Genomic DNA, 57,671 nt, shown 5'->3' with positions numbered 1-57,671 from the left:
TCCTATAATCCTAATGAATAAAAGAAAAATACTCCCCACTGGTCCGTTGATTGATCTGTTAATCGCTGATTTTTAAACATTTTGTTGAAATAAACAAAGAATTAAAAAGCTTAATGCAAATATTTGGAACGTATAAAGGGGAATATTGAAAACAATGTAAAAATAGGGTATAATTAGGAAAAATTCAAAAGGAGGAAAGTCTATGTATAATATACTGATTGGCGGTGCTGCCGGACAGGGCATTGACACCACGGTCGCAATTCTGGAAAAGCTGCTGAAGCATTCCGGCTACTATATTTACACCACCAGAGATTTCATGTCCCGCGTGCGCGGTGGGCACAATTTTTCCCTGCTTCGTTTTGGTACCGAGGAAATAACGTCCCACAGCGATGTTTTGGATGGGATCATTGCCTTAAATGAGGAAACCATTGATTTGCATAAGCATAAACTGACGTCCGAAGGATTTATATTATGTGACAGCAGCTTTGCCTATCCGGATGAGGATTCCAGAGTCATTAAGCTGCCTATGAATAAAATAGCCAAAGAACTGGGGAACGTGAATGCTTCCGGCAGCGTGGCAGCAGGCGCGGTATTGAAGCTCTTTGGCGAGCCATTTACATATGCAGGAGAAGTCATGGCCGGTGTCATGAAGAAAGAAATCCTGGAGGTCAATACAAAAGCGGCTGAAGCAGGCTACACATTCGTTGAAGCGAAATTTAAGCATCTGGATGGCGAATATAAGGATTATATGCTCATTTCAGGCAGCAAGGCCCTGGGACTTGGGGCGGTAGCCGGAGGGCTTAAGTTTTACTCCGCTTATCCCATGTCTCCTTCTACGGCTGTTCTGGAATATCTGGCTTCGGTGGGACATGAGGCAGGGATCGTGGTGGAGCAGGCAGAAGATGAGATCGCCGCAGTCAACATGGCATTAGGGGCTTCCTATGCAGGAGCCAGAGCCATGACCGGGACCAGCGGAGGCGGTTTCTGCTTAAAAGTGGAGGCGCTGGGATTTTCCGGTATTGCGGAGATTCCGCTGGTGGCCGTGGATGTGCAGAGGCCCGGTCCGGCAACCGGTCTTCCCACAAGAACAGAGCAAAGTGATTTAAAGTTCGTCATTTCTGCATCACAGGGAGAATTTCCCAGGCTGGTCATAGCCTTGAGAAATCATGAGGATGCTTTTTACCAGACTTTCCGGGCGCTTAATCTGGCGGAAAAATACCAGATTCCTGTCATACTGCTCAGTGATCAGTATCTTGGCGATACGACGGCCAGTGTGAAGCCCTTTGACACCTCCGGTCTGGAGCTGATCACCCATGCCAGGGAAGCGGAAGGTGAGTATCTGCGTTACCGGATAACAGAAGACGGTATTTCTCCCAGACTTATTCCGGGGCTGACCAGCCATCTTGTGGCTGCTGACAGTGATGAGCATGATGAAAGAGGCTGGATAACGGAATCGGCAGAGGTCAGGAATCAAATGGTGGATAAGAGGATGAGAAAATTAAAAGGGCTTATCCAGGAGCTGTCAGAGCCGGAGTTTATGGGAGAAGAGCAGTGTGAAACTCTCCTCCTGGGCTGGGGTTCTACTTATGGTCCTATCAAAGAAGCCGTATCCCTTCTGAATAAAGCTGGAAATGGAAGCTATGGGGCTTTGGTTTTCGGAGACATTTACCCCCTTCCTCAGGAAAAACTGAAAACTTATGCAAAGGGCAGGACCTTAATTAATGTAGAACAAAACGCCACAGGCCAGCTTGCTTCCCTTATAAGGGAGCAGACAGGCATAGAATGCCACAAAAGTATTTTGAAGTATGACGGCAGACAGATATCCGGAGAAGAAATTGTAAAGCATGTGCTGGAAGGAGGTTCCAAGTAGATGGATAAATTCACAACTTATGAAACAGCCTGGTGTCCGGGGTGCGGAAATTTCTCCATATTAAACAGCCTGAAAACGGCGTTGGAGGAGCTGGGCATAGAGCCTAATGAAGTGCTGATGGTAGCAGGAATCGGCCAGGCAGCAAAAACACCTCAGTATTTAAGCGCCAACAGCTTCTGCGGGCTCCATGGAAGAGCCCTTCCGGCTGCGATTGCCGCAAAAATAGCCAATGAAAAGCTCACGGTTATAGTAAATTCCGGAGACGGAGATTCTTACGGCGAAGGAGGCAACCACTTTATTCACAACATAAGAAGGAATGTCAATATCGCACATTTTGTTCATGACAATCAGATATACGGCCTGACCAAGGGACAGGCATCACCCACCAGCGGGGAAGGATTTGTCACGGGAGTTCAGACCGACGGCAATATAAATACGCCCTTAAATCCGGTGCTCCTGGCCATTGCTTCGGGAGCGGGATTTGTTGCCAGAGGATTCAGCGGTGATTCAAAGCAGTTGGTGAGCATCATGAAGGAGGCCATCCTTTATCCGGGATATGCATTTGTGGATATCCTGCAGCCCTGTATCAGCTTCAACAAAGTCAATACCTTTGCCTACTATAAGAATATGGCAGCGCCTCTCGGAGACGATTATGACCCCACAAATAAGCTGGAAGCCATTAAAATGTCAATGGAGGTCAGCGAAAAAATCCCCACCGGCATCCTTTACCGGGAAGAAAAACAGGAGTTTCACCGAAAAAACAGGCTTTTAAAAGACGGACAGCCTCTGATAGAACAAAAAACAGAGGAAAGCGTGCTTAAGGACCTAATTAACAGCTTTATATAGTTACATAGAGGGAGCTTGCTGCATTATTTTCCATAACTGTAATATAATGTAATAAAAATTCCTGGATAGAGCCAATGTTCTATAACGGTAATGGGAGAAGAATCAGCTCCTGCAATGAAGATGACGGTTTTACAGAAAGGTATTTGAATCCGTCTGATATCTATATCATCAGAGGATATCAGATAGAAGTATTTATAAAAAATTTAAATTCTCCGATTGGGATGGTCTTTAATGAAAACGGGGAGGTCCTGGTGGCTGACTCCGGTCTGGCTACCGGAAATCCCCGTATATTGCAGTTGATCAACGGCCAGTTTGAAACCGTCGCAGAAGATTTTGTTACTCCCATATCAGGGATTAATTATTTAAACGGCGTGATCTATGTATCCCACAGAGGATTTATCACAAAGATATACAGGAATGGTACAAGGCAGAATATCATTATGGGACTGCCCAGCAACGGCGACAACTACAACAGTCCGGTCACTTTTTCTCCGGATAATAAAATGTATTTTGGGCAGGGAACGGTGACTAACAGCGGTGTCGTTGGAAATGACAACAAGTGGGTAACCGTTTCCCCGCTTCTATGTGATTACACAGGAGATTACATCATGCTTCATGGGCAAAACTTCGCAACAAACAATATGCTGTCAGAGGGCTTGCGGGATGATATCGCCTTGACGGGGGCTTTTTCTCCTTATGGCATTCCCAATATAGAGTACGAGATCAGAAAACGGTATATCAAGGCATCAGGAAGCATTCTCAGGGCAAATCTGGACGGCTCCAATTTAGAACAGGTTGCATGGGGATTTAGAAATCCTGCTTACTTAAAGTTTGACTCCAGCGGCCAGTTATATGTGGCCAATAACGGCTATCAGGCGGTGGGAAGCAGGCCTATTGAGAATGCCACGGATGATTTTTTTTATATCACACCAAATTTATGGTATGGCTGGCCGGATTACTCCGGAGGCGAACCCGTGAATTCACCGCGCTTTACGCCCAGCGGGGGTGTACAGCCTTCTCTTCTCTTTAAAAATCAGCCCAATATTCCCCCAAGGCCCTTTGTGATGTTTCCGCCCAACTCCTCTATCAGGGGATTTGACTTTAACTATAATTCCCAATTCGGTCCCTATGGGGATGTGTATATCGCTGAATATGGCAGCACCATACACAGCCAGGTCGGCGATACCATATCTTATGCGAATGCAGGACACAGAATATCCAAAATTGATATGAAATCCAGGACCATCAGCACGTTTGCCATCAATCGAACGGGTTTTCCGTCCTCTTTGTCAAACGGAGGAGGTCTTGAGAGACTGGCTCATCTGTTATTCGGCCCGGACGGAGCAATGTATATCGTAGATATCGGACTGAATGTTCAGGGGGACCCGGATGCATTTATTCCTAATACGGGTGTTATCTGGAGAGTGACCAGGACGGCTTCGTGAAAAACAGTATTTTTCATTTTTAAAAAGTGTATGGTAATACCTTTGATAAGTCCGTTTGTTCCTCAAGTTATAAGCCGCTATACCATAAGCTTATTTCATGTGTGTTAAATAAACAGCCCCTGCAACTGTACTAATTTCTTTTTTTGTGATATGCTTTGAACGAGTATAACGGTACTGGTATAGAGGGCGTAAAATATAGTCATATGTGAAGTCTGCTTTATCAATCACAGACCTTCCCGCTATACTTTGGTATATGATGAAGACCATCACGAATAATTAAAAATCAAATTATGATGACCAGAAAATCCAGATAAAAAGGCGGAGTGTTAAGTACGTGAGAGGTATTTTGATGCTCTTATTTAGTACGATGAAAATGTTTACACCGGTAGACATTTACATAAAAGGGTCGTCGTTCTATAATGGTAAAAAGGCAAATAGGGCCGGATTGAATTGTATTAATTTGCCTGAAGGTGAGATGAGAGAATATGAAAAAATGGATGAATCCATTTGAGAGCCAGGAAAAAACCTATTTGCAGCTTGCATCTGATAACTGCAAAGCGATAGGAGAATATAATGAAAAAATTCTGTCTGTATTGACGCGGCTGGGCGGGATGCTGATGCTGCTTCCGGTGTTACTGGTGCCTTTTCGCACCCCTAAGACCGTTGCAGTTCCAGTCTATTTGCTGGCAGCCTCACTCTACTTTGTGATATTTTTACTGTTCAGGCTGCCTGTTATGAAAAAATACACCCTTTGGGGGCTATATATTGGCTTTTCTGCTTTCTTCCTGTCCGCCGTTTACTTAAGCGTGATTCACTCGCCCCATATGCGTGCAACCGTTCTGTTGTGCGCATTTTGTATCGTGCCGATCAGTTTCATCGATCGTCCTGTTTACATCAACCTGTTTGTAACTTTCTGGTTTGTGCTGCATACACTTTTTGCGTTTTACTTAAAGCCGCAGCATGCCCTTAGCGACACCATCAATAGCTTGGGTTTTGCTATTCTTGGGTGTGTTCTTGGCAATATCATGGTATGGGTTCGCTTGGAAAGCTATGAAGCACGCCGTCTGCTGACCATTGAAAAAGAGACGGATGTGCTGACCGGTTTATTTAACCGCCGTAAATTATTTGAAACTCTGGCGGTTCTGGAAACAGAGGATGCAAAAAAGCCATCCGGGGTCCTTATGGTGGATATTGATCACTACAAGAACTTCAATGACATATATGGTCATACTGTCGGTGACATATGCTTAAGCCGCGTCGGTGAAACTATGATGAAATTCATGCAGAATTTTCGGCTGCACTTTTATCGCTATGGCGGTGAGGAATTCGTGGCCATGGCTTATGGATATAACGAGCAGGAGTTGCTCGCTATTGCGGAAAGTCTGAGAATCGCTGTGCAGAGCATGGATATAGACGGATGCCAGATTACGGTCAGCATCGGCGTAGCGTACTGCGGTGACGAAGCCATTCTCAACTATGAAAAAGTCATTGACAGGGCGGATCAGGCCGCCTATACGGCAAAACGCACGGGACGAAACAGAGTGTGCAGAGCAGAGGGACAGGCATAGCTGAAACGGTTTAAAAGTATGGGCCTGAGAAGAAGCAGGCAAAAAGCCGGTAAAGTCACTTTGCAGGTATGTCGAAATGATAATATAACAAGAAATTCTCTTATATTGATATTGATTTATATCAGCGGATTACCTGTTTATTTTATTGAGAAAAGAGGATTAAAAAAGATATGATGGAGGTTCCTATGAAAATCGGATTGATACAGATGCCAGTCACGAGTGAAAAAGAAAAGAACCTTTCATATGCGGCGGAGAGCATTTGCGAATGCACCGGACAGGGCGCAAAGCTGGTCATACTTCCTGAAATGTTTATGTGCCCTTATACCAATGAGGCTTTTCCTGTTTATGCGGAACAGGCAGGGGAAGAGACGTGGAAAATGCTGTCTGACGCAGCGAAGAATAACAGTGTATTTCTTGTCGGCGGAAGTATGCCGGAAAGAGATGGAAACCGGATATTCAATACTTCATTTGTATTTGACCCGGCTGGAAATGAAATAGCAAGGCACAGAAAGATCCATCTTTTTGACATTGATGTCAAAGGCGGACAGTGCTTTAAAGAATCTGATGTGTTTTCGGCAGGAAACAGCATCACGGTATTTGATGCTCTCGGCACTAAAATAGGGCTTTGCCTCTGTTTTGACATGCGGTTTCCTGAACTGAGCAGGATTATGGCATTAAATGATGTGCAGATAATCATTGCCCCCGCTGCTTTTAATATGACAACGGGCCCCGCCCATTGGGAACTTTTATTCCGCCAGAGAGCAGTTGATAACCAACTGTATACGATTGGCGTGGCGCCTGCCAGGGATGAAAACGGTCCATACATTTCATATGGAAATTCCATTGTGGCATCACCGTGGGGAGACATTGTCTACCGTGCTGACGAAAAACCGGCAACCGCTGTAATCGATATTGACCTGGAAATGAACAAAAGTATCCGAAGCCAATTACCGCTTTTGAGCGCCAGAAGAACGGATTTATACAGAGTGGAGAAAATATAGAAAATAGCGTCAAAGACAGAGTACATCATTTGGATTTAGATTAGGAGGAAAACTATGCCGTTAACAATACAGGACATCCAACTTGCCCGAACCCGTATTACCCCTTATATCATTCAGACTCCGCTTCTCCGGCTGCAGAATCTGGACGCATATCTTGGCTGTAAAGTATATGCGAAAGCAGAATGCATGCAGGTTACCGGCGCATATAAGCTGCGCGGGGCAATGAATAAAATATTAATGATGACAGAGAAAGAATTATCATGCGGAGTTCTTGCAGCGTCTTCCGGAAACCACGGGCGGGCACTTGCATACGTAGCAAAGATGCTCGGCATCAAGGCAGCCATTGTCATGCCTGACACCTCACCGGAAATAAAGTCAAATGCCATTCGCGCCCTTGGTGCAGAAGTGGTATTTTGTGAAACTTCAGAGCGGTTTCGTGTTGCCGAACGCCTCCAAAAGGAAACAGGAGCCGTCATGATTCCTCCGTTTAATGATGATAATATCATGGCAGGTCAGGGAACGGTTGGTCTGGAGATATTGGAGCAGTGTCCTCAATTAAATACTGTGATTGTCCCGGTGAGCGGCGGAGGTCTGATTGGCGGCGTTTCCACTGCAATTAAGGCTCTTTCACCCAGCACGAAGGTCTATGGTGCGGAGCCGGCAGTTTTACCGAAATACAGCCGTAGCCTTGAAGCGGGAGAACCTGTTACAGTACCTCAGCAAACAACCATTGCAGATGCTCTCGTTGCGCAGATTCCCGGCAAAATCTGCTTTCCTTATGTTCAGGCAAATACCGACGGTTTTGCCGCAGTGGAAGAGGAATATATCCTCAAGGGAATGAAACTTTTGCTCACGGAAGGAAAGCTGCTGGCAGAGCCGTCTTCCTGTATCGGCATCGGCGCAGTATTGCAGGGGCTTATCCCTGTAAAAGAGACGGACGAGGTGTGCTTTGTCATATCTGGCGGGAACGTTGGGCTGGAACAATTAAAAATGTTGGAGAAAATTATAGTATAAAAGCATTTTTTAATTAAAATTTTCCAGGAATGATCAGATACAACACTCTTTATACTTTTAGCAGACATCTGCCGATCCGGTGATAGAAATGCTGGTTGTCGGCTGTGCTGCATTGAGATAGGAGAAAAAGGGAAATAGAAAAATGATAAGCGGAAACGGAGATATCAGTTTCTGCTAAAAAGCTGCCAAGACTAAACTTCTCAGTACGCTGAGGTTTTTAGTCTTGGTGGCTTTTATTTTTGAAAAATTAGACATCGAAAAATAAACGTTGCCATGTTATAATCAATACAAATATTTTATAAAGAGTATGGATTGATATATTATTCAAAAGAACGCAGTAATAGATAATAAGATATTTATTTGAAATATAGATTAAAGTTAAAAGATTTATAGAAATTATGAAAATATTATTTTTATATTTATTAAAGGGGGCATTGATATTTATGGTGATTAAAGAAGTATTAAGCAAACTTGGGTTTAAAATGGATGAGTTTTCAATCTGTACGCCTTTTTTTGAAGCCACACTCAAACAGAATGATGCTTCAAAGATTGCTTCATGGATGCTGTTCATTGAGTTATCTACAAGAGTTTCGACCCAACCACTACATGATATGCAGGGGTGTGAACATACAGCATTAGAAAGTATTTACAAATTATTCGATATTACAAGAAATATATTGAAAGAATATGGGCGTGAGGCGGAGAGCTTTTCAATGTTATCGATTTGTATGCTTAATCTTTGTCTCAGGCCATTTACTTCAAGATGGCATCGAATTTTTTGTGATGAGGTTTTAAGCGATCACGATAAAGAAGTTTTCAGGTATGAGCTAAAAGAGTTACAAGTTAAGCTGTTAGCTTTTACTGCTCTTTTACTTCAAATGTCAGAAGTGAGTGATTTTTCAAACATCAGAATAAACGAACTTGATCGGTATTTAGATATATAATAAAAAATATATTACAATTTAAAGGGGGAACAGTTTTGGATAATAATCAATGGAAAGAGAGTGAAATATATAGACTTAATATAGACAGGAAGCAATTATTATCAGAATCTATATGCATTTTATTTGAAAGGCTTGCGGTTTATTTATTTATAAATCAAACAGAGGCATGTGAAGACGAAGACATTGTCAATGAAATTATACGGAAGGCTGGAGATGATGAAAATCCCAAGAGTTCTCAAGCTTTTAAGAAATATATTAAAGTAGAAAAGGGGGTTAATACCAGCGTTTCCTTTTCTTGTGATGAGTATCAAATATATTATCTTTCAAGCTGGATTACAAGAAAGCTCTGCAATATTGCCAATAAGGTTAGTGAAGATTCCTTTGATACTTTTTTCGAGAATAATTTTTCTAAGGCCAAGCTATTGTATAAAAATCTTTGGTGTCTGCAAAAATTTGCAAAGCAAATGAAAGATTACTCCATAGATATTCAGCGGTTCAAATCAGCAATTTTTGAATATATGAATAGCCTTGTCACTAATAGATATTTTTATTGTTCGGATCAGGCAGTATTTGACTTATCAAAGGAAACGATTTTTGTAAATATGTGGGGTATTATTAAGTCGTATTATTATTGTCAGAATCCCATTAGCACTGTCAATAAGCATGTGTTCTCGAAGCTGATAAAAGACTTTTTTAACGGCATTTACGGAAAACCGGAGTCTCTTTCACCAGGCATAAATCTTGCGTTTATGGATTTCTCTGAAACAGATTTATCCGAGATAACATTTTACAATACAGACTTTACTCAAACAAATTTTTACAACGCTAATTTGGATGACGTAACCTTTGACGGATTAAGGCTGGTAAACGCAAACTTTGAGTCTGCTTTCATGGAAGTTTCAGGTATATATGACTGCGATTGTTCAGGGGCATCCTTTAAAGGAACACATTTGTTATCCTCAGTTATTGATGAATCAAATTTTTGCGGAGTTGATTTTCGTGGAACGAATTTGATGGAGTGTGACATAAAGAATACTCATCTTATAAATGTAAGATTTGATGATAATACCGCTTTAAATTCATCAGTATTTATCAATAGCACTCTATCTCAAATCGATTTAACTGGAATATCAATTTCACAGGAGCAAATGAAATATTTCTGGGAAAACACAAAGGGTGTCAGGAATATAAATGTTTATGGTGATGAGTTCAGGATATTACCTGAAGAGGAGCAGCAAGTCAAACTTTATGACATGTTGGTTGAATCCCTTGATAATTATCTTATTCAAAATGAATTTCCCCCAAACCCAATTGATGTTTTTATTTCACATGCTACATTAGAAAAACTGGAAGTAGCAATGCCGGTCTATGAATTTCTAAAAAGTAACGGGTATTCTTGCTGGATAGATAATTTTAAAGTAGAAGAAGATAAATTAAGAATTTCAATAGAGGCTGGAATACAGAATTGCCAATCAGCTATTATCGTTTTATCAGATATTTACAAAACCAGGGCATGGACAAAATATGAATTATTGAGAATAATTCAAGAGTCACAAAAAAGAAAAATCAATGTTATCGTTATTGCATATCATCTTGCCGATATAAAAGATTGCCCAGAGGAATTCAAAAAACTGATAGTTCAAGATACGATAGAAGATAAATTCTGGGATCAGTTATTAAATCTGCTTGAAATTGAGGAAATAAAATGCTAAAACGGCTTTTGATCATCATTACAGTCACCATAGCCGGTGTGCTGGTACTGTTGCTGTCCATACTCTGGGACAAGGCACATGCCCCAGAGGCCGGACTGACCGCAAAACAGGGAAGAATAGATGCTTCTGCCTGGGATATAGAGCATGAGCCTGTCATCCGCCTGGATGGAGAATGGGAATTTTACTGGAATAAGCTGCTCACGCCGGAAGATTTTCAGTCTGAAAATGCTGAACAACCCTCTGCCTATATGCAGGTTCCTTCCCTATGGAGTAAAAGTGCATCTCAGGGAACGACTTTTCCTGTTTTTGGCTGCGCAACCTACCGTCTGGTGATGGAAAATGTCCCGTCTCAGAGAAGTCTGGCTCTGAAAAAGGTCAATGCACGTTTTTCCAGCCGGGTATATGTCAACGGGAAGCAGATTCTTATTGACGGCATTCCCGCACTGCAGGAAGAAGATTACCGCTCCGGCAATACGCCGAAGCTGGCTTTTTTTGAAAGTGACAGCGGAAGAATCGAAATTATAATCCAGGTAGCCAATTATGAATACCTCAATTCAGGCATTCCATCTTCCCCTGAACTTGGGCGGGAGGATATCATGCTGAGGCAGCACCAGCGTCAGAATCTGACAGTGCTTTTGATTTTTGCAGCGCTCTGTACGATTGTCCTCTTATACATGACTTTCTTTATCATTACCTGGGACGGTGCACTGAAAAATCCCGTACTCCCGCTCTTTTCCCTGTTCTGTCTTTTGCTGGCGTGGGGAAACGGGATGTCTGATCAGCGGTCTTTGCTGCTTCTTTTACCGGAGGTCCCCTTTACTTTTGCATTTAAGCTCAAGGATTTTTGTCTTTCCGCAGATTTTATCGTAATGATTTGGATATTCCGTAAGTTCAGGAGCAGTTTGCTGTCGCAGCGCTTTGCCAGGCTGGTTTCACTGGTCTATATCAGCTATCTGATGATGATTCTGGTATTGCCCCTTCATGTGTATTACAAAATCCATGTATATGTGATGGCATTTAACACAGTTATTTTGCTGGTGCTTTTGGTTCGGGCCGTTCATTTATATGTCCGGAATGCGGAGGGCTTTTTACTGTTTGTAGCCCTGTTGTCGGTCAATCTGTATTCTGCCGATACGATTTTGTTTTCTTTGGGAATCAAGATAAGGTCCGGCTTTATGCAGGTGTTTATCCTGATTTTCACCGCAGTCATGATTGCCTATTTATCCATGGAGTACCGCAATACCGTTGAGCGCCTGCGCCATTCCATGAAGCAGGCCCAGGATGCTGAAATCGCTTTTTTGCGGGCTCAGATCAAGCCCCATTTTCTCTATAATTCCCTCAGCGTTATCGCAGTACAGACAACGCAGGAGCCTCAAAAGGCCAAGAGCCTGCTCTATGATCTGACCGATTATCTGCGGGGCAGTTTTCATTTTGAAGCACATGACGGCATGATTCCCCTGTCCGGAGAAATGAATACGGTAAAAGCCTATCTCTCCATAGAAAAGGCCCGGTTTGGGGACTTGCTGGAGGTGGAGTATTACATAGAGGAAGGGCTGGACACCATGGTGCCTCTTTTAAGCATCCAGCCGATTGTGGAAAATGCCGTCCGTCACGGCATCTTTAAGCGGGCGGAGGGCGGCAGGCTCAAGGTGCAGATATTCAGGGAAAGTGATTTCGTCGTGATCCGGGTGGAGGACAACGGCGTTGGAATTCCAAAGGAGCTTTTAGAAGGAATCCGCCGGGGAGACAGCCCTGCTGCCGGAGTAGGATTAAAAAATATACGGAGCAGGCTTGAACGTTACAAAGGTTCCCGGCTGAAAATCGAAAGTACGGAGGGCGTCGGAACGGTGGTGACTCTCGAAATTCCATACAGGGAGGTATTGCATGAAGACAATTTTAGTGGATGATGAGGTGCTCTTGGTGCGCGAGATGGAAAGGCTGCTTGCAGACTATCCCGACTTGGAGATTGTGGGCAGCTATACCGACCCTATGAAAGCATTAAAAGAAATAGAATCAACACAGCCTGAGCTGGCCTTTTTGGATATAGAAATGCGTACTTTAAACGGACTTGAGCTTGCGGAACGGCTGCTGCAGCAAAATCCGGATTTAAACGTGCTGTTCGTTACGGCCTATGATCAGTACGCTGTGGAAGCGTTTGAGATCAATGCTGTTGACTATATTTTAAAGCCTGTCCGCCCTGAGCGGCTTCAAAAGACTATGGAACGGATACGGCGCAAACAGGGAATCCCTCAGGAGCCGGAGACTCTCCGAATACAGTTTTTTGGGAAATTCGGTATTTATGCGGGGAAAGAAGCTGTCAAGTGGAGCCGCAGCAAGCCGAGGGAGCTGCTGGCTTATTTTCTCGCAAATGAAGGCATTTGGCTGGATAAGTTTAAAATCTGCGATGATCTTTGGCCGGAAAACAGCCCCAGCCAGGCATTGCGCAATTTGCAGACGGCTGTCTGGGCCATTCGCAAGAGTCTGCGTGAATATGGGATTTTGGCGGCATCCATTGCCTATGCAAATGACAGCTATATCCTCAATTTAAAGGATTCGCAGTGGGATATAAGGCGGTATGACCAGGCGTTTGGACAATTTATGGAAAACGGCAGCTCTGCCGCAGGCAGTGAGGCAGCAGCCCTGTATACGGAAGATTATCTGGCGTATGAGGACTGGAACTGGGCAAGGGAGAAAAGAGCCGTCTACGCGATGAAACAGCAGCGATTACAGGAGCGGTTATCTGGGGCGGAGAGAAGTGCCGCAGAGTAAAACAGAACAAGGGAATCGGATTAAAATTTGCTGAAAAGGCTGATTTTAGTCCGGTTTTTTTGTTTTGCGCTGATGTGTTGAGAATTCGTTGAGAGGAAATTGCTATAATGATAATTGAAATGTTGTCGGAAAGGGCAGAAATAGAAAGGATTCACGGATTGATTTAAAACCCTGTTTCAAGGAGGTGATGGATACGGATTTCATATTTAAAGAGAATCATTACAGATTATTGTTTGAAAACAGCATGGATGCCATGTTGATTACGACAGTGTCCGGTGAAGTTTGCAGGGCGAATCCGGAAGCCTGCAAATTATTTGAAAAAACCGAAGAAGAATTATGCCGGGGCGGCCGTGCCGCCATCGTAGATTTGGGTGATCCGAAGGTAGCGCTTGCAATGAGAAAAAGAAACAGACTAGGCTCAACAAGAGAGGTGCTGACATTCATAAAAAGCGATGGCAGTAAATTTCTGGCGGAATGCACGTCCACAATCTTTCAGGACGAAGAAGGACTCGTTTTTGTCTCAATGACCTTCCGGGATATTACTTTCTACAAGCGCAGCATGGAAAATCTCATGAGAAGCAATGAAGAAATCATTTTTCTCGCGACTTTTGATTATCTGACGGGGGCCTTTAACCGGGGCAGTTTTATTCAGAAGTTAAAAATCGAGATAGAGCGCACGCAGTTTGGAAATACCACAATGTCCCTGCTTTTGATTGATATAGATTACTTTAAACATATCAATGACCGGCACGGGCATCTTGGCGGGGATATTGTTCTCAAGCATTTTACGGAACGCATACAGTCCAGACTGCGTTCCCATGATTTTTTAGGAAGGCTTGGGGGAGATGAGTTTGTCGTATGCCTTGCAGATACGGTATTATCAGAGGCAGCAGGCATTGCTGAAAAGATGAGAACAGATGTGGAGGAGTTGAATATTTATTATAATTCCACTCTGATCAAGATCACAATCAGCATTGGCGTTGCCCAATATAAAGCAGAAATGGGCGCGGATACAGATGCCTTTATTTCCAAAGCGGATGAATATCTGTATCGGGCAAAAGAGAACCGGAACTGTGTTGTAAGCGGAGAATAACGGGTATCGATATTGGGTTATGTTTTTCAGAATGAAAAACATGGCCTTTTTATTTTTTAAATGAAAACAAATGGCTCAAATGGGAACGCAATCATAGAATGCAGGCTTTAAATGAATGGCATACTAAAAATAAAAGGAGGCAGATTATGAGCAGAGATAATTCGAAAAAAAGTACAAAGAATCATAAAAAAGAAGATGGTAAATTCCATTCAAAGCATATTAATCACAACCCGCAGGCAGAAAGTGCCAGGGCTGTATTCGGGTTAAAGGCAGATAATTCCAAGGATAAAGAAGCTTAGGATTTTGGTTTGTAAAAAGGCAAATATGAGATTTAACGGGTTTACAGATGATTTGCAAGGAGGTTCCCATATGTCCAATTATACCGGTGTAGTTAAATGGTTTGACAACGAAAGAGGCTACGGATTTATCTCAGCCAATGAAGGTCAGGATGTCTTCGTCCATCATTCCCAGGTCAAGGAAAAAACGCATAATAAAGATTTGCACGAGGGCCAGTCTGTCAATTTTGATGTCAGGGAAGATGATAAAGGTTTATCCGCTTTTAATGTTCAAAAAATGTAGTTTAAACAGGAAAGGAGTTGTCTTATGAACAAAATTCATTATGATATATCAGGCATAAACAATTCAGAGGTTAAAACTCAATTGAAAAATGCATTAGATAAAATAGACGGAATTTCTACAGTCAATATCGATGCAGCAAGAGGTTCCATTGAAGTAGGATACAATGAATCAACGGACGAAAATTCGATTAAATCCTGTATTGAAAATGTTGGCTGTAATATAATCAGTTAATCTGCTATAAAAAATACAGCACCCGGAAGCAGACAGTTTGTACTATAAGAGTAGGAAAATTTTCCTACTCTTATTTTTTATCATCATAAGTTTAAAAGGTCCTGTTTTAATTTATCAGCATTGGCCTTTTTTATCAATAGAACAAAAAGAAACAGGGCTTTCCGTTTCTTCGATTTCAGCAGACATAGTTACATACTCACTGATATCAAAGGTTTTTTCTCCGTTTTCTAATATAAAAAACGGTATTCCGATTCTTCCGGATTCCTTAACTTCCTGGAACATGGTGTCGTTATCCCGATAAGCTAAAAATTCCTTTAAAGTGGCTGTGTCATTGGTGATGTTCCTGTACTCCAATTCAATATCATGAAGTGCCGTTAAGCTCTTTTTAGCCTTAACGCAATCAGGACAAATTTCCGCTCCATACATGGTTACTTTCATATTTACCCCTCATTCCGCATCCTTAGACTGTGCTCAATATTTTTTGATACCACTTTTATTATAGACTCACTTCTTTATGAAGTCAATCTGCGCCCCATTCTATTTCCTGTCAGAAAATATTAATGAATTCGCTCTTCCTTTAATTCATTTTTATGCTATCATTAATTTATTCTATATATTTTTACAGGGGTGGAAGAATGGATAAAAAGAGCGGAGTGAAGTTAAGCAAATTGCGTTTCCTGTATTATGGGCTGATGGTTTTACTGAGCTGTCTTGCACTGTGGCTTTGTTTCAGTGAAGGAAAACGGCTGCATTTTGTAGAGATGGAAATTATGCCGTCAGCGCAGAAGTTTATCATTAATGTTGAAGCGGATGGCGGAAATGTTCAGGTTTTTGCTGCGGAAGATGACGTTTATGTAAGAGTCAGTTATGTGGAAAAATTGGAAGATCAGCGGATGAGACTGACAGTAGAGGGAAATATCAGGGAAAAAGCACCGGGCAGCGGGCCGGTTCACCTTCTGCTCCTTGGTTTTGACCATAAAGAAGAATGGAACTGGGAAATATTAAGCGGGGTAGGGCTCTCTTCCATTGAACCCGGAAAAGTGGAGATGGTAAATGTCCGTTCATACGCTTATGTCATTATTATATTTGAGATACTGTTTCTTTTCCTGCCCCTTAAAAATAACAGAAAAAAGAGAAGCTATGCAAGAGAAAAGCTATTGGAATTAGTGGAGGAGGCAGAGAATCAGGCAGCATTTGAAGCAGGAAAGCGTTGGTTTTTGATTCATGACAGGAGGCGGTACTGGAATCGGTGCCTGGAGTTGTTTTTGATCTGTGGACTGGGTATTTACTTTCTTCAGGAATATATATATCAATGGGTTTTTCTGGATTCAACGGACGGAATAGGACTTATTCTCACGTTGGTACTGGCGATTATGAGTTTACGATATAGTCTGGAATTTTATTGGACAAAAAAGTATATGGCGGTGCTTTTAAAAGAGAATCGGCCCCTTACCGCTGCTTTTGCCTTTTTGACGGAGGCAGCATACGGTTTTTATTGGCGCCGGTCTTATTATAAGAATCAGATACACAATGCTGCCGTCGGACTTGCCAGGGCTGGAAGACATGTTCAGGCGCTGGAGCTGGCAGATTATGACTGGAAGGGTGTTCGGGAAAAGAAGCTGCTGCAACTGGTTCACAGCGGTCTGATTCAGGTTTGTTTTGAGCAGATGGGAAGAGAGGAAGATGCCGAAGCGGAATTTGTGTACCAGAAGCAGTTCATAAAAAAGCATCCCTTATTAAAAAAGGTAGGGGAAGCGGGGCTTTTGCTGACTGAAATCAGGAATGCCTATGTGACCCGGAAATTTGGACAGGCGGAAGCCTATGTGAATGTATATTGTGAACGTTATCCAGATGCCTATCATCGCATTGGGGTCATGCTCATTGAAATGAGAGTCTATGAACAGGCTGGCGAAATGGAGAAGGCAAAAGATGTCTGCGATTCTCTGCTATCGTACAGCCCTGAAAATGCGCCGGTCAGGGATGCGATGAGATATGGAGTCTGTACTTACAGGGAATCTCCGGATTTTCTTAAAGATAAGATGGGGTTTGGGATTCGTATGGTTATAACCGGCATGGCTGTCATTTACGCAGTGCTGGGAGGCATGATGTTGCTGTGGACGTCTCATTTGAGAGCAGGTGAAACAGGTGTATATGAGGAGACAAAAGCTGAAAACCCCATGCCGCAGATAAATGGTACAAAGAAGGCAGAAGATGAAACCGTGAGTACAGAGCAGCCCGAAACAGGGCAGGAGCCGGCGCTTCAGACACCAGCCTCTAAAGCCCCAGGTTTTGAAGTGGATTTGCCAAAGGATTGGAACGATCTGGCAGTCAGAAAAGAGTTCGAGGGAGGATGCAGCTACCATCAGAAAAAATCGTATGATCTGATGGGGGATGGAGTTTTGTTCTATATTCAGTCGTATTCCGACGGCAGCTATGTGAATCTGCCGGATTATGAAGTATGGGGGTATGATGGCCCCTATGTATATGCGGCGTCACGGCCTACTGATGTGGCATTTTATACGGAAGACAGCGCCATAATGGAGGAATACCGGAAAATGGAAAGCGAAATCAGCCAAATCAGGGAGACTTTCCGGATTCAGTCTGATACGGCAAAATATGACGGATATGAATTTGTATTTCCCAACAGCAGCAACAGCCTTCTTAAAGAGCCGGATTTATGGAATCTTTCGGCCAGCCATCTTCGGGTTGCAAGAAACGAGATTTATGCAAGACACGGCAGGCGTTTTCACGATGAGGAATTACAGAGATATTTTAATCAATGCAGTTGGTATGAAGGGACTATTGATCCGGAAGATTTTGATGAACGTATGCTGAGTGAAATAGAGCAGTCCAATATCCGCTTGATTCAGGAACAGCAGCAAAATATGGAGTGAGAATTAGGAGGTATCCTTATGAGTTTCAACTTGGCTGAAGGAGCAAAACGGGCCGTAGAAGATTTAAAGGAGCTGGCTGCGCTTACGGCTGATGAAAACGGTGCACAGCGTGTGGCGTGGACACCGGAATGGCAGAAAGCGAGGGACTGGTTTAAAGCGAAAGCGGAAGAAATGGGAGCCATGGTAACCATAGATTCCGCCGGCAATCAATGGGCAAAAATGGAGGGTGAAACAGAAGAAGCGGTGGCAATCGGAAGTCATTTAGACTGTGTTCCCAATGGAGGCGGTCTGGATGGGGCTCTGGGGGTTGCTGCGGGGCTGGAAGTTCTAAGGCAGTACCATAAACACGGTATCAAGCCCAGGAAGACCCTGTATGCTGTTAACTGGGCTGATGAAGAAGGGGCAAGATTTGGTTATAGCTGTCTTGGTTCCTCGGCGGCTAGCGGTTCTTTGAATATCCATGAGCTCATGGGAAGAAGTGATGTAAACGGAGTGAAATTTGAGGAGGCAGTAAGAACGTATGGTGTTGAACCGGCCAATATGCTGGATGCACATGCCCAAATGGACGCCCGTAATCTGAGGAGTTACCTTGAGCTGCATATTGAACAGGGGCCGGTGCTTGAGAATACGGATAAAGACATCTCCTGTGTTTACGGTGCAGCAGGAGTGGAGCGCCACTCGATTGAATTCACCGGACAATCTTCCCACGCCGGTTCATTTCCAACCGGAATGCGCCAGGACGCCTTTTTGGCGGCGGCCCAATCTGCGCTGGCATTTAAAGAAATCGCATTGAAATACAATGCCGTATGCACCGTTGGACAGGTGCGTGTTGAACCTGATGTCGTAACGATTGTACCTGGGAAATGCGTGATTTCTCTCGATCAGAGGACAATTGATCCTGATGATTTAAAGAAGATGCATGAAGAAGCCAGGCAGGTCGTTGAGCAGGCATCAAAAGATCATGGCGTTACTGCAAAATGGGGTAAGATTTGTACGGTGGCTCCCCAGTTATTCGATGAGTGCTTAATTGAATTGTGCAAAGCCGTAGTAGAAGAGCAAATCGGAGAACCGACTGCCATGTATTCCGGCCCTTTGCATGATGCAGTGGAAATGGCATCACAGGTACCGACGGTCATGATGTTTGTTATGTCCGAAGGCGGATTGTCTCACTGCAAACAAGAGCATACACCGGATGATAAGCTGGAAAAAGGCATACAGGCATTTTTATGGCTGGTCGATAAGGTTGTGAATATTGGTGGCATCTGACTCTCATATTTATGATATATTATAAGCATATGAAAATCATGGAGATATTGAAAGGAGAGGGCGATATGTCTGGATTATACAGTGAAAAGCTTGTTTACGGAAATCTGATCAATGGACAGTGGCTGGAATCAGCGTCGGGCAAGGCCATTGTCATAACATCCCCTGTAGACGGTTCTCTTGTAGGTGAGATACAGGCGCTCAGCAAAGAAGAGGTCAATGAGGTCATCCGGTATTCTAAAGAAAGTCTCTCTTTGTGGAACCGCGTTCCAATATATGAAAAGGCCGGGATACTGTACAAAGCAGCGGAGCTTTTGGAGGAAAGGGCGGAAGAAATATCGGATATTCTGATGATGGAGATTGCAAAAGACAAGAAATCTTCCGTATCAGAAGTGAAGAGAACTGCGGATTTTCTCCGGTTTACCGCGGATGCAGGAAAAAGTCTGGAAGGAATAGCCGTGAGCGGAGAGAATTTTCCGGGCGGCTCCCGCAATAAGATATCCTATGTAAAAAGGATTCCTCTCGGCACGGTATTAGCCATATCTCCTTTTAATTACCCCATTAATTTGTCCGCCTCCAAGATAGCTCCTGCGCTGATCGGGGGCAATACGGTCATATTAAAACCGGCGACACAGGGAGCGATCAGCGCCCTTCACCTTGTAAATGCATTGCAGGATGCCGGATTGCCTAAGGGAGTGCTGCAGACCGTTACCGGCAAAGGCAGTGAGATCGGCGACTATATTGTAACCCATGAGGGGATTGACTTTATTAATTTTACAGGCAGTACAGAGGTAGGCAGGCACATATCCCAGATATCCTGCATGACGCCTTTGCTGCTGGAGCTTGGCGGCAAGGATGCGGCTCTCGTGCTGGAAGATGCTGATTTGGAATACGCAGCAAAGAATATTGTAGAAGGTGCGTTCTCTTATTCCGGCCAGCGCTGTACGGCGGTGAAGCGCATTATTACCACTGACGAAGTGGCAGACCGGTTGGTGGATATGCTGAAAGCCGGAATTGAAAAGATCTCTGTGGGAGATCCCAGGGACTCGGTAGTGGTCACTCCTTTGATCGATGAGAAAGCTGCTGATTTTGCTGAATTTTTGATTCAGGATGCCATTGAAAAAGGTGCAGAGCTGGTTGTTGGAAATAAGCGGGAGGGAAATCTGGTTTATCCCACCTTGCTGGATCAGGTGACGGTGGATATGGAAATCGCATGGAAGGAACCGTTTTCCCCGATTCTTCCTGTTATCCGGGTGAAAAATATGGAGGAGGCGGTGGAGATAGCCAACCGCTCTGAATATGGACTGCAGTCTTCCGTATTTACCAAGGATATCAATAAAGCTTTTCACATTGCTGAAAGATTAGAGGTGGGAACCGTGCAGATCAATAACAAGACGGAAAGAGGCCCGGATCATTTTCCGTTTTTAGGTGTAAAGGCCTCCGGCATGGGAACCCAGGGCGTGAAGTACTCCATAGAAGCGATGACAAGACCTAAAGCGATCACCATTAACTTGACGGAGTAAATGAATCATACTTCTGATAAAGCCCTTATGTGATAAAGGAGAGAGCGAGATTATGAGTCAATTTTTCACCCAGGTATATGATGTTGTGGAGCGGATTCCCCGCGGCAAGGTGGTTTCTTATGGACAAATCGCATATATGCTTGGAAGACCCCGCGCTGCAAGGGAGGTTGGACGGGCGATGCGTTTCTGCCCGGAATATTTGCCGTGGCAGAGGGTGGTGATGGCTGACGGCTCTATTGCAGGCGGCGGTTTTCCGGAAATCCGTGAAGCTATGCTGAAAGCCGAGGGAGTAGCCTTTCTCCCCGATGGCCGGGTCGATATGGCGGCCTGTTTGTGGAAAGGGGAAAGAGAATAAGAAGTCAGAATAAAAGAGCCTTCCAACTGCATGATTGCTGTTGGAAGGCTCTTAAAGTTATCTGCCGGCAGTGGTATTGGCTGGCTTTTAAAGCATTTGCTTGGCGGAAGAAACTGTTACTTCCAGTACACGGGTCAAGAAAGAAAACTTTTCCTTCATCATGTCAAACTCTGAGCCTGATTCCAGAAATTGAGCAGTGCCTTCCACTACAAATCCTGTGCCTTGGTAATCTTTATAGCCTAAAACTTCTTTGCTGCCCAGGGCCAGTTTGATTTTATTGTTTTGCTTCAGGTTATTTTCTGTTTTGCGCATGGCATATGCAGGAATCAGAATTCTTTCGTCGCTGGTTATAACCAGGTAGGAATTCCATGTGTTGACCACGTGGGGTTCTCCGGTTCCCCATGAAACGATTGTAACAACACCTTCTTTTTGCAGAACGTCAAGAAATTTCTCTGAAAACATGACTGAATCCTCCTATAATTAATTTTTTAAATGCATATATTATAGATAAGCTTTATCGTAGATAAATATTATCTACGTTTATTATAGATAGACTTTTGCTTAAAGTCAAGTTATAATAACAGTATTACAGATAAATATTATCTATAATACTGTTTCTGCTCTGTTTTTGTTTGTATCAGGGATGGGCAGGCGTCAAAAAAATCATATTGGTTCAGCGTGGAAATAAAACGTCAACAGGAGGTTATATACATTGCAATTTTCTATCGGTATTGAATATGCGTTACATTGTTTGCTGCACTTATGTTCTCTTCCTTCAGAAAAGACTGTTGGGATTAAAGAACTGGCGGCATATCAGGGTGTTTCGGAAACTTATTTGTCAAAGGTATTTACGAAGCTCGGAAAAGCGGGCATCGTTCATTCGGTTCCCGGTGTGAACGGCGGCTATGAATTAGGAAGGTCACCTGAAAATATAAGCTTTTGGGATGTGATTGAAGCAGTGGAAGGAAAAAAATCACTGTTTCAGTGCGCGGAGATCAGACAGAATGAAGTGTTGCTGGATAAAGATAATTTACCGGAGGCCTATACGGGCTGTCCCTGCTTAATAAAAGTGGTTATGACCGAAGCGGAAGAGCAGATGAGCCGGTATTTACGGGGCAAAACCTTAGCCTGGCTCCACGGGCAGGTGAAAAGCAAAATCCCGGAGGATTATATGAACGAAACCGTTCAGTGGTTCAGCGAAAGCAAGGCCCGAAAAAGGTGAGGCTGATAGGAAAAATAAGCGTATCGTTCTAAATGAGCGATGCGCTTGTTTTCACTTTATAGGGTAATTTCTGGTTTTTACATGCTTGTGCTTTTTATTTCCGTGCATTACAATTAAAACCCTTCTTTGCTCTGGGTGTTATTCTTTTTATGCAAAGAATATGCAGTATTGTTTCTCTGCGCTTTTTTTAATGGGAATAAGTTTCCTGCTCTATTGGCCAATAGTTTAAGATTTCATACGTGTTTTTAAAGGCTTTCCAGTGGCAGTAATGTGATTGGAGGGCCTTTTATGCATCAATACCGGATAACAAGTCATTTAAACGAATGATTTTACTGCCTTTACTTTCATAATAGTGCAGCATCTCGTCAATCTTCCTTTTATCATAACTTGTAATGCAATCTGATAATACATTTACGCTGTAATTTGCTTTGCATAAGTTGTAACAGGTTGATTTAACACAAGCGACAGCATCTGCTCCTGTTATGTAGAAATCACATATTTCATTTTTACTGATAAAGTCAGTAAATTCTTCGCTGCTTAATGCGTTTCCTTTGCATTTGGTAAAAACATTTTTTGATACTATTTTCAAGTCTGAAACTAATTCAAACCCATATGTATTGGGTTTAAAAGTCCTCGTACCGGCTGATAAATTTTCATGCCTGATATAAATAACGTGAATATTATGATTGACTGCCCAATCAATAGCTTTATTGATATTGCCAATAACATCCTTGTAATTCTTTGTTATATCATTTTGAATATCGATTATTACTAAGGCTTTTTTCTGCATAGTGTTTCCTCCTGACAGGTAAATTGATTTGTTTGCTTTTCTATTATACCTTTTAATTGTTGACAGTAGTATGGCAACAATCTATAATGACAACAAGAAATTTGGGAAGGCGGCTGGCAGATGAAAGTTGACAGGCTTGTTAGCATTATTATGATACTCCTTGATAAAAAGCGTATAGGCGCACAGGAGTTAGCGGATATGTTTGAAGTTTCACCTCGCACAATCTACCGCGACATAGACACTATCAACATGGCGGGTATTCCTGTCCGGTCCACATCGGGAGTGGGCGGCGGCTTTGAGATCATGCAGCAATACAAAATTGACAGAAAGGTTTTTTCGGCTGCTGACCTTTCCGCTATCTTGATGGGGCTTTCCAGTCTCTCCGGCATGATACGGGGGGATGAACTGGTAAATGCCCTTGCGAAAGTCAAGAGTTTTATCCCTGCCGATAGGGCGAGAGATATTGAATTAAAAGCGAATCAAATATATATAGATTTAAGTCCGTGGATGGGCAACAGGAACATACAGCCATATTTAGAAATTATTAAAACAGCTTTACAGGAAAGCAGGCTGCTGACTTTTGAATATGCGGACCGCTACGGAAACAAAACCGCACGAACAGCCGAGCCGTATCAGCTTGTATTAAAAAGCAGTCATTGGTATTTGCAAGGGTATTGCTATAAAAGAAATGATTTTCGCTTGTTCAAGCTATCCCGCACATCAAACCTGCAAATACAGGAGGAAGTTTTTACGCCGCGGGATTATCAAAAACCGCAGTTGGATTTTACTGATATTCTGGCAGCCATGCAAACAAAAATCAAAATCCGTATTCATAAATCTGTCATGGACAGGGTGCTTGATTATTGCACTTATGAACACTTTTTGCCGGACGGTGATGAGCATTATATCGTCAGTTTTCCTTTTATAGAGAACGAATACCACTACAATATTCTTTTCAGCTTTGGGGATAAATGTGAGTGTTTAGAGCCGTTACATATCCGTACAGAAATGAAGCGCAGAATACACGATATAGCTGCCTTATACGAAAATTAGAACAGGGAGTCTATTCCCATATTCACAATATTTTATTTTACTATATCCGGTGAATCTTCCGCAGTGTGAGAACGCCGCATCAGTTCCCTGCGGTTTAAAATATAATATCCGCTTTCTCTCTTATCCAGCACGCCATCCTCACAAAGCTGCCCCAGCAGCCGGAACATGTGGCGGTAGCTCATGCCGACGGAGCAGGAGACATCTGTCAGGATGTCATTGAAAAGACCGTGGTGTGAATTCTGGAGAATGTAGGTGCAAAGCCGTTGTTCTCCGGTATATAGGGCTGAGGAGGTAAAGCTTTCAGTGCTCTCATGTAATTTTTCTGCCAGTTCAATTCCCAGCCTGTTCAGAAAAAGTATATTGGTTTTTAACTCGGTCAGACAGTTTTGATAATTTATGACAATGCACTCAAAATCAGTAATAGCTATGACGGAAGATACGGCGTTTTCCTGTCTTGTCATCAATTCAACTTCCCCGATCATTCCTGAGGAGATATAATAGCAAATAATAAGGCTTTTTCCGTTAGGAGCAGTTCGGCAGATTTTTGCCCTGCCATCAACTACGAGGAAAAGCCAGAAAATCGGTGTCCCTTCCCGTAAGACCTCTTCACCTGATGAAAAGCGCAGGCAGGAACAGGCCTCCAGCGGTATATTCTGCAAGCCGTATTCTGCAAGTTTGTCCATGTGTTCTTTTTTTAAGGGAAGCTTTTTCAAATTGATCACCTCACTATACATTATAACAGAAAATTACAAAAACACTATGACAAATGTCCTATGTGCTGTGGCAAATATTTTGTTATCATCTGATAGGGAGGTGGAATCGTATGTATCAATTTTTATCTTTTATATCGGGTATTCTGCTGTCTGTTATGATATCCGTTAACGGCAGTTTGTCAGATCAATATGGGGCTTTCACAGCAGCAGTAATTATTCATGTAATAGGCTCGTTGTTTGCCCTGTCATTTTATTTTTTACAGAGAGAAAAGAAGGCACTTTTTGTTCACAGGCCGAAGTGGATTTACCTGGGAGGCGCCATAGGTGTGCTGACCACCATATTTTCAAATTTAGCTTTCGGTCATATCAGCATGACCAGCATTATTGCATTGGGATTACTGGGACAGACGGTTGCTTCCTTGTTTATTGATATTTTTGGCTGGTTTGATATGGAGAGAAGGCCGTTTCAGAAAACATCCCTATTTGGCCTGGCGTTTGCTGTCTTTGGTGTTTTTCTGATGCTGGACAATACAGTTGCCACAGGTTTGACGGCTGTATTTATCTCCTTTGCTTCAGGGATTACTGTGGTTTTGTCCAGAACAGTGAATGCGTATTTGGGTAAAAAGATTGGAGCCTTAAACGGTTCTCTGGTCAACCACCTGGTTGGACTGCCAATCACTGTGGTTATTGCACTTATTGTCACAAAGGGCACATATCTGAATACTGTGTCAGATAACGGTTTTCAAATATGGATTTATTTGGGCGGTGTTCTCGGTGTGGCGGCAGTGATGCTTTTTAATATAATCGTTCCCCAGATTCCCGCTTTTCAACTGACCATGCTCGCTTTTGTAGGGCAGGTGTTTACCGGAGTGCTTTTGGATGTGATGGCAGGCAACTATAATTCAGATACGTCGTTTTTAGGGGGTACTGTCATTGCAGCCGGAATTGCCATCAACATGATTATGGAGAGGGTAAATAATGTCAGGGAGAGAAGGCATCAGGAATATTTAGACAAAGTAAAACGGACGGAAGAGGGATATTGAAAATATCCGGTGGAAGAACATTGCAGATGAGGCAGAAGTACCGGACAATTTACATGTAAAATTCTTTTATTTCAATCGGAACTATGACATAATGGTGTCATAGTTCTTTTGCTATTATCATAGCAGAAGGGAGGACAAATGAAAATAGACCGTCTGATGGGGATTGCCATTTACTTGCTGAATCACGGAAAAACATCTGCTCAAAGGCTTGCAGAGGAATTTGAAGTTTCGGCCAGAACAATTATGAGAGATATGGACACACTGGACCAGGCTGGCATACCAATTCAATCCTCTTACGGGGCAGACGGCGGATACCAGATCGTCGATACATACGTAATGGAAAAGCAATTGGCAAATAATCGCGATTACGCTTTTATCGTAACAGCATTGAAGGGGTTTGCAAGTGCATATACGAATAAAAATCTTGAGAAGACCCTTTATAAGATGAATTCACTGACTGATGGACAAATCCCCCCAATCAGCCTGGACTTCAGTGCTGCTCATGAAAATCGGGAGGTAAATAATCAGATTCAGCTATTAGAAGGGGCCATAACACAAAAGAAAATAGTTCGGTTTCAATATACGAATAATGAGAACGAGGTAAAGCCGATGCAAGTGGAGCCTGCTTCTGTAATATATAAGTGGTTCAATTGGTATCTTGTCGGATATTATGAAAAATATCAGGATTATTGCATGTTTAAACTTGTCCGCATGGAGCATTTGGAGATTACAGAAAAGAGAAACAGGATAGAGCACTGTGCAGAAAATATTTTTATCCGGGAAAGAAGTTCTCAAAAGGTTATTGAGATAAAGCTGAGGGGAAAAGCGAGAGTAAAGTCGAAATGCAAAGAATATTTGAATGGACATATTATAAAAGAATTTGAAAATGGTGATTTTGAGTTCTGCTTTTCAGTTCCAGAGAAGGAAACGTATTGGTATGGCGTTCTTCTTTCCCTTGGAAGCGAGATCAGGGTTATTGGGCCTCAAAGTGTTATTGACCGTATTTTGGCAACTTGTAATGATCTGTTTAAAGAATATGGGGAATCGCAGTAAAGATTTTTTTGAAAAAATTTATATCAGACAACCCGAAAAAATATGAAATTGATCGGAGAAAAATAAAATGATTGATGTTTATGAAAAATGCCCGGTTTTGGAAAATTCTTATTTCCTTTTTAGATTAGTGGAAGAAAATGACGCAAAGGACTTGATCGAAGTTTACAGCGATAAAAATTCATTGCCGTTTTTTAACAGTGATAATTGCAACGGTGACAATTTTTATTATCCGACAGCAGAAAGAATGCTGGAGGCAATAAGGTTCTGGCTTTGGGAGTACGACAACAGGGTTTATGTTCGGTTTGCCATTATTGATAAAACAAGTAATAAGGCGGTAGGAACTGTTGAACTTTTTAACCGCAAAGCAGCCGATTACTTTAATAACTGCGGTCTTATGAGATTAGATGTAAGAAGTGATCTGGAGAAACATACATCACTTTGTGAGATTATGTCAATTGTTTTAGAACCGGCATACCAGTTGTTTGGCTGCTCCATGATTGCAACTAAGGCAGCGATCTATGCTGTGGAGCGGGTCAGGGCATTGGAGGAGATGGGGTTTCAAAAGGTCAAAGAGCGTTTAATAGGGAAATATGATACGTATGGGGATTATTGGATCATTAAAAATAACGATAGCGGCCATTGTGACAGGAGAAATAATGAAAAATAAATAAAAGGTAAAATAAGGAATTGTTAGTTCGTGGAATGGATGATAAAATCAGTACAGGCAGGTTTTGGTTTATGTATTTGTTTGGGTGTGGTAGCTTAACAAAATACCGTAAATTCGAAATCTGCCATATTTATATGGTGAATAAGCAGGTAATAAAAATAATTTACATAAAGAGCAGAGGAGGACACGCATATGAAAGACAGAATTGTCCCAAGAATTGATACGAGATTGCGCAGTCACACCGTCATTGTACCTGATGCCATTAACCGTGCAACGGGGATTATCATTAACGGCAAACGGATCAAATCGATTTTATTTTCCACGGATGTTGCCATCATTGCAAATTGCAATGCGGATGCGGTTATTGCCGTATATCCGTTTACGCCTACAATGCAGATTACAAAGGCAATCGTTGATGTGTCACAAAAACCGGTATTCGCAGGCGTTGGCGGCGGTACAACTGCCGGGGCGAGAGTTCGTGATATTGCCCTTGATGCTGAGCTGCACGGAGCCACGGCTGTCGTATTAAATGCTCCGACGAAAACAGAATTTGTAAAAGACCTGGCCGAATACATTGATATTCCCATCGTATTATCCATTATTTCAATCAATGAAGACTTGGAAGAACGGATGCTGCGTTCTGGCGCAAGCATTGTGAACGTATCCGGAGGAAAAAATACGGTTGAGATCATTAAAGCTCTGCGCAGGATTGACGAAGCATTTCCCATCATTGCAACCGGAGGGCCAAACAGTGAATCGATTGAAGCCGTTATTGAAGCAGGAGCCAATGCCGTGACATATACACCGCCGACAAATGGTGAAATATTCAAAGATATTATGGACGAATACCGCCGGCGATGTGAAAAAGGAGAAAACCCCTGATGTTATAAAAGCGTTACAAATTTTTGTTTCTGGTGGCAAACATTGACATCATGCCTGGCTTAAGATATATTCCTAATATATGGAGATGGGAAGAAATGGCAGGTAAAATTTGCAAATACTACCATCAAAGGCCCGGTAATGCTGAAAATATCCTGTCAAACCGGATACCTGCAAACCGGAGAATAATGCAAAAAGGGGAAAATACTATGTACTTTGCGTTGGGATTGTTTGCAGTAACTTATGCACTGCTCCTTGGCTTTGGCAAATACCGTGCCTATATTGCGGCAGGTTCAGCGGTTTTGTTCGTGCTGCTGGGGATTTTGCCGGTCGGAAAGGTTTTGGGGGCTATTGACTGGAATGTACTTTTAATGATTGCCGGAACTATGGGAACCGTGGCTCTTTTTATTGAATCCAAGATGCCGGCCTTAATGGCAGATGTCATCATGGAAAAGGTGCCTAATGTTCAGTGGGCAGTGGTTGCACTGGCTTTATTTGCCGGAATTATCTCGGCGTTTGTAGACAATGTGGCTACGGTTTTGATGATTGCTCCAGTTGCTCTTGCGCTTTCCAAAAAGCTGAAGATCAGTCCTGTGCCTGTTATCATTTCCATTGCAGTTTCTTCTAATTTGCAGGGAGCCGCCACTTTAGTAGGTGATACAACGGCGATTTTGCTGGGCGGTTATGCAAAATTGAGCTTTTTAGATTTCTTTATTTTAGACGGCAAGCCGGGAATGTTCTGGGTGGTACAGGTTGGTGCCATTGTTTCCGGTATCGTATTGCTGTTTTATTTCCGCAAGCTGAAAGAGCCTGTGGTTTCTGCGGCCCGCACCGAGGTGACGGACTATGTGCCTTCCGTGCTTTTAGGGGGAACGGTATTGCTGCTGATTCTGGCTTCTTTTATTGCCGATAAACCGGCAGTCACAAACGGTATCATCTGTGTTGTATTGGCGCTGATCGGCTTTATCAGAAAAGCGGTTGCCGGAAAGTCCTCTTCTCACCTGCTTCAGTTCTTCCGTGAGATGGATGGCCAGACCTTGCTGCTGCTTGCCAGTTTGTTTGTCATCATTGCAGGTATTACGGAAGCAGGCGTTATTGATGCCATCAGCCAGTTGTTTGTAAAAATTGCAGGAGATAACTTATTCCTGATCTATTCCTTAATTGTATGGGCTTCCGTGCTGTTTTCTGCTTTTATTGATAATATCCCTTATGTCGCAACTATGCTTCCTGTAGTCAGCAGCATTGCCGCGTTAATGGGTGTTGATCCGTACCTTCTTTATTTTGGGCTTCTGACAGGAGCGACCCTGGGAGGAAACTTAACTCCCATCGGTGCCAGCGCCAATATTACGGGTATCGGTATTTTGAGAAAAGAAGGATATACGGTTACGAATATGGATTTCATGAAGATCGGTGTTCCGTTTTCTATCATTGCGGTAGTATCCGGGTATGTTCTTCTCTGGATTATTTGGAGTTAAACTCATTAAATTCTGAAGTTTGACTTTACACTCATATACCGGTCTTTGCTGACCGGAAGGGACTTTCCGCTTTTCAGTTGAATCCTGTAACGGCAGAGGGAGCTGATTTCAAGTGGGTTGACAAGGTAGCTTCTGTGGGTTCGGAGAAATTGGGGAAATTGCAGGCTGAGAAGAGAAATGCCGCCCCGAACCAAAAAATCACCGGAAAAGGTGTAGATACGGCACCATTGATTTGCTGCCTTGATGTATATGACTTCGACGGGGTGAATGCGGTGCCAGTTATCCTGACTGTCGCGGAAGGTCAAAGTTTCTCTGGAATGTTGCACAAAGTTCAGGGATTTAATATAATTGAAGAAATTGCCGCCGGCCTGACAGGCAGAAGTTTCGGGAGAAAAATCAATAGAATTGGAACTGTGGATGTGGAGAAGGGTCAGATGCCCCTCTTCTTCCCTCCATACATAGGTCACACGGACGCGGGCAGGCCAAATCTGCCCGTTTCCCAGCAGAGTCGTGGTGCAGTAACGGCCATAGACCACCCAAAGGCTTCTTTCGTGAACCAGGATATAATATTCCTCATCGGAAAGCAGGACAGACAATTCCTGCAATTCATCCTGTGCGGCAGTCTCAAACGTCTCCAGATTATTAGCCCATTGTAGGTCACCGGAACCGATCCATACAAATTCCTTTGCCATAGGCGCAGTCAGGCCGTCAAAATTCCGGCTGTAAAAGTTATGGATATTCTGGCTGGTAAGGCTGATAACTTCAGATTCAGTATAAGTTTTCGTATTCATAGGCTGGCCAGTCCTTTCCTTCGATAAATTTATTATAAAAGAATCTATACTGAGTTGCAAGAAAATGTTTCCAGTCCACACGTGATCTTTGCCGGTTCAAACATAAGAACTTGACAACATCCCGTTTTCAACATTTGATTGACTTAAAAAAGCCGATACCCCGCATACATACGCAGGTTATCGGCTTTTTCTAAAGCTGAAGATGTTGTATGTGAACCCTGTCATACGCTTCCGGATTATCTGCCAGGTGTAACAGATCACCTCATGAACAGTATTCCATAAACGTACAGCATAAATATTTCCAGTTCACACATGATCTTTGCCGGTTCAAACATAAGAACTTGACTAGTTTCATTGCAGAGAATAAAATATTATATAATATTTATTGCGAAAATTGTCAAAATATGGAACTTGTGTACAGCCGATTCTTTTCAGGGAGGGGGCAGAGGAAATGGGTATATTGTCAGAGTCTAATCAGGCTAAGAATACCGGCACGGCAAGTAACAAAGCGAAGTTTAAAATTGAAGGGGATGCCTCTCCTCTTTATGTTCAGTTTAATCCGGAATCGTACTCAGTCAAAGAGAAGGTTGAGTATCATCAGATTACGGGACAGGGAACTGCAAAGGGCGTGACTCAGTACGTGAGCTCCGTGCAGTCTGTGTCCAGTCTCAGCTTTCATTTTGACACAGATTCTGTTCTTGGTGAAAGTTCTTCCAAATCGAAAGACGCAACCGATGTATCTTCCCTTACCGCCAGATTTTCCAACCTCTTAAAAGTAGACGGAGATTTGCACAGGCCCCCGCTGGTCACGTTTGTGTGGGGTTCTATTAGTATTACCGGTGTGGTGATTCAGGTGGATACCAGCTTTACCATGTTTGACAGGGAAGGTGTGCCGGTGAGAGCTAAGGTGGACTGTAAGCTTCTTTCCGTTGGAAGTGACAGCGCCATAAAGAGCTCTCCCCCTCAATCTCCGGACCGGACAAAGAGCCGGGTCATGTCGGAGGACAGCAATTTATGGGAGCTGGCAAACCGGGAGTACGGAGACATCAATCAGTGGCGGGTGATTGCCAGAGCCAACCGGATCCTGGACCCTATGAATATAGAAACAGGGACAGTGCTGAAGGTACCGGCTCTGACGGATTTGTAAGGTTTTTGAAAGGCCTTTGAAAGGAGAATCCAAGTGGGAGATCTGATGAGAGAAAGCTCCAGTTATGCGCTCCTGGAATCTCAGTACGGCAATTTCATCATTCCTGCATTGAAAATCAAGGTAAACGGCTCCGATGTGATTAAAACCATGGGTCTGGTGATTGAGGAGATTCGCGTGACCCTCTCCGTAAAGCTTGCGGGAATGGCAGTTTTTAAAATTGCCGGATTGTATCAGGAAAAAAATCACTCCTTTGATTCCGATGTGAAGGAGAAATTTAAGCTGGGAACAGTCGCAGAGGTAGAGCTTGGATATCTTTCCTCTACGAAAAATGTATTTAAGGGCTATGTGGCCATGTTAGGGGCGGAATTTGGGGAAAGCCCGCTGCTGGTGGTGACGCTGATGGATGCCAGAAGACTGATGATGACAAGCGGAAAAAAACAGGTGCTCCATGATGTCAGGAACTATTCCGATGCGGTGAGGGAGGTGCTGGAGGCCTATTCAAAACTGTGTTCACCCGTCATTGAGGCCACCTCAGACGGGTTAGAAAAGCCTTTATCCCAGACCACCAATGATTTTGATTTTATTACAAAGGAACTGATTCATGCCTGTAAAACAGACCGGGAGTTTTTTATTGTCGGAGATCAGGCTTATTTCAGGGCAGCCCAGTCTGTCAAGGCTCCCATGCTGAATGTGGAATATGGCAGAGAGCTGCAGAGTCTGAACGTGGATTTCTCCTATCTGGATCTGCAGGTAAACGTAATCGGCTATAATCCAAAGGAGCAGACCAGCGTCAAAGCAAGTGAAAAAGCCTCCGGCTGTTTAAGCCAGACAAAGCTTATAAGCAAGACGCCTGTTCTGACTATGGTGGATGCGGATGCGGACAGCGTGGAAAAAGCAAAAATCCGGGCGGCAGCCCTGGCCAGAAGCCAGGAGGAAAGCACCTGCGTGGGTAAGGGAAGCACCTTTGGACTTCCCGAATTAATTCCGGGCAGATATCTGCAGGTGGAAGCGATGGATGCAATGCTTAACAGGAAGTATTACATTACGGAAGTGACCCATGTGCTGAACAGTGAAAATTTTATGACCTATTTTGAAATCGGAGGTGCCTGCTGATGGGAATGTTTGACGATTTGCTTGAGACAGCCGCTGCAAAACAGTTTCCGTTTGCCAATCCGGGCATTGCCATGGGGGTTGTAAAAGAAAACTGGAATAAAGATTTTCCGGGAAAGGTAAGGGTGGAGCTGCTGCTGGGCGATGAGGGGAAAAATGTTACCGGCTGGATCCCTGTGGCCATGCCTTACTGCGGAAACAGCCACGGATTTTACGCACTGCCTGAGATCGGTGCTGAGGTGGTGGTGGCTTTTCATATGGGAGACCGCAACTGTCCGGTCGTGATCGGCTCTCTGTGGAATAACAAAAACAAGCTGCCGGATGAGACGGCCAATGAGAAGAATACAGTAAAGCGATTTAAGACGAAGGGCGGCTGTGAGGTGGTATTCGATGATGAGGACAAAAAGGCGGTCGTCTCAGTGACTACCCCCGGCAAGCTGCGGATTGCTATTGACGATGAAAAAAAGCAGATTGTGATTCAGGACGACAAGGGAGACAACGGACTGACCGTTGATGCACAAAGCGGAGAGGTGACCTTAAGCGCCAAGAATAAGATCCGCCTGTCGGTGGGAGGAAAGGATTTGATTCTGGCAGACGGACAGACGGGAACGGTTCAGATCAAAACCAACAGTGTCAAGGTGGAAGCGGTTCAGGCACTCAGCTTAAAAGGTCAGAATACCACCCTGGAGGGAGCCATGATGAGTCTGAAGGCCCAGGGATCTTTAAAAGCGGAATCCAGCGGGATTCTGGAGGTAAAGGGAGCTATGGTGAAGATCAATTAGGAAGAGGTGGAGGGATATGGGGAGCAGAGACAATGCCAATTCTTTTTTAGGACGAGGATTTAAATTCCCTGTTCAGGTGGATCCGGTAACCGGAAGAATGATGACCTCTTCCTATGAAGAGGATATCCGGGAGGCAATTTACATCCTCCTTATGACCAGAAAGGGTGAACGGGTGCGGAATCCGGAATTTGGCTGCAGCATTCATGACTACATATTCGGAACCATGGATTTTACTTCCTTAAAAGAAATTGAACGCAGTGCGGAAGAGGCCTTGATTTTATGGGAACCCAGAATCCGGGATATTGATGTGGAGGTGATGCTGGATGACGCGGAATCCGGCAAACTGCTTGTCAGGGTCGGCTATGTGGTAAGAACCACCAACAACCCGTTTAATCTTGTATTTCCGTTTTTTATCAATGAGGGATTTGGAGACAGGATTTCATTTTAAGGGCAGGTATGTATATGGAGAATCTTACGATATGGACAAAGGAAGAAATCATAGAGCAGATCAGGGAAAAGGCCGGAAGCTATGTACCGGAATGGAAGTTTGATACGGAATTCCCGGATATTGGTACGGCCCTGGCTCTGGTTTATGCAGAGATGCATGCAAGAACGGCCAATAAGTTCAGCCAGGTTTTCCTTAAAAACAGGATTGCTTTTTTAAATGAACTGGATGCCGGGCTTTTGCCGGCGGTTCCTGCCGCAGGATATGTCACATTTTCCCTTGTCAATGACGAGGTGGATGGGGTTGCACTTCCTTCAGGAACCGTTGTCAGCGCCCAGTCGGAGGATGAGGAGATCGGTTTGATCAATTACCGCACGGAGGATGATGTCTATGTATCTCCGGCCAGGGTGGAGGCAATTTATCACGTCTGTGATCAGGAAGACTTTATCTCCCGGGTTTATGAAGCAGGAGAGGGGTGGAAAGAGGAGGCATTTTTTGATTTGAGCCGTCCCAATCTTCAGAGACATGAGCTGTATTTTTCCCATGACCAGGCATTTTATATCAAAGAGAGCGGCTGGATTCAGCTGTCCCTTTATCTTAGGGGAGAGTTCCGGGTGCCGGAGGAAATCCAGAGAAAGCTGACGGATCCTGCCTGCGCCTGTTTTGAATACTATTCCGGCTCCGGTTATGAGAAATTCAGCAGTGAGAGGCTGGAAGACGGAACCATCCTTCTCCGTAAAGGAGAGGAACAGCCGCCTTTTGCCAGAACAGAGGTAGAGGGCAGGCCGGGATATTTTATCCGCTGTGTGGTCAGGGATATGGAGCCGTTCAAATACCTGGAATTTGGCAGAGTGGTCATACGCTCATGGGGCAGCAATATTCTTCCGGACAGCGTTTATGCCAATGGGATTGAAAGCAATAGGAAGCACTACTTTCCTTTTGGAGAGAGGCTTACGAATTTTAATGAGGTTTATTTTGGATGCGAAGAGGCGCTCTGTAAAAAGGGAGCCAGGGTGACACTGGCCTTTAATCTGGATTTTGCCAAAATACCCCTGGATTACAATGTGGAGAATGATCCGGTAAAGTGGGAGTGGATTATGAAGCGGTCTGATTTTAAATCAGATCCGGAATATGACGTGACCATTGAGGAAGTGATGTGGGAGTATTATAACGGAAAGGGCTGGGCCAGATTGTTTCCGGATGACCGTTACAGCCATGTGTTTCTTCCCCGGAACGATGTGAACGGGGAATATAAAAAGATAGAATGGATATGTCCTCATGATCTGGAGCCGCTGGTGGTGAACTCCTGCGAATCCCGTTATATCAGAGCCAGGATTATCAAGGTGAATAATCTGTTTAAGCTGAAGGGTGCCTATATTTCTCCGGTGATGGAGGATACCATATTCGAATATGATTATCTGGGCCGCGAGGTGGGGCCGGAGCATATGATTTCCTATAATAATCTGGAAAGCCGTCAGGCTCCGAAAACAGCTTCGGATCAGGCTGCGACTTTTCGTCCTTTTATTCAGACCGGAATGCAGAGACAGGCTCTGTATCTGGGCTTTCAGCTTCCGCTTTCAGAGGGGCCCTTAAAGCTTTTCTTCATGATAAAGGACAATGTGGATCGGACGGGACAAAATCTCCTTTGGGAGTATTACAATGGGAGCAGCTGGAAGGAATTGAATCTGGTAGATGAGACCAGAAGCTTTTCCAAATCAGGAATTGTGACCGTAATGGGACGAAAGGATTTTGCTTTAAAGAAGATATTCGGCAGGGAACAGTATTGGATCCGGATCACTGATGTCCACAACGGCTATGCTCCGAAAAACAGAACGGCGGCTCTTCCTGTAATCCGGGGAATTCACATGAATACCACCAGGATCATGAATGTGGATAAGGCAGTGTCGGAGCTGTTTCGAAGAGAGGGGTATCAGGAAAACAGCCGTCTTGAGTTATCGGACAGGAAGATCATTGAAGCAGAGGTCTGGGTGAATGAAGTAAATGATTTAAGGGCTGGGGAATATGAGAAGCTGATGAAAGAAAAGCTTTTAAAGCCCATATATGACGAGGCCGGCATGCTGAAGGAAGCCTGGGTCAAATGGAATCAGGCGGAGGATTTTACAGAATCCGGGGAAACGTCAAGGGATTATGTGCTGGATAAGAATGAGGGCTTTATTCTCTTTGGAAACGGCAGGCAAGGAAGGCTTCCCCCCTCCTCCAGAAGCGAGAATATCCGTGTGGAATACTTAAGCGGCGGCGGGGAGCATACCAATGTGGGGGAGAACCGGGTCAGGCAGATGAACCAGGAAATAGGGTTTATCAATGAAATTAAAAATCTCCAGGCACTTGCGGGCGGAAGCAGCAAAGAGTCTTTAAGTGACGCTTTAATCCGCAATTCGGCTAAGATACGTCATCAGAACAGAGCCATAACCGTCAGGGATTATGAAGAGATTGCCATGGCGGCTTCCAGAAGTATCATGAGAGTGAAATGTTTTTCCGGATATGGCCGTTCTGGACAGAGGATCCCTGGAGCCGTCACCCTGATTGTGCTTCAGAAGGATTTTGAACATCGAAGAGAACTCTTTGGCACCATCAAGGATGAGGTGGAGCGGTATCTTAAGGATAAGGTGGAGGGCAACCTGTTCTGCATGGGAAAGCTGGCGGTTATGGAGCCGGAGTTTGTAGAGCTGTCCGTCAGGGCAGATATCACGGTTTCCCATTATAATGCTGCTTTTCAGGTAAAAAAACAGGTGCATGACAGACTGGCAGATTTTTTAAATCCTCTGACCGGCAATTTCCACAATCAAGGCTGGGAGATCGGCCAGCTTCCCAATAATATACAGATCAAAAATGCCATAGGAAATATTCCGGATCTGGTATTCGTAAAGAATATCTATATCAGTGCTTTTGCAGGGGATGTTATGGGACGGCGGGAAGTGGACTTGGAGCAGATAAGACAAAACCGGTATATTTTACCGGTCAGCGGTCAGCATGAAGTGATGATTGACATTGGATAGGAGGGAGGCATATGCTTCCAGAATTAGTGCTTGATAATGAAAATTTTGAAGATATGATGGCGGAAGCCAGGAATATGATTATCAGCCTTTATCCGGATTGGACGGATTTTAACTATCATGATCCCGGAATAACGCTGATTGAGCTGTTTTCCTGGATGAAAGAAAGCCAGTTGTTTTTTCTGGATCAGATCAGCGAAGAGAGCCGGGAGAGATATTTGAAGCTTTTGGGAATCCGGCCCGGAACAAAGCTGCCCGCCTCCGTCCTGGTTCAGGTCATGCCCCCTGAGGATGTTACGGTATTGGAGGGAACCAGGCTGTATGCGGGAGATATATGCTTTGAAACGGGAGCCCAAAAGCATCTGATCCGGGACGATGTGATATGCTGCTTTTCAGCCGGAGCCGGTATGCTTCAGCGGGTGGATAAGGAAAGGCTCCGGTTTGGGAACAGCCTGCATATGCTTCTCTTTGGAGAAAAGCCGTGGATTGGAAGCTGCTTTTATATTGGATTCAGCCACGGACTTCCCAGGGGAGAGGCTATGGATGTCCATTTGGAACTGTTTGAGGATTACCGGGTAAAGCGAAATCCTCTGACAGGGATCCTGCCGGATCCTTTGGCGGAAATAAAGCTTCAGTATTTCCGTGGGGGAGTCTGGAAGACGGTTCACGGCTTCTCTGATGGAACCAATGGGGCGATTTTCTCCGGAAAGCTGGGATTTTGTCTTTTGGAGGACATGGAAGAGACAGAGGTTTTTGGGGAAAGAGGTTATTTTCTCCGGGTGCTTCTGGAAAAGGAAAGCTATGATGTTCCTCCTGTCCTGGAATCCATCAGCGTCAACCGGATTCCTCTGACCCAGAAAAAGCAGGTGATTGAACAAAGGGATCAAGGAGAGTTTGAGCTGGCCGGACATCAGGCTTCCTGTACCGTTGATACTATGATGGCTCTGAACGGGCGAAATGATCTTTACATAGGCGGCGAAGGGGGCTGGTACCGGATATCGGGTTTTACAAAAACGCCGGATTTTGAAACAGGAGTTTCCCGCTTTCAGTTTGAACTGCCTGCTTTTGCAGGAACGGTGGAGGGTGTCCGCATCATCAGTGCCATGGCGGAGGATGAGGAGAGAAAATTCCTGGCTTTTGGCAGCGGATTTCCGTATCAGGAATATTCTTTGGACAATTCCCAGGTGGAATATGAGTCGTTTCAGCTTATGATCCGGGAGGCGGACAGCCAGGACCGTTATGTGACCTGGACTAAGGTCAGGGATTTTTCGGAATCAGGACCGGAGGACTGTCATTATATTCTGGATTCCGGAAAGGGAACGGTCCGGTTTGGGAACTGCATCAGGGGAATGGCTCCGGAAGGGGATATCATCATCACCTCCTACCAGGAGACGCTGGGAAGAAGGGGAAATGTAAAGGCCGGTAAGATCGACCGCTTTGACGGCATGGAGCCGGAGGATATCCGGGTCTGTAACCGGGAGGACTGTCAGGGCGGAAGGGATGAAGAAAGTCTGGAGGAAAGCTTTTTAAGAGCCAGAAAAGAACTGAAACACCCGGAGACGGCTGTCAGCTATGAGGATTATGAACGTTATGTGATGGAAACACCGGGACTTTTGCTGGAAAGCTGTAAGGTGATTCCCGCCAGCCTCATGGGTCAGATTAAAAATGATGTGGAGGAAGCGGAGATCAATATTGTGGTGAAGCCCTTTTCTCCGGACGGTGAAAGAGGACTTGGCGACTGCTATAAAAAGAATATACTGGCTCATCTGGAGCGTTACCGTATGGTTGGAAGAAAGATCAGTCTTCTTTCTCCTCAATATATTACCTTTGAAATTTATGCTGATATTGTGTTGCAGCCCCATTACAGGGAAGCGGTGGAACGGGTGCGATTAACCCTGGATGAATATTTTGCGGACATTCACAATGAATTCGGGGTGACGGTACAGTACAGTGATTTGTATGGAATTATTGATATGCTGGAATGTGTGCTCCGAATCAATTCCCTCAATGTGGATGTGAGGGGAACGGGGGTGCTGCGCAGCAAGGATGGAACCATAAAACTCCCTCCCAACGGAGTGGTTCGCTTAGGAGAGATACAGTATCTGTTCAGCACCGGAGAATAATGCTGTAGTGCCGGAAAGAGGATAGAATGAAGAATCAGTTAAAATATTTTATTTTCAACAAATCTCAGGATTATTCCAGAGGCTGTCTGGAAAATATGGAGTGCGACCAGGATGGGATCTGGGTCAGCCAGACAGGCAGGGGCAGCCGGGGAACCTTTATTTCCAGAATTCTGGACAGCAGGGAAAAGGACATGGAATGGCACCGGATGGTCTTTGATACAGGCCGGGATGACAGTATTCCTTATAAAATTACGGTTTTTGCGGCCAACAGCGTGGAAGAAGATATCCGTCTGCTTATGAAAGCTCAGGAGGTTCCCTTTGAAGAAAAGATGGAGAGGATGGAGCCGTTCATGAAAAAGCAGGAGACAGGAATATGCGACATCCTGCTCTACGGGGTCACGGGACGGTATCTGTGGATTGCGGCGGAGCTGTTTAGGCAGAACGGGCAGGAGATGAAGCTGGAGCGCATGCGGTTTTATTTTCCCAAGCAGTCCTGGATTGGCTGTCTGCCGGAGGTCTACCAGTCCAATGATACCGGGAATTTCCTGGAACGGTATCTTGCCATTTTTCAAACTCTTCATGAGAGCATGAATCAAAGGATACGGGAAGTTCCGGATATGTTTGACGTGGATGCGGCACAAAAGGAATTTCTCATCTGGCTTACCCAGTGGCTGGATATAGCAGGCAGCCACATGTGGTCGGAAAAACAGCTTCGAATGCTGCTGAAGAATGGAATCCGTCTGTATAAAAAAAGAGGAACCAGAGAAGGAATGCTGGAATTTATCCGCTTATATACAGGGGGGGAGGCATATCTGGTGGAATATTACCAGATGGAGCCTTACATGGCGGATAAGGATTTAAAGGAGAACCTGGCCAGACTGTACGGAGTCAGTCCCTATACCTTTTCGGTTATTTTAAAAAAAGAATACGTTCCAACCCAAAACGAGTATAAATCCCTGCTCCGGCTGATTGATGAAACGAAGCCGGCGCAGATGGAACCGAACCTGGTTATCCTGGAGCCTTATATGTTCCTGGGAGGTCATGTGTATATGGGAATCAACAGCTCTTTCGGAGAATACAGGAACCTGGCTCTGGACGGTTTGTCCATGGTTCCTTTTTCCACGATTTAAGTTCATAAATGCCTAAACATAAAAAAGGAGAACGGAAAATGAAAAATTCAACCATTTTTCCCTTTGAAAGGAACCAATATTTCTATGGCAAGCTGCTGTCAGTGGACGATTTTGCGCTGGAGCAGAAATACGGCAACGATAAACGGAGGATGATCAACCGGTTTGTGTGCGGAACAGGAGTCATTGCCGGCATGTACGTGGTGATGGTTGATGAGCAGACCGTATCGGTGGAAGCAGGGTGTGCCCTGGATTCTCTTGGCAGGGAAATCGTGGTGGATGCCCCGGTCATTAAGAAGCTTTCGTTAATTGACGGTTTTGAAAGCTGTGCGGATATGCAGGACAGCTATGTATATCTGTGCATCGAATACAGCCAGGAGGGAACCAATCCGGTTCATAATATAGCCGGCAATTCGGGAGTGACCTCCTCTGAAGGCGTGCAGAACAACAGAATCAGGGAAGGATACCGCCTGTACTTAACCAATCAGAAGCCGGAGGAGATCAACCTTTCCTGTGATGCCTTATATGAGGAGAAGGTCAGAATCTATTCGGGTCAGGGTGTCACCATTATCCAGAACTGTCCCAAATTCGTTCAGTCCGGACAGGAAGCGGAATTGACTGTAGAGGTTGAGAACCTGGGACAGCAGTACATATCCTTTTCCTATACCCTGAATCTGACCGGACTGACTTATCAGGGGGATTCCCAGATGACGGTGTCCTTCGATGAAATGATGTTTGAAAAAAAGGGCAGATACACGCTGACCTATCATCTGAAAGCCATGAATGTGTCGGAGATGGAAGGAAGCGCAGACGTAGAGAGTGACAGCTTTGGCCTGTATATTGCAAAGCAGAAGGTGGATGCCAGAGCCAATGGGCGGTCTGTGATGAAGCTGACCGCCAGGGATGGAAAAGAGGAGCTGCTTAAGCAGTACCACTATCATGCCATGGAAAGCCTGATGGAAGCTACCTATAAGGAAACCATTTATCTGGGAAAAATCTATATGATAAAAGCCGGAGACTCCTATTTTATCGACCGGATTGAGCAGATGCCTTATAACCAGTATGTTATGAGCAACGCCCTGAGCGGTGCCCTGATCAAGATGCTGATGAAGGAGTCGGTCCGCATGGGAGGCATCGGAAGCGGAGTGGATTCCCAAGGGCAGTTCATCCGGGGAGAAAGCGCCCTGGGAGCTCAGGTGAGAGACGGAGTCATTGAGTTTGATTTGGGACTGGGAGGTCAGAGGGGACAGCGTCTGATTTCCGGAGAGATATTTCATGGTCTGGGTCTTGGCCGGGTGGCCATTCAGACCGGTCTGGAGGAAGAGCAGAAGGAAGTCGTCTATGGCTCCAGTGAGGTATTTGAGGATCAGAAAATCCGGGTGGAATCGGCTGTTCGCACCTATGAGGACAAGGGCAGCTTTGCAGTGGGAATCCGCCTGCTGGAGACGGTGATGGGCGGAAAGATAAAGGTGCGCTGGACTGCTGTTAAAAATGTGGCGGAAGAGCATGCGGATAAAATAGAAAAAAAGATATTTATCAAGCCGGGCATTTTGGAGCTGGGGCTGAGAGAGAGCTATTATTTAGAGGCAAACTGTGTGAATATGACGGATAAGCGGGTGGAATGGAGCGTAAAGAACAACGGCGGCTTTGTGGATTCCAACGGTCATTACACGGCGCCCAATACGCCGGGAGTCTATGAGGTGGTTGCCCAGAGCGTAGCCTTCTCAGAGGTAAAGGCATCTATATTTGTAGTGGTACGCAATAAGAGTTAACCGGTTCATACAGGCAGGTGAGAAAGATGATCATACAGACGGTAAAAAAAGCATATCTGGTTATAGGATATTTGGAACAGGACGGACAGAAAGAGGTCTGCCTTTGTGAAAATACAGTTGATCACAGCCGGTGTCTGATCATTCGGATAAAGGATCAGAAGCTTATATTTGCGGCAGTGGAGTTTTTATATGAACAGGTGGCTAATGAGGCATTTGTGGACTTTCAGGACTGCTTCGTCAGCGGCGAATCCCTGGTGCTTGTGTTTTCCTGCTTTGAAGGACAGGAGCTGGAGCAGAAGCTGATCAGTGAATATTCCAGCCTGGAAGAACGGCTGGAGATTATAAAAAAGGTATTGGAGCGGATTATTTTACTGGACATGTCCTGTTATTTTGCAAGCCATTGTCTGGAGTTGAAACAGGTCTTCGTCAATCGGAGCCTGGATGTTTCCTTCCGGTATGGAATCGATGATATGGCGCAAAGCAGGATATATTCCATGAAAGAGGTGCAAAACCGCCTGAGGGAACTGACTGAGTTTGTATTTAAAGAGGAACTGAAAAAAGAGGTGGTCAGGCCCATGGCGGATTTCCTGGATATGCTGGAGAAGAGCCGCTGCGGCGGTTATCTGGAGCTGTACCGGGGATTTCTCCATGCGAGAGAACAGGTGCTGGCGCTTTCCAAGCAGGAGCTGGAGATGCCTAAAACATGGGTTTTCCGTATGTGGGAAAGAATCAGGAAGCTGTTTAAACCGCTGAAAAAAATAATTGTAATAGGGGTATTGGCGGCAGGACTGTTTTACATGCTGTGGACCATTGATCACGCCTCCAAACCGGCGTCTTCAGCGAAAGTTGTGGATCAGATCGGAACCTTAAAGCTTCAGTAACAGCTATTTTAACGATGAACATAAGGAGACAGGAATATGAGATTTTCCGGTAACTTTGACCTGGGAAGGGCGTTTTTACTTCTGATTAAAAAAATTAAACGAATTTTTGTCACCCCGGTTCTGATGCTGTATCGGAAGATTCTCCGGGTGATCAGTCCGACCAATATTGTGGGCAGGATGTCCGGGGACATTAAGACTGAGGTAAAAGAGGTTGCGGAAAAACCCAAGTCATTAAAAGAGTATTTCATTTTCGGACAGCTTTATGTGGCAAAAAAGCTGGTTGCGGTGATCCTTCTGCTTTTGATGCTGCTGGTGGTTTTTATGGTTCGGATCGGCATTCCATTTATACAGGCAAAGCTTTTTGTCAGGACAATGGTTGTCAATACGGTGGAGATGAAGGACTACACAGGACGGGTAAAGCTGTTGGACAGCTATGAAAACCGGAATGTTTTATTTATCGGACGTCTTGACGGTGGACAGATAAACGGCAGCGGAACCCTGTATGGCTATGACGGAGCCCTGATTTATAAAGGGGAGTTCCAGATGGGAGCCTATTCCGGTTCCGGTGAGGAGTATTATCCCAACGGAGTCCTTCGCTACCGGGGCGGTTTTCTGATGAACCAATACGATGGAACCGGAAGCCTGTACCATGAAAACGGCCTGATCTGGTATGAGGGGGATTTTGCAAAGGGGCTTTATGAAGGAAATGGGAAGCTGTATTTTGAAAACGGCAGTCTGCAGTATGAAGGCGGTTTTTTAAAGGGACTGTATGAAGGCGGCGGAAAACAGTATGAGGATTCAGGAGAGCTTCTTTATGAAGGCGTATTTTCCAAAGGGATCAGGCAGGGACAGGGACATCGTTATATCAATGGAAAACTGGAGGAGGAAGGAGAATTTAAAGACGGTTATCTGGAAAGCGGCCGTACTGTTTTTTATGACGGCAAAGGAGAGGTGCTTTACCAGGGAGAAATCAGCCAGGGACTTTATTCCGGTCAGGGGAAATTATACAGCCAGAGAATGCTGCTGTATGAAGGAAGCTTTTTAAACGGAATTTATCAGGGAGAGGGAGTTCTCTATGATGAAGAAGGAACTCTGGTTTATCAGGGAGGCTTTGTCAATGGAGTCTATGAGGGAAAAGGAAAGCTGTATGACGGCCAAGGCCAGTTGATTTATGAGGGGGATTTTGTTCGGGGTCTTTATGAAGGAAAGGGAAAGTCCTATGCAGAGGAGCACCTGCTGTATGACGGCGATTTTCTGGCGGGTGAATACAGCGGAACAGGTAAGCTCTATGACGAACAGGATCGTCTTGTCTATCATGGAACCTTTGCCGAAGATAAATATTCAGAGTCGGGAAAGCTGTTCAATCCGGAGACGGGAAAGCTGGTCTATCAGGGTACATTTTATAATGGACAGTACCAGGGAACCGGCGCCCTGTTTTTTCCGGACACAGGAAATCTCCGGTATGAGGGAGAATTTTTTGAAGGACAGTATCAGGGTTCCGGAAAACTCTATGATGCCGGAGGGGTGATGGTCTATGAGGGCAGCTTCCAAAGAGGGCAGTTCGAAGGAAAGGGAGTGCTCTATGACGGGTTGACAGGCATGATCGTCAGTCAGGGAGTATTCCATCTGGGAGAACTGCTGGTTTCCCAGGAAGATCTTGAGGGAACCGGGAAAGAGGAGGAATCAAAAGAGGACTCAAGTATAGCTGGTGCGAAAGCAAATGAAGACGCAGGCCGGGAGGCAGAGACAGAGATCGGTCCCGGGATAAACCTTTCATCAGAGGATGAAGGGAAAAAGGGAAAGGAGTGACCTATGTCCAATTATTCAATCATATCAGATGTGGGCAATGGAATCGTCAAAATATTGAGAAGTCAGATGGTTCCGGAGATCATATTAAACTCCGATGCCATTGGCCTTTGCAGTCCGGAAGACAAGGGGGATTTGTCCCTGGGAATCTATTTGTATGATGTGAAGGAAAGTGAAGAGATGATGGGGAGGGGGAATCCGGGGATTGCCGGGGATATTAGAAAGGCTCCCTCCCAGTATTTGAATCTCTTTTATATGATTACCGCTTACTCCTCCAGCGACATCAAATTCCGCGCGTCGGAGGAACACCGGATTCTGGGCCGGGTGATTCAGACCCTTTGGGACAATCCGATTCTCGGGCCGGATTATTTAAGCGAAGGCAACGGGAATATGGATTATCCTCTGCGGATTGAGATGCTGAAGCTTGACAATGAAGAAAAGCTGAAGATGTGGAACACACCTAATATGCCTTATAAGCTTTCTCTGTATTACAAGGTCTATCCGGTAGAAATTGAATCCTTAAAGGTGAAAACTCTTCGCAGAGTTGTGGATGTTGATTTTACAGTGGACGAAAAGAACCGAAACTAAAGATGGAAACGGTGGTGAATGCAGTATGGCGGACAGTGTGAGAACAAAAGTGTCTCTGGTGGTTCTGCTGATCGATGATTTTAATAACAAGGTCATCACAGGAAGCAAAGCCAGAGTAAGGATACCGGGAGAAAAGCCTCCGATCCAAAAGCCGGAGGGATATCATGTCTTTACCGGCCTTTCGGAAGTACGGCACCAGGTTCTGATTGAAAGCGGAATGTATGAGAGCCAGACTGTGCCGGTAAATTTATCGGGAGAGGATGCTGCGTACACCATGCTGAAGGTCAGAATGGTTCCCAACCGGGCGTATCTTCTGCCGTCAGGAACAACCTGTGTGGAGGGGACGGCGGAACCAGGAAGTCAGATCCGCCTGTTCTGCCGGGAGGGAGTCAAGGCAATGAAGCTTCTGTACGACTATGCCGGAAGCGGAGAGCATGGAAGGGAAATCGGCATCTATCATTCGGAGGAGATGGATATTGAAGGAAAGGTTCTCTATATCGAGAACAAGGACAGATCAAAACAGGAATTTTTCCGAATTTCCAAGGCGGACGGGGAAGGCCGGTATCTGCTTACTGATCCTTTGGAAAGCAGCTATAAAAAAATCGGCACCACCATATATCCGGTATACAGCACCAATGCAGATGAAAAAGGCTATTTTTTCCTTCCGGTTTTAAATATGAGCGGGGATTCCCGTGAATTTTACTGTGAGGCGGCAGGAACGGAACATACATCCCATAGCTGCAGGCTGGTTAAAGGCACTATAAATAAACTGAATCTCTTAAAGGAGGAAGGATAGATGGGAATATGTGTCTGCGGAGGCTCTCTTTTACAATGTGCTTTTGGAGCTGCACCGGCATCCTTAACAGTGCTTCCGATAAGTAAGGTGCTCAGCAGCACCCCGGTGGCCACGATTATGGATAACAAGCCCATGGTCAATGTGCTGCCCTTCGGGATGTGCAGTTCTCCCTCCAACCCGCAGGTGGCGGCTGCCACAGCGGCTGCCTTGGGAGTGCTGACCCCCATGCCCTGCCTGCCGGTGATTTCCGCCCCCTGGGCACCGGGAAGTCCTGCGGTATTGGTTGGCGGATATCCGGTTCTTAATAATGCGTCAAAGCTGATCTGTTCCTGGGGAGGAGTCATTCAGATCGTCAATCCGGTTACCATGAATATTATGGTGCCTTAAGGGGAGGGATGGAGAATGGAACTGGATATGAGTGTTGTATCAATTGTTTTGGGAGCGTGTCTGATTGTCTGCACTGCGAGAAACAGGATGCTGTCCAGGAAGCTTGCCGGATGGAAGAGGAATCAGGAATCGGCAATAAAAAATATTTCCGCAGCCGGGAAATCCGAGGATATCTCTGAAAAGATGATACCCGGAGAGATGCTGAACATGCTGAAGGTAAAGCGGTACTCCGATCTTGCGGTGGGGGATCAGCAGTATTTTTCCTCTATTATTATGGATGTTAATATGGCGGATTTGTCGGGGATGGTTCAGGGCAAACGGGTGAATGAGGTGTTTACCTCTATTAACCGCATGCTGAATCAGGTTATTCCTGTTGTATACAGCCATGGCGGAATGGTGGAAGGGTTTCAGGGAGGAGGCTTAAGCGCACTTTTTTTGGAGGAGTATGAACAGGCTCTGACTGCCTCCGTGTCAATTTGCGAGAATATTAATACCATTGACGGACGGGACAGGGAATATGAATCCGTAACAGTGGGACTCTGCTACGGCTCTGTTATGATCGGAGTGGTGGGACATGAGCGAAGGATGACCATCCTGACCCTGTCGGAGGCCAAGGAGTTTGCAGGAATGCTGCGCTCCATCGGCCACAAATATGAAGCAAAGATTGTTGTAACGTCGAAATTTCTGGAGCAGATAGAGGACAGTGCCAGAAAATTCAATTACCGTCTGCTGGGATACATCCGTATCAGGGCTTCCAATACGCTGGAAAAGGTCTATGATGTTTTTGACGGAGATGTGGTGGAAATCCGCAATAAAAAACGAAAGAGCAAAATGGTATTTGAAAAAGGGGTGGAATTATTTGCGGAGCAGAAATTTTTGGAGGCGAGGCAGCATTTTATTGAGGTTTTGAAGATGGCTCCCATGGACAGGGCGGCAAAACACTATCTCCTGCGCTGTGATGAATATTTTAACGGCAAAGGGGAGCGTGACATATTTATTGAGACTTGCTAGGGGGCAGAAAATTGTATGCTTATAACAATTAGAGAGCTGATGAAGCGGTATAACCTGGATCAGGAGCAGACCGTATACCGATGGGAAAGAGATGCTGTATTGGATTTTCCTCTGGTTGCAGGTGATTTCTTTGAAATTCTTCAGGGAATGGAAAAGGGGAGAAATTACTATCCTGTCTGTGAATTTTACACAGCCTGCAGACAGGAGGAACGAAGGCGGGGGATTCCGGTACTGATGGAAATGATGGAAGAGAATCAGAAGCAGGCCGTTGAGATTAAAAAGAATCGCAGGGGTATTGAGAAAAAAGATCTTTTAGAGGACTTAAGCAGTGAACGGAGACAGCTGCGCGAGGAAATTGCCCTGCGTATGGAAGCCTGCCGTGAAGCGGTGATCAAAAGGTATGGGGAAAACCAGGAAGAACTCCGTTTTTTTGAATATAAAAACCGGGTCATGGTAACCTCCTTTGAAAATATAGTGAAAATGGTGCCCAAACTGGGCGGGACAGAGTTAAAGGAATTAGATGGATTTCCATGGCTGACCACCAGTCTTCCGGAACTGCGCCGTGCTGTTTTAAAAGGAGAGGAAATAGGAATTGTGGGAGGCCCCTGTCTCTTTGGAATTGATGAAGTGCTGCTTTTTGTGGATACGCTGGAGGGAGAACAGGGGGTGTTTGACTGCAGCTGCGGCCGCAACTGCGCCAGGGACTCTGAGAAGCAGTCTGTTACCCTTGAAGAGTATCTGGGTCTCCACCGGCATCACATAAAGGGGATTCGCATTTTAAACAGAAAAACAGGCATCACCAGACAGGAGTATATCAGTCTGCTTTATGTCTTTGAAATTGCCGGTTTGCTGGGTGGCAAGGTGGTGATTCCTCTGCCGGACTTGTCCTACATTAAATATATGACCAGTGATGCGGCTCTTCTGGATGAGCCGTGGAAGCGGCAGCTTTTGGCGGAATTTGAGGCGGAGACTTATAAGATCACAGATTTGTTTTTGGAAGTGATTGATGTTTTGAAAAAAAGATATCCTCAGTTAACGGTAACCGTTCTCCACAGCAGGGACAAAGAGTTATGCAGGATATTTTATGATAAGAGAGAACCGTTTATACAGGACTCCTCCTACATGCGAAAGCTGACCGATGCAAACGGAAAAAAGGATGCGGTGGTGGACTATATCACCATGCTGGCATTGCCTTATTATATTTACGGCACACGGCATGTGGTTCAGCTGGACAGTCTGGATGAAACGGATTCCGGGCGGAAATGTCAGAAAATACATAAGGATGAGATCAGGCTTCATTCGGTTCTTTATCCGGAGTTTATAAGCAGGGATGGAAAAAACACCATTTATAATGCAGGGATTGAATACAAAGATTATCTGGAGAGTGAAGAGTATTGAAGATGGCGGAACGGTTTCATAAGATCAGAAAAGCAATGGCGGAAAAGAGAATAAGGAAAACCGACCTGTTATGCATGGTCATAGCTGTCCTCTGCCTTTTCTTTTTGAGGCATTATTCCTATCAGTACGATTGGAAGTTCAGCAGGGAAATGCCTGTGGAATCTCCGTGGATGGTGAAAGCGGACCAGAAGGGGAATTACTATGTGGTTGATTATGAAAGAACCAGGATATTGAAAATTGCCGACGGACAGGTGGATGAGGCCATTTACGGAGCGGCCCCTTTTGGCGACACCTTTTACTATGCGGAAAATATCAGTGTGGCGGACAATGGGAATATCTTTGTACAGGAGACGGGCTGGAGCGAAACCGGTTTTTCCCTGGATTACGAAAGCATTCTGCAGTATGACTCTGAGGGAAAGCTGCTGGGGACCTGCTATGAGGCAGATTATGATGCCATTTATGCTGATAAGCACCGGATATTTGGCATGACTGCCAGGAAAGACCTCCTTTATTTTGTGGAGGCGGATGAAACCGGCTTTTCCCTCCGTGAGCTCAATCCGACAAGTCAGGAAATGACCACCCTTTCTTCTTATGAAATGGCGGATGCCATTACGCTGATCCAGGATTTTGTCATTGATGCAGAGAGTCTGGAGGTCTATGCCATTGATAAAAGGGGACGGATTTACCGGGGAACTCCGGGCGCAGAGACCATGGACACCCTTTATCAGCTGGAGGCGGACAGCACGGTTAAAGATGGGCAGAAGGTGGTTTTGTACCGGGGAACCATGGGGAAGGACGGCACTGTTTATGTGACGGACATTGGGTCCAATCAGCTTCTTAAGTTTTCACAAGCCAATGGGTTTTTGAGGGAAGTGGTGGCGGAAGGCTCCCAGATGTGGAACGCTTCCTATCAAGAACTGCAGGATGGAAGGCAGATGCTGTCCTATGTGTCTGGGGGTGGGATATTCACCTCAGAGGCAGATGGCACCGAAGCTTCCGGCTCTTATCAGTACACAAAATCCTTCCATTACCTTCGGGAGGAATTACTGTTTGATCTGGCTGCTGCGGTCTTTTTGATAATGCTGGCTTATCTTTTTATTCGGGCCTTGTATTTTCTTTTTGCCATATCCTATACCAATACCCAGAAAATCGGCGCTCTGGTGATTTCTACGGTAATTGCGGTTTCCATCATTCTGGTGTATGGTCTGATGGGGCAGTTTAAGGAGGTTTACAGAAACGAGCTTCTGACCAAATTATCCATGACGGCTCAGATTGTCAGCAACGGCATCAAAAACGAGCAGCTGGATGAGATTGAGATGCCCCAGAACTATGGGAATAGCAGCTATCGAAATCTGTGGAATGCCATGAATCAGGTTCTGGATAAGGAATATGCCTACAGTGAGGACATTTACTGCAATATACTCCGTTATGACGGTACCTTGGGATATGCGGTGATTTATCTGGACAATTCCATCGGTACATTTTACCCTCTCACTGATGATGAAACACAGGGTGTAAAGGAGGTTTATGAACAGGGGCTTTCTTTACAGAGTGATATCCGCAGTGAGACAGGGGCTTATATCTATGTGATGACTCCGGTTAAGGGAGACGACGGCCAGGTGGGCGGCGTGGTTTCCGTAGGAACCTTAAGCAGTGTGATTGACGGAAAGATCCGGCTCATGTCGGAAAGCATTGTTGTCACCATGATTATGATTATACTTGTAATTATGTTCGTGTTCAGCGAGGTTCTGTCCTTCTTTGACTTAAGAGAGAAATACAGGGAGGGAGTGACGGATAAGGCTGCCCCCATTCCCATGCATGTGGTGAGATTCACCGTATTTATTACATTTATGGCTTTTAATATGGCAACCTCCTTTCTTCCGGTTTATGTTATGCGGTTTGCCGGGGAAGGAATGGGGCTTCCCCCCACCCTGGCCAATTCCCTGCCAATTACCTTGAATCTGATTTTCATCGGACTGACTTCTTTATTCTGTCCCAGGCTTATGGAAAAAATGGGATTTGCCAGACTGGCTTCCCTCAGCGGAATCATTGCCCTGTGCGGTGATCTGTTCATGGCTGCTTCCGCCAACTACGGTATGATTTTAACCGGGATGGTGATGAATGGCATTGGCGTAGGATTGATTACCAATTCGATTCATATCTTTATTGCATCTATTTCCAGAAATCAGGAAAATGAAAATGGTTTTTCGATTTTTAATGCCGCCAGCATTTCGGGGATTAACTGCGGTATGCTGTTTGGCTCCTCATTGGCGGAGCGTTTGGGACAAAACCGGGTATTTTTTGTTTCAGCTCTGGTATGGGGGCTGGTCACCCTGGTCTTTGTCATGGTAGGCAGCCGGTTTGTCATGGCAAAGGCCCGGCAGCCGGAAAATGGGCGAAAAAAGCAGACCTTGCCTGGCTTCATCGCATCGCCGGGAATCCTGAAATTTATGCTTTGCATTCAGATTCCATATATCATCATGAACAGCTTTACCTATTACTACGTTCCAATTTATGGAAATGAACACAATTTAACAGAAAAGGTCACCAGCCTTTTGATTATTGCATGCTCCTTGTGCAGCGTATATTTAAGCGTATCGGTTACCAATTATTTAAGCAGAAGGTTTAAGGACAAAGCCATGTATTTATCCAGCCTGATTACATTTTCAGGGTTGTTGATCTTTGCATGGAACATGTCTTTCCAGTCTCTTCTGGCTGCAATGCTGCTGATTGGTTTAGCCAACAGCTTTGGTTCTTCCACCAGGATTTCCCACTTTATCCGGATGGAGGATTCGGTTCGTTATGGCGAAGAAAAAGCCATGGGAGCATACAATTTTGTGGACAATCTGGGAGAATCCACCGGGTCCATTATTTTTGCCGGAATTATTTCTATTGGCTTTGGCAGTGGAATTCTGGGACTGATTGGCTGTGTGGGAGGTTTGAACGGGATTTATGCGCTGACTGCGAGGAAGGCCAAAAAGGATACAGGCGTTTCGTAAGGAGGGATTCGGATGAAATCAGGACGTCGAAGTAAGTTAAGCAATAAGGCTATTGCATTTTGTACTCTGTTTGCATTGTTCCTAAGCCTGCTGATTGGAGGAGTTGGCTATTACCGGTACAGTGTGAGCATCGAAGAAAGTTATGAGAATTACGCCCGTACCCTGATTTCCATTATCTCAGAAAAAATTGATACCGGACATCTGGAGGCCTCTATTAAAACCGGAATAAAGGATGCTGCTTATGATGCTCTTCAGCAGGAACTGAATCATGTGAAAGAGAATTCCGATGCCCAGTATATTTACATGATCTGTTATCCGGAGGGTGTGGAGCAGGGAACCCTGGCTTATGTCATGACCGGATATACACCGGAAGAACTGCTTTATGAATCAGATACCATCAGCTATTTGGGAGATATTGCGGAAACAGAGGATTTTGGAGAAGAATTCCGCAGGCAGATGCAGGAGAGCGTTGCACAGAATGATACTGAAATCCGGTATATTGATAACAGCACTCAGGTGGCTCAGGGATCGGGCAATTTTGTGGAATATATGAAGACAGCTTATAAGCCCATCAGGAATGAAAGCGGAGAGCTGATTAGCATTTTGTGTACAGATATTTCTATGACCCGTATTTATAATAACCTCCACTCTTACCTGGTTTCCGTGGCGGTGGGAGCGGTGATTGTTGTTGTGGTTTTCCTGGCATTGTTTTTATTCGTCATGAACCGCCAGGTTCTTGGCCCCATTAAAATGATCGCGGAACAGGCAGATGACTTTGTAAAGCAGAGTTATGCGGTTTCAGATCCGTCTCAGTTTCAGTTTCAGGAGATTCAGACCAGAACCAGAGATGAAATACAGTCCCTGGCCGAGAGCTTAAATCACACCATGAAGGAACTGATTCATTATATGGTGGATATGAAAACCATGTCTGTAACCCAGGAGCGGATATCAGCGGAGCTTGATGTGGCAAAGCAGATACAGTTAAATCTGTACCCGTGTACGTTTCCTGCGTATCCTGAACGAAGCGAGTTTGATATTTATGCCAAACTGGAATTTGCCAAGGGTGCGGGAGGTGATTTTTACAATTTCTTTTTTACGGACAGCACGCACCTGTGCATGATGATGGGCAGTGTATCCGGTTCCGGAATTCCGGCCATCATGCTTGCGGCAATTACGACAACCATTATGAAAAGCTATGCCCAGTTAGGCTATCTGCCGGCCAGGATCATGGCTGAGACCAATAACCAGATCAGCAACAATAACAGGGCTGAATTGAATGTTTCCGCATTTTTGGGGATACTCAACCTGGTGAGCGGGAAGCTGGATTACGTCAATTCAGGTGATATGATACCGTTGATCAAAAAGTCCGGACAGGTATTTGAACCGCTGCCTAATAAAAAGGGGATTCGTCTGGGGTCTATGGAGAATGTACCTTATTTTCAGCAGTCTGTTCGTCTGGTACAGGGAGATATGCTGTTTCTTTATTCACCGGGCGTGGCGGAAGCCAGTGATGAGCGTGGCAATGTCTATTCGGACAGCTGCGTAACCGAACAGATGAATGAGATCACAAAGCAGGAAATAGGCCTGGAGCGGATTATAGGCGTCATGAGCGAGGATATCCGAAAGTTTCAGGGAAGACAGCCTCAGGAACAGGATCATACCATGCTGATGATACGGTATTACGGCTGATCCGGAAGGAGATATGTTTATAAAACCGTAGATAAGCAGGGTGTAAAATAAACAGATACAGCCATTGGCAACGCATCCATGGAGGTTCCGTCAATGAAGCTTTACGACTTGTATTTTAACAGAAAGATGGATTCTAAGGCATATAAACAGGAACAGGAATACTGGCGTGACTGGTTTGCCATGCTGGATATGCGGCTTTCCGTACTTTGTGCATACCGGATGCAAAAATCCGGAGAAAAGGAAGGGCTGAGTCTGGGTGATCTGGCAGTCCGCGGGCTTGCCGTTTCAGCACAGGAGGCAATCAAAGCACTTGAGGCGGAAAACACCCGCTGGTCTGCCAAAGAAAAGGGAGAGGCTGTAAGGAACCAGATCCGTCTGGCTGAAGTCCATATTATGGGGCGGCTGGCCTATACGGCTCAGGGAGGAGAGGACTTTTTCATCCGGAAGATTTTTCTGACCTTTGGCCTGAGGAAACTGGAACAGTTTTTGCTTTTTTTATCCATGGCTTCTTATTATGATGCCAGGTATGAGGCGCTGTTTGCCTGGCTTCAGGGAGAGGGAAAGACGCTGCCTACGCTTCGGCTGGCATTTTCTCTTTATGAACTGACGGATGAGGTACTGCCGGAGGAGCAGGGAAGGCTGCTGGAACAAAAGGGAACACTGTTTGAATACCTGGTGGCCGGAGATCAAACCCATCGGGGATCTGCCGGATCCAGGAGATTTATGATTTCTCAGAGGATTTACTCCTTTATGCTGGAACAGCGTTTTCTGGCGCCGGAGTTGGAGTCAATGGTTACGGCATACAGGCAGGAGGAGCTGTCGCCGGTTCATATCAGACAGGAGGAGGCAGGGAAGGTCAGCCGCCTGATCGGAGCCTATGGAGGGAACCGGGAGGGAGACTGCCATGTTCTTCACCTTTACGGAGAGATGGGGAACGGAAAGCATTTTTCCGTAAAGCACGGAGCCTGTGAAAATGGCTGTAATGTATTGTTTGTCAATGTCTCCCGCCTGATTGACGGAAAGATACCGGAGATAAATTCGGCGGTCAAGGCATTGAAGCGGGAAAGCCTCCTAACCCACTCCCTCCTCTGTTTCGAGGAAACAGGATATGGAGGGGATGAGGAGGAAGAGTTTTTGATGAAGCCCTTTCCCCCAGCTCTTGATTATCTGCTGGAAGTCCTTTCCCGTGAGATGCCCTTTTTCATCTGGATGACCGAGGAAAAGGCAGGATATCTGATCAGGTATCCATTTCATTTTACCGCCTTGGAATCGCCAATGCTGACAGTTGGGGAGCGGATCACCCTTTGGAGGGAATTTTCCCGGGGATATTCCCTGTCGGAGGATACGGATCTTTTGCTGTGTGCCAATCAATACATCCTGACGGCCAGGGGAATCAAAGAGGTTCTCGCCAGAGCTAGGATGATATGCCGCAGCGACGGGCTGGAAATCATCGGGAGCCATGCTCTTTTATCAGCGATAAAGCAGCAGTCCGCCAATCAGCTGGGAAGGTATGCAACCTTGATTAATGCAGTGTTTACCTGGGAGGATCTGGTGATAGACCCGGATCAGAAGCGGCACATGCAGATGATTTGTGATCAGATCCGTTACCGGAACGTGGTAGGGGAAGAATGGGGATTTCACAGGAAAACTCCTTATGGGAGAGGAATCTGCGCTCTGTTCTACGGATCGCCGGGAACGGGAAAAACCATGGCGGTACAGGTTATGGCAAATGAACTGGGGATGGATTTGTACAGAATTGATCTTTCCCAGATGGTCAGCAAGTATATCGGTGAGACGGAAAAGAATATATCAGCGCTGTTCCGGAAAGCCAGGAATATGAATGTGCTGTTGTTTTTTGACGAGGCGGATGCCATGTTTGCAAAGCGTTCTGAGGTGAAGGATTCCAATGACCGGAATGCCAATGCGGAAACGGCTCATCTGCTGCAGAAGCTGGAGGATTACAGCGGCATCACCATTCTGGCAACCAATTATGCCAACAACATTGACGATGCCTTTAAACGGAGAATCAAATTTATGGTTAATTTTGTTTTTCCGGGGGGAGAGGTGCGGTATCAGCTATGGACCACCATTATCCCTGAGAAGGTCAGGTATGAGGAGGAAATTGATTTTGAATTTTTTGCCCAGAATTTCGAATTGTCCGGCAGCAATATTAAAGAAATTCTGACGAACGCGGCTTACATTGCGGCCGCAAAGCATAGGGGACTTGCCAATGAGGACGTTGTGGAGGCGGTAAAGCTGAATTTTGCAAAATACGGTAAGATATTGGTATCGGAGGATTTCGGCTATCTTGGACAGATAAAATAAATGAATCAGTACAGAGAGGAACGGGATATGACACAGGAATGGAAAACAGAGTTTTTTGAAGCGTTATCCAGGAAAATAGAGACATTTACCGATAACAGCCTGCTGATGAAAAATGAGGTAAACGGAGAATGGGTTTTAAAGACAGTGTTTGCCGCAACCATGGAACGGAAGAATTTTGTTATGGTTCAGGGGATTGTTTATCAGGCCAGAGCGGATGTGTGTTTGCTGGAGCTGTATGTTAAGCTGACTGATGAGGTCAGGGAGGAGGCGATGCCTGAGCTTAGAAAGGCAATCGAGGAGCTGAATTCCTATCTGCCTGTAGGAACCCTGGGGATATCTCCTTCCGACTATCAAGTGTATCTGAGGGATTGTTTTAAACTGCCTGCAGGCGGAACCGTGGAACAAAGCATCAGCGATGCAATTGTGGATTATGAACTGATTATGGAGGTGGTCGCGGCAGCTTATCCGGGCCTTAGCCAGATTTGGAGCGGGACGATGACATTTGAACAGACGGTGAAGAACCGCTTGCTGAAACAATACTCAAAGAAGCAGGGAGGGGATTAAATGGCTGGTATTTTAGAACTTTTAAGGGGCGAAGAAGAGAATCTGCCGGGAGGCAGTCTTGACTCATTGGCGGAACTGGAAAATCCGATTGTTTCTTCCGACAGCGATCTGGAGGAACAGAACGGAGAGGATACGGCACCAGCCGGATCGGGGGAAGAGCCTGCGGGAGTATTGGCCGAACTGATTGACTTGGTTGATTCGCCGGGAAGTGGTTCGGAGGGAGAGAACGTGGAGGAAGGACCAGCCGGAGTTGAAGAAGGTCCAGCCGGAGCGGATGGAGAAGTGGAAGAGCTGGTGGATATGATTGCATCTGTGGACAACACTTTAGAAGAACAGAATAATATAAAAGATGTACCAGCCGGAGCCGAGGAAGGACCAGCCGGAGCGGATGGAGAAGTAGAAGACCTAGTGGATATGATCGCATCTTCGGATAACATTTCGGAGGAGCCGAATGTGGAAGATGCGCCAGCCGGAGCCGAGGAAGGACCAGCCGGAGCCAATGGAGAAGTAGAAGACCTGGTGGACATGATCGCATCTGTGGACAACACTTCAGAAGAACAGAATAATATAGAAGGTGTACCAGCCGGAGCCGAGGAGGGTCCAGCCGGAGCCAATGGAGAAGTGGAAGACCTGGTGGATATGATCGCATCTTCAGATAACGTTTCGGAGGAGCCGAATGTGGAAGATGCGCCAGCTGGAGCCGAGGAAGGACCAGCCGGAGCGGATGGAGAAGTAGAAGACCTAGTGGACATGATCGTATCTTCAGATAACGTTTCGGAGGAGCCGAATGTGGAAGATGTGCCAGCCGGAGCCGAGGAAGGACCAGCCGGAGCCGAGGAAGGACCAGCCGAAGCGGATGGAGAAGTAGAAGACCTGGTGGATATGATCGCATCTTCAGATAACGTTTCGGAGGA

General features: G+C 45.1%; 50 protein-coding genes. 45 read left to right on the top strand and 5 right to left on the bottom strand.

Features of this window, described 5'->3' with window-relative positions; translation table 11 throughout:
• Window positions 1-202: 202 nt before the first annotated feature.
• From QM657_RS14810 to QM657_RS14745, 14 genes are all read left to right on the top strand, one after another.
• On the top strand, window positions 203-1,870 hold the full coding sequence (locus QM657_RS14810) for a 2-oxoacid:acceptor oxidoreductase subunit alpha (RefSeq protein ID WP_415067475.1): 1,668 nt from the start codon (window positions 203-205) through the stop codon (window positions 1,868-1,870).
• The gene (locus QM657_RS14805) at window positions 1,871-2,716 is read left to right on the top strand and encodes a 2-oxoacid:ferredoxin oxidoreductase subunit beta (RefSeq protein WP_415067474.1); all 846 of its coding nucleotides are present in this window, start codon (window positions 1,871-1,873) and stop codon (window positions 2,714-2,716) included. It abuts the gene before it with no gap.
• Between the two features lie 74 nt (window positions 2,717-2,790).
• Window positions 2,791-4,161: a PQQ-dependent sugar dehydrogenase gene (locus tag QM657_RS14800; protein WP_415067473.1), complete on the top strand. Its 1,371-nt coding sequence runs from the start codon at window positions 2,791-2,793 to the stop codon at window positions 4,159-4,161.
• A 485-nt stretch (window positions 4,162-4,646) separates the two neighbouring features.
• A complete protein-coding gene (locus QM657_RS14795; protein ID WP_415067472.1) occupies window positions 4,647-5,729 on the top strand; it encodes a GGDEF domain-containing protein in 1,083 nt (360 codons plus the stop codon).
• A 185-nt stretch (window positions 5,730-5,914) separates the two neighbouring features.
• Window positions 5,915-6,730: a carbon-nitrogen hydrolase family protein gene (locus QM657_RS14790; RefSeq protein WP_415067471.1), complete on the top strand. Its 816-nt coding sequence runs from the start codon at window positions 5,915-5,917 to the stop codon at window positions 6,728-6,730.
• Window positions 6,731-6,784: 54 nt separating this feature from the next.
• Window positions 6,785-7,744: a threonine ammonia-lyase gene (locus QM657_RS14785; protein WP_415067470.1), complete on the top strand. Its 960-nt coding sequence runs from the start codon at window positions 6,785-6,787 to the stop codon at window positions 7,742-7,744.
• Between the two features lie 443 nt (window positions 7,745-8,187).
• Window positions 8,188-8,688 (top strand): hypothetical protein, encoded by a 501-nt coding sequence (locus tag QM657_RS14780; protein ID WP_415067469.1) that lies wholly within the window; start codon window positions 8,188-8,190, stop codon window positions 8,686-8,688.
• Between the two features lie 35 nt (window positions 8,689-8,723).
• A complete protein-coding gene (locus QM657_RS14775) occupies window positions 8,724-10,400 on the top strand; it encodes a toll/interleukin-1 receptor domain-containing protein (protein WP_415067468.1) in 1,677 nt (558 codons plus the stop codon).
• The gene (locus QM657_RS14770) at window positions 10,394-12,307 is read left to right on the top strand and encodes a sensor histidine kinase (RefSeq protein ID WP_415067467.1); all 1,914 of its coding nucleotides are present in this window, start codon (window positions 10,394-10,396) and stop codon (window positions 12,305-12,307) included. Before QM657_RS14775 ends, QM657_RS14770 begins: the two co-directional genes overlap by 7 nt.
• Window positions 12,285-13,169 carry a response regulator gene (locus QM657_RS14765; protein WP_415067466.1) on the top strand — a complete coding sequence of 295 codons (885 nt, stop codon included), beginning with the start codon at window positions 12,285-12,287 and terminating at the stop codon, window positions 13,167-13,169. The genes QM657_RS14770 and QM657_RS14765 overlap by 23 nt, the downstream gene beginning before the upstream one ends.
• 187 nt (window positions 13,170-13,356) lie before the next feature.
• Complete coding sequence (locus tag QM657_RS14760; RefSeq protein WP_415067465.1) at window positions 13,357-14,262, top strand: diguanylate cyclase; 906 nt, start codon at window positions 13,357-13,359, stop codon at window positions 14,260-14,262.
• A gap of 146 nt (window positions 14,263-14,408) precedes the next feature.
• Window positions 14,409-14,561: a CPC_1213 family protein gene (locus QM657_RS14755; RefSeq protein WP_415067464.1), complete on the top strand. Its 153-nt coding sequence runs from the start codon at window positions 14,409-14,411 to the stop codon at window positions 14,559-14,561.
• A gap of 70 nt (window positions 14,562-14,631) precedes the next feature.
• Window positions 14,632-14,841 carry a cold-shock protein gene (locus QM657_RS14750; protein ID WP_415067463.1) on the top strand — a complete coding sequence of 70 codons (210 nt, stop codon included), beginning with the start codon at window positions 14,632-14,634 and terminating at the stop codon, window positions 14,839-14,841.
• Window positions 14,842-14,865: 24 nt separating this feature from the next.
• The gene (locus QM657_RS14745; protein ID WP_415067462.1) at window positions 14,866-15,072 is read left to right on the top strand and encodes a heavy-metal-associated domain-containing protein; all 207 of its coding nucleotides are present in this window, start codon (window positions 14,866-14,868) and stop codon (window positions 15,070-15,072) included.
• A gap of 114 nt (window positions 15,073-15,186) precedes the next feature.
• Here the strand turns inward: QM657_RS14745 and QM657_RS14740 are convergent, their stop codons facing one another.
• Window positions 15,187-15,510, bottom strand: coding sequence for a glutaredoxin domain-containing protein (locus QM657_RS14740; RefSeq protein ID WP_415067461.1), 324 nt, complete (start codon window positions 15,508-15,510; stop codon window positions 15,187-15,189).
• 197 nt (window positions 15,511-15,707) lie between these two features.
• On the opposite strand from QM657_RS14740, the gene QM657_RS14735 reads away from it, so the two are divergent.
• The 4 genes from QM657_RS14735 (at window position 15,708) to QM657_RS14720 (ending at window position 21,107) form a co-directional block, all read left to right on the top strand.
• Entirely contained in the window at window positions 15,708-17,966 is a 2,259-nt protein-coding gene (locus QM657_RS14735; protein ID WP_415067460.1) for a YARHG domain-containing protein, read from the top strand.
• A gap of 18 nt (window positions 17,967-17,984) precedes the next feature.
• Window positions 17,985-19,232 (top strand): Zn-dependent hydrolase, encoded by a 1,248-nt coding sequence (locus QM657_RS14730; RefSeq protein WP_415067459.1) that lies wholly within the window; start codon window positions 17,985-17,987, stop codon window positions 19,230-19,232.
• A 65-nt stretch (window positions 19,233-19,297) separates the two neighbouring features.
• Entirely contained in the window at window positions 19,298-20,752 is a 1,455-nt protein-coding gene (locus QM657_RS14725) for an NADP-dependent glyceraldehyde-3-phosphate dehydrogenase (RefSeq protein WP_415067458.1), read from the top strand.
• A gap of 52 nt (window positions 20,753-20,804) precedes the next feature.
• Window positions 20,805-21,107 (top strand): MGMT family protein, encoded by a 303-nt coding sequence (locus tag QM657_RS14720; RefSeq protein ID WP_415067457.1) that lies wholly within the window; start codon window positions 20,805-20,807, stop codon window positions 21,105-21,107.
• A gap of 87 nt (window positions 21,108-21,194) precedes the next feature.
• Here QM657_RS14720 and QM657_RS14715 read toward each other — a convergent pair whose 3' ends face one another.
• Window positions 21,195-21,569, bottom strand: a complete 375-nt coding sequence (locus QM657_RS14715) for a pyridoxamine 5'-phosphate oxidase family protein (RefSeq protein WP_415067456.1) — start codon at window positions 21,567-21,569, stop codon at window positions 21,195-21,197.
• Between the two features lie 250 nt (window positions 21,570-21,819).
• Between QM657_RS14715 and QM657_RS14710 the strand changes: the two genes are divergently transcribed.
• Entirely contained in the window at window positions 21,820-22,329 is a 510-nt protein-coding gene (locus tag QM657_RS14710; RefSeq protein ID WP_415067455.1) for an RrF2 family transcriptional regulator, read from the top strand.
• Window positions 22,330-22,615: 286 nt separating this feature from the next.
• Here QM657_RS14710 and QM657_RS14705 read toward each other — a convergent pair whose 3' ends face one another.
• Window positions 22,616-23,119 (bottom strand): cysteine hydrolase family protein, encoded by a 504-nt coding sequence (locus QM657_RS14705; protein ID WP_415067454.1) that lies wholly within the window; start codon window positions 23,117-23,119, stop codon window positions 22,616-22,618.
• A 120-nt stretch (window positions 23,120-23,239) separates the two neighbouring features.
• Between QM657_RS14705 and QM657_RS14700 the strand changes: the two genes are divergently transcribed.
• Complete coding sequence (locus QM657_RS14700; RefSeq protein ID WP_415067453.1) at window positions 23,240-24,172, top strand: helix-turn-helix transcriptional regulator; 933 nt, start codon at window positions 23,240-23,242, stop codon at window positions 24,170-24,172.
• A gap of 32 nt (window positions 24,173-24,204) precedes the next feature.
• Here QM657_RS14700 and QM657_RS14695 read toward each other — a convergent pair whose 3' ends face one another.
• Complete coding sequence (locus QM657_RS14695; protein WP_415067452.1) at window positions 24,205-24,855, bottom strand: cyclic nucleotide-binding domain-containing protein; 651 nt, start codon at window positions 24,853-24,855, stop codon at window positions 24,205-24,207.
• A gap of 140 nt (window positions 24,856-24,995) precedes the next feature.
• On the opposite strand from QM657_RS14695, the gene QM657_RS14690 reads away from it, so the two are divergent.
• From QM657_RS14690 to QM657_RS14670, 5 genes are all read left to right on the top strand, one after another.
• The gene (locus QM657_RS14690) at window positions 24,996-25,928 is read left to right on the top strand and encodes a DMT family transporter (RefSeq protein WP_415067451.1); all 933 of its coding nucleotides are present in this window, start codon (window positions 24,996-24,998) and stop codon (window positions 25,926-25,928) included.
• Between the two features lie 138 nt (window positions 25,929-26,066).
• Window positions 26,067-26,981 (top strand): helix-turn-helix transcriptional regulator, encoded by a 915-nt coding sequence (locus tag QM657_RS14685; protein WP_415067450.1) that lies wholly within the window; start codon window positions 26,067-26,069, stop codon window positions 26,979-26,981.
• 67 nt (window positions 26,982-27,048) lie between these two features.
• Window positions 27,049-27,648: a GNAT family N-acetyltransferase gene (locus QM657_RS14680; RefSeq protein WP_415067449.1), complete on the top strand. Its 600-nt coding sequence runs from the start codon at window positions 27,049-27,051 to the stop codon at window positions 27,646-27,648.
• A 192-nt stretch (window positions 27,649-27,840) separates the two neighbouring features.
• Complete coding sequence (locus tag QM657_RS14675; protein ID WP_415067448.1) at window positions 27,841-28,530, top strand: hydrolase; 690 nt, start codon at window positions 27,841-27,843, stop codon at window positions 28,528-28,530.
• 206 nt (window positions 28,531-28,736) lie between these two features.
• On the top strand, window positions 28,737-30,002 hold the full coding sequence (locus QM657_RS14670) for an SLC13 family permease (RefSeq protein WP_415067447.1): 1,266 nt from the start codon (window positions 28,737-28,739) through the stop codon (window positions 30,000-30,002).
• A 5-nt stretch (window positions 30,003-30,007) separates the two neighbouring features.
• On the opposite strand, the gene QM657_RS14665 is transcribed toward QM657_RS14670, so the two are convergent.
• Window positions 30,008-30,793 carry a LytTR family transcriptional regulator DNA-binding domain-containing protein gene (locus QM657_RS14665; protein WP_415067446.1) on the bottom strand — a complete coding sequence of 262 codons (786 nt, stop codon included), beginning with the start codon at window positions 30,791-30,793 and terminating at the stop codon, window positions 30,008-30,010.
• A 451-nt stretch (window positions 30,794-31,244) separates the two neighbouring features.
• On the opposite strand from QM657_RS14665, the gene QM657_RS14660 reads away from it, so the two are divergent.
• The 20 genes from QM657_RS14660 to QM657_RS14565 all read left to right on the top strand — a co-directional run.
• Window positions 31,245-31,940 carry a CIS tube protein gene (locus QM657_RS14660; protein ID WP_415067445.1) on the top strand — a complete coding sequence of 232 codons (696 nt, stop codon included), beginning with the start codon at window positions 31,245-31,247 and terminating at the stop codon, window positions 31,938-31,940.
• A 33-nt stretch (window positions 31,941-31,973) separates the two neighbouring features.
• Window positions 31,974-33,053: a phage late control D family protein gene (locus QM657_RS14655; RefSeq protein WP_415067444.1), complete on the top strand. Its 1,080-nt coding sequence runs from the start codon at window positions 31,974-31,976 to the stop codon at window positions 33,051-33,053.
• Entirely contained in the window at window positions 33,053-33,832 is a 780-nt protein-coding gene (locus tag QM657_RS14650) for a phage baseplate assembly protein V (protein WP_415067443.1), read from the top strand. Before QM657_RS14655 ends, QM657_RS14650 begins: the two co-directional genes overlap by 1 nt.
• Window positions 33,833-33,848: 16 nt before the next feature.
• Window positions 33,849-34,280 carry a GPW/gp25 family protein gene (locus QM657_RS14645; RefSeq protein WP_415067442.1) on the top strand — a complete coding sequence of 144 codons (432 nt, stop codon included), beginning with the start codon at window positions 33,849-33,851 and terminating at the stop codon, window positions 34,278-34,280.
• A 14-nt stretch (window positions 34,281-34,294) separates the two neighbouring features.
• Entirely contained in the window at window positions 34,295-37,294 is a 3,000-nt protein-coding gene (locus tag QM657_RS14640) for a baseplate J/gp47 family protein (RefSeq protein ID WP_415067441.1), read from the top strand.
• An 11-nt stretch (window positions 37,295-37,305) separates the two neighbouring features.
• Complete coding sequence (locus QM657_RS14635) at window positions 37,306-39,414, top strand: baseplate J/gp47 family protein (protein ID WP_415067440.1); 2,109 nt, start codon at window positions 37,306-37,308, stop codon at window positions 39,412-39,414.
• A gap of 26 nt (window positions 39,415-39,440) precedes the next feature.
• Window positions 39,441-40,544, top strand: coding sequence for a phage tail protein (locus tag QM657_RS14630; protein ID WP_415067439.1), 1,104 nt, complete (start codon window positions 39,441-39,443; stop codon window positions 40,542-40,544).
• A 38-nt stretch (window positions 40,545-40,582) separates the two neighbouring features.
• Entirely contained in the window at window positions 40,583-42,313 is a 1,731-nt protein-coding gene (locus QM657_RS14625; RefSeq protein ID WP_415067438.1) for a hypothetical protein, read from the top strand.
• A 26-nt stretch (window positions 42,314-42,339) separates the two neighbouring features.
• Window positions 42,340-43,194, top strand: coding sequence for a hypothetical protein (locus QM657_RS14620; RefSeq protein WP_415067437.1), 855 nt, complete (start codon window positions 42,340-42,342; stop codon window positions 43,192-43,194).
• 36 nt (window positions 43,195-43,230) lie between these two features.
• Complete coding sequence (locus QM657_RS14615; RefSeq protein WP_415067436.1) at window positions 43,231-45,003, top strand: hypothetical protein; 1,773 nt, start codon at window positions 43,231-43,233, stop codon at window positions 45,001-45,003.
• Window positions 45,004-45,006: 3 nt separating this feature from the next.
• Window positions 45,007-45,588: a DUF4255 domain-containing protein gene (locus QM657_RS14610; protein WP_415067435.1), complete on the top strand. Its 582-nt coding sequence runs from the start codon at window positions 45,007-45,009 to the stop codon at window positions 45,586-45,588.
• A 37-nt stretch (window positions 45,589-45,625) separates the two neighbouring features.
• Complete coding sequence (locus QM657_RS14605) at window positions 45,626-46,384, top strand: hypothetical protein (RefSeq protein WP_415067434.1); 759 nt, start codon at window positions 45,626-45,628, stop codon at window positions 46,382-46,384.
• Window positions 46,385-46,771 (top strand): DUF4280 domain-containing protein, encoded by a 387-nt coding sequence (locus QM657_RS14600; protein WP_415067433.1) that lies wholly within the window; start codon window positions 46,385-46,387, stop codon window positions 46,769-46,771.
• Between the two features lie 15 nt (window positions 46,772-46,786).
• Window positions 46,787-47,782 carry a hypothetical protein gene (locus QM657_RS14595; RefSeq protein WP_415067432.1) on the top strand — a complete coding sequence of 332 codons (996 nt, stop codon included), beginning with the start codon at window positions 46,787-46,789 and terminating at the stop codon, window positions 47,780-47,782.
• Window positions 47,783-47,797: 15 nt separating this feature from the next.
• Window positions 47,798-49,180: a hypothetical protein gene (locus tag QM657_RS14590; RefSeq protein ID WP_415067431.1), complete on the top strand. Its 1,383-nt coding sequence runs from the start codon at window positions 47,798-47,800 to the stop codon at window positions 49,178-49,180.
• 2 nt (window positions 49,181-49,182) lie between these two features.
• A complete protein-coding gene (locus QM657_RS14585; protein WP_415067430.1) occupies window positions 49,183-52,179 on the top strand; it encodes an MFS transporter in 2,997 nt (998 codons plus the stop codon).
• Window positions 52,180-52,191: 12 nt separating this feature from the next.
• Window positions 52,192-53,868 (top strand): SpoIIE family protein phosphatase, encoded by a 1,677-nt coding sequence (locus tag QM657_RS14580; RefSeq protein WP_415067429.1) that lies wholly within the window; start codon window positions 52,192-52,194, stop codon window positions 53,866-53,868.
• Window positions 53,869-53,961: 93 nt separating this feature from the next.
• The gene (locus QM657_RS14575) at window positions 53,962-56,193 is read left to right on the top strand and encodes an ATP-binding protein (RefSeq protein ID WP_415067428.1); all 2,232 of its coding nucleotides are present in this window, start codon (window positions 53,962-53,964) and stop codon (window positions 56,191-56,193) included.
• Window positions 56,194-56,757 (top strand): hypothetical protein, encoded by a 564-nt coding sequence (locus QM657_RS14570; RefSeq protein ID WP_415067427.1) that lies wholly within the window; start codon window positions 56,194-56,196, stop codon window positions 56,755-56,757. It abuts the gene before it with no gap.
• A partial coding sequence (locus QM657_RS14565; RefSeq protein WP_415067426.1) for a hypothetical protein occupies window positions 56,758-57,671 on the top strand: 914 nt, incomplete at its 3' end.

The organism is Lacrimispora sp. (assembly GCF_047605665.1).
Taxonomy (GTDB): domain Bacteria; phylum Bacillota; class Clostridia; order Lachnospirales; family Lachnospiraceae; genus Lacrimispora.
This window is presented reverse-complemented; position numbering and strand designations above follow the sequence as displayed.

Bases quoted from the DNA above. Each gene is read 5' to 3' on its own strand.
- QM657_RS14620 (WP_415067437.1), top strand. From the start codon at position 42,340: ATGATCATACAGACGGTAAAAAAAGCATATCTGGTTATAGGATATTTG.
- QM657_RS14715 (WP_415067456.1), bottom strand. From the start codon at position 21,569: ATGTTTTCAGAGAAATTTCTTGACGTTCTGCAAAAAGAAGGTGTTGTT.
- QM657_RS14735 (WP_415067460.1), top strand. From the start codon at position 15,708: ATGGATAAAAAGAGCGGAGTGAAGTTAAGCAAATTGCGTTTCCTGTAT.
- QM657_RS14695 (WP_415067452.1), bottom strand. From the start codon at position 24,855: ATGGACAAACTTGCAGAATACGGCTTGCAGAATATACCGCTGGAGGCC.
- QM657_RS14700 (WP_415067453.1), top strand. From the start codon at position 23,240: ATGAAAGTTGACAGGCTTGTTAGCATTATTATGATACTCCTTGATAAA.
- QM657_RS14685 (WP_415067450.1), top strand. From the start codon at position 26,067: ATGAAAATAGACCGTCTGATGGGGATTGCCATTTACTTGCTGAATCAC.
- QM657_RS14795 (WP_415067472.1), top strand. From the start codon at position 4,647: ATGAAAAAATGGATGAATCCATTTGAGAGCCAGGAAAAAACCTATTTG.
- QM657_RS14675 (WP_415067448.1), top strand. From the start codon at position 27,841: ATGAAAGACAGAATTGTCCCAAGAATTGATACGAGATTGCGCAGTCAC.
- QM657_RS14600 (WP_415067433.1), top strand. From the start codon at position 46,385: ATGGGAATATGTGTCTGCGGAGGCTCTCTTTTACAATGTGCTTTTGGA.
- QM657_RS14720 (WP_415067457.1), top strand. From the start codon at position 20,805: ATGAGTCAATTTTTCACCCAGGTATATGATGTTGTGGAGCGGATTCCC.
- QM657_RS14610 (WP_415067435.1), top strand. From the start codon at position 45,007: ATGTCCAATTATTCAATCATATCAGATGTGGGCAATGGAATCGTCAAA.
- QM657_RS14630 (WP_415067439.1), top strand. From the start codon at position 39,441: ATGAAGAATCAGTTAAAATATTTTATTTTCAACAAATCTCAGGATTAT.
- QM657_RS14730 (WP_415067459.1), top strand. From the start codon at position 17,985: ATGAGTTTCAACTTGGCTGAAGGAGCAAAACGGGCCGTAGAAGATTTA.
- QM657_RS14725 (WP_415067458.1), top strand. From the start codon at position 19,298: ATGTCTGGATTATACAGTGAAAAGCTTGTTTACGGAAATCTGATCAAT.
- QM657_RS14780 (WP_415067469.1), top strand. From the start codon at position 8,188: ATGGTGATTAAAGAAGTATTAAGCAAACTTGGGTTTAAAATGGATGAG.
- QM657_RS14740 (WP_415067461.1), bottom strand. From the start codon at position 15,510: ATGAAAGTAACCATGTATGGAGCGGAAATTTGTCCTGATTGCGTTAAG.
- QM657_RS14585 (WP_415067430.1), top strand. From the start codon at position 49,183: ATGGCGGAACGGTTTCATAAGATCAGAAAAGCAATGGCGGAAAAGAGA.
- QM657_RS14760 (WP_415067465.1), top strand. From the start codon at position 13,357: ATGGATACGGATTTCATATTTAAAGAGAATCATTACAGATTATTGTTT.
- QM657_RS14790 (WP_415067471.1), top strand. From the start codon at position 5,915: ATGAAAATCGGATTGATACAGATGCCAGTCACGAGTGAAAAAGAAAAG.
- QM657_RS14750 (WP_415067463.1), top strand. From the start codon at position 14,632: ATGTCCAATTATACCGGTGTAGTTAAATGGTTTGACAACGAAAGAGGC.
- QM657_RS14635 (WP_415067440.1), top strand. From the start codon at position 37,306: ATGCTTCCAGAATTAGTGCTTGATAATGAAAATTTTGAAGATATGATG.
- QM657_RS14800 (WP_415067473.1), top strand. From the start codon at position 2,791: ATGTTCTATAACGGTAATGGGAGAAGAATCAGCTCCTGCAATGAAGAT.
- QM657_RS14660 (WP_415067445.1), top strand. From the start codon at position 31,245: ATGGGTATATTGTCAGAGTCTAATCAGGCTAAGAATACCGGCACGGCA.
- QM657_RS14670 (WP_415067447.1), top strand. From the start codon at position 28,737: ATGTACTTTGCGTTGGGATTGTTTGCAGTAACTTATGCACTGCTCCTT.
- QM657_RS14580 (WP_415067429.1), top strand. From the start codon at position 52,192: ATGAAATCAGGACGTCGAAGTAAGTTAAGCAATAAGGCTATTGCATTT.
- QM657_RS14640 (WP_415067441.1), top strand. From the start codon at position 34,295: ATGGAGAATCTTACGATATGGACAAAGGAAGAAATCATAGAGCAGATC.
- QM657_RS14665 (WP_415067446.1), bottom strand. From the start codon at position 30,793: ATGAATACGAAAACTTATACTGAATCTGAAGTTATCAGCCTTACCAGC.
- QM657_RS14745 (WP_415067462.1), top strand. From the start codon at position 14,866: ATGAACAAAATTCATTATGATATATCAGGCATAAACAATTCAGAGGTT.
- QM657_RS14705 (WP_415067454.1), bottom strand. From the start codon at position 23,119: ATGCAGAAAAAAGCCTTAGTAATAATCGATATTCAAAATGATATAACA.
- QM657_RS14805 (WP_415067474.1), top strand. From the start codon at position 1,871: ATGGATAAATTCACAACTTATGAAACAGCCTGGTGTCCGGGGTGCGGA.
- QM657_RS14625 (WP_415067438.1), top strand. From the start codon at position 40,583: ATGAAAAATTCAACCATTTTTCCCTTTGAAAGGAACCAATATTTCTAT.
- QM657_RS14765 (WP_415067466.1), top strand. From the start codon at position 12,285: ATGAAGACAATTTTAGTGGATGATGAGGTGCTCTTGGTGCGCGAGATG.
- QM657_RS14595 (WP_415067432.1), top strand. From the start codon at position 46,787: ATGGAACTGGATATGAGTGTTGTATCAATTGTTTTGGGAGCGTGTCTG.
- QM657_RS14645 (WP_415067442.1), top strand. From the start codon at position 33,849: ATGGGGAGCAGAGACAATGCCAATTCTTTTTTAGGACGAGGATTTAAA.
- QM657_RS14770 (WP_415067467.1), top strand. From the start codon at position 10,394: ATGCTAAAACGGCTTTTGATCATCATTACAGTCACCATAGCCGGTGTG.
- QM657_RS14650 (WP_415067443.1), top strand. From the start codon at position 33,053: ATGGGAATGTTTGACGATTTGCTTGAGACAGCCGCTGCAAAACAGTTT.
- QM657_RS14680 (WP_415067449.1), top strand. From the start codon at position 27,049: ATGATTGATGTTTATGAAAAATGCCCGGTTTTGGAAAATTCTTATTTC.
- QM657_RS14785 (WP_415067470.1), top strand. From the start codon at position 6,785: ATGCCGTTAACAATACAGGACATCCAACTTGCCCGAACCCGTATTACC.
- QM657_RS14570 (WP_415067427.1), top strand. From the start codon at position 56,194: ATGAATCAGTACAGAGAGGAACGGGATATGACACAGGAATGGAAAACA.
- QM657_RS14755 (WP_415067464.1), top strand. From the start codon at position 14,409: ATGAGCAGAGATAATTCGAAAAAAAGTACAAAGAATCATAAAAAAGAA.
- QM657_RS14575 (WP_415067428.1), top strand. From the start codon at position 53,962: ATGAAGCTTTACGACTTGTATTTTAACAGAAAGATGGATTCTAAGGCA.
- QM657_RS14690 (WP_415067451.1), top strand. From the start codon at position 24,996: ATGTATCAATTTTTATCTTTTATATCGGGTATTCTGCTGTCTGTTATG.
- QM657_RS14810 (WP_415067475.1), top strand. From the start codon at position 203: ATGTATAATATACTGATTGGCGGTGCTGCCGGACAGGGCATTGACACC.
- QM657_RS14590 (WP_415067431.1), top strand. From the start codon at position 47,798: ATGCTTATAACAATTAGAGAGCTGATGAAGCGGTATAACCTGGATCAG.
- QM657_RS14615 (WP_415067436.1), top strand. From the start codon at position 43,231: ATGAGATTTTCCGGTAACTTTGACCTGGGAAGGGCGTTTTTACTTCTG.